This window comes from Variovorax sp. 10L421 (genome assembly GCF_056395365.1).
This window is the reverse complement of sequence record NZ_JBFTJJ010000017.1, coordinates 57520-114262: the sequence shown is the minus strand read 5'-3', so window position 1 is coordinate 114262 and position 56743 is coordinate 57520. Positions and strand designations below refer to the sequence as shown.

General features: G+C 64.7%; 51 protein-coding genes (2 of these 51 running past the window's edge). 13 read left to right on the top strand and 38 right to left on the bottom strand.

All coding sequences use genetic code 11. The annotated features are described in order from the left end of the window. From AC1DFC_RS21045 to AC1DFC_RS21035, 3 genes are all read right to left on the bottom strand, one after another. Positions 1 to 128, bottom strand: the 5' portion of a protein-coding gene (locus tag AC1DFC_RS21045; protein ID WP_007838242.1) for an amino acid ABC transporter substrate-binding protein. The gene continues 772 nt to the left of window position 1, outside the view; the window shows 128 of its 900 coding nt (coding positions 1-128); it begins with the start codon at positions 126 to 128; its stop codon lies off the left edge, out of view. Positions 129 to 296: 168 nt separating this feature from the next. After that, on the bottom strand, positions 297 to 1751 hold the full coding sequence (locus tag AC1DFC_RS21040; protein WP_007838240.1) for an aspartate ammonia-lyase: 1455 nt from the start codon (positions 1749 to 1751) through the stop codon (positions 297 to 299). A gap of 171 nt (positions 1752 to 1922) precedes the next feature. Next, positions 1923 to 2912, bottom strand: coding sequence for a LysR substrate-binding domain-containing protein (locus AC1DFC_RS21035; RefSeq protein ID WP_413316067.1), 990 nt, complete (start codon positions 2910 to 2912; stop codon positions 1923 to 1925). A 61-nt stretch (positions 2913 to 2973) separates the two neighbouring features. Here AC1DFC_RS21035 and AC1DFC_RS21030 point away from each other — a divergent pair, with 61 nt between their 5' ends. Further along, positions 2974 to 4416 (top strand): amidase, encoded by a 1443-nt coding sequence (locus AC1DFC_RS21030; RefSeq protein ID WP_413335480.1) that lies wholly within the window; start codon positions 2974 to 2976, stop codon positions 4414 to 4416. A gap of 108 nt (positions 4417 to 4524) precedes the next feature. Here the strand turns inward: AC1DFC_RS21030 and AC1DFC_RS21025 are convergent, their stop codons facing one another. Continuing rightward, positions 4525 to 5463 (bottom strand): 2-hydroxyacid dehydrogenase, encoded by a 939-nt coding sequence (locus AC1DFC_RS21025; RefSeq protein ID WP_413335548.1) that lies wholly within the window; start codon positions 5461 to 5463, stop codon positions 4525 to 4527. Between the two features lie 40 nt (positions 5464 to 5503). Beyond that, positions 5504 to 7336 (bottom strand): ABCB family ABC transporter ATP-binding protein/permease, encoded by a 1833-nt coding sequence (locus AC1DFC_RS21020; protein WP_413335550.1) that lies wholly within the window; start codon positions 7334 to 7336, stop codon positions 5504 to 5506. 41 nt (positions 7337 to 7377) lie between these two features. Between AC1DFC_RS21020 and AC1DFC_RS21015 the strand changes: the two genes are divergently transcribed. Next, on the top strand, positions 7378 to 7803 hold the full coding sequence (locus AC1DFC_RS21015) for an acyl-CoA thioesterase (protein WP_007834091.1): 426 nt from the start codon (positions 7378 to 7380) through the stop codon (positions 7801 to 7803). A gap of 6 nt (positions 7804 to 7809) precedes the next feature. Here the strand turns inward: AC1DFC_RS21015 and AC1DFC_RS21010 are convergent, their stop codons facing one another. The 13 genes from AC1DFC_RS21010 to AC1DFC_RS20950 all read right to left on the bottom strand — a co-directional run bounded on the left by AC1DFC_RS21010 (position 7810) and on the right by AC1DFC_RS20950 (position 21195). Continuing rightward, the gene (locus AC1DFC_RS21010; RefSeq protein WP_042673490.1) at positions 7810 to 8916 is read right to left on the bottom strand and encodes an ABC transporter substrate-binding protein; all 1107 of its coding nucleotides are present in this window, start codon (positions 8914 to 8916) and stop codon (positions 7810 to 7812) included. A gap of 183 nt (positions 8917 to 9099) precedes the next feature. Beyond that, positions 9100 to 9864 (bottom strand): enoyl-CoA hydratase, encoded by a 765-nt coding sequence (locus AC1DFC_RS21005; protein ID WP_413316102.1) that lies wholly within the window; start codon positions 9862 to 9864, stop codon positions 9100 to 9102. Positions 9865 to 9900: 36 nt separating this feature from the next. Continuing rightward, entirely contained in the window at positions 9901 to 10494 is a 594-nt protein-coding gene (locus AC1DFC_RS21000; RefSeq protein ID WP_413316101.1) for a 2-hydroxychromene-2-carboxylate isomerase, read from the bottom strand. A 75-nt stretch (positions 10495 to 10569) separates the two neighbouring features. Then, positions 10570 to 11316 carry an SDR family oxidoreductase gene (locus tag AC1DFC_RS20995; RefSeq protein ID WP_007834083.1) on the bottom strand — a complete coding sequence of 249 codons (747 nt, stop codon included), beginning with the start codon at positions 11314 to 11316 and terminating at the stop codon, positions 10570 to 10572. A 5-nt stretch (positions 11317 to 11321) separates the two neighbouring features. Next, positions 11322 to 12158, bottom strand: a complete 837-nt coding sequence (locus tag AC1DFC_RS20990; RefSeq protein ID WP_007834081.1) for an acyl-CoA thioesterase — start codon at positions 12156 to 12158, stop codon at positions 11322 to 11324. A gap of 29 nt (positions 12159 to 12187) precedes the next feature. After that, entirely contained in the window at positions 12188 to 13087 is a 900-nt protein-coding gene (locus AC1DFC_RS20985; protein WP_007834079.1) for an alpha/beta hydrolase family protein, read from the bottom strand. A gap of 55 nt (positions 13088 to 13142) precedes the next feature. Continuing rightward, positions 13143 to 14339 (bottom strand): acetyl-CoA C-acyltransferase, encoded by a 1197-nt coding sequence (locus AC1DFC_RS20980; RefSeq protein WP_007834074.1) that lies wholly within the window; start codon positions 14337 to 14339, stop codon positions 13143 to 13145. After that, positions 14336 to 14752 carry an endonuclease domain-containing protein gene (locus AC1DFC_RS20975; RefSeq protein ID WP_007834073.1) on the bottom strand — a complete coding sequence of 139 codons (417 nt, stop codon included), beginning with the start codon at positions 14750 to 14752 and terminating at the stop codon, positions 14336 to 14338. The genes AC1DFC_RS20980 and AC1DFC_RS20975 overlap by 4 nt, the downstream gene beginning before the upstream one ends. Positions 14753 to 14816: 64 nt before the next feature. Then, positions 14817 to 17216: a 3-hydroxyacyl-CoA dehydrogenase/enoyl-CoA hydratase family protein gene (locus AC1DFC_RS20970; RefSeq protein WP_478179920.1), complete on the bottom strand. Its 2400-nt coding sequence runs from the start codon at positions 17214 to 17216 to the stop codon at positions 14817 to 14819. A gap of 40 nt (positions 17217 to 17256) precedes the next feature. Continuing rightward, positions 17257 to 17691 (bottom strand): DUF2147 domain-containing protein, encoded by a 435-nt coding sequence (locus AC1DFC_RS20965; protein WP_007834070.1) that lies wholly within the window; start codon positions 17689 to 17691, stop codon positions 17257 to 17259. Between the two features lie 46 nt (positions 17692 to 17737). Then, positions 17738 to 19534, bottom strand: a complete 1797-nt coding sequence (locus tag AC1DFC_RS20960; RefSeq protein WP_007834069.1) for an acyl-CoA dehydrogenase C-terminal domain-containing protein — start codon at positions 19532 to 19534, stop codon at positions 17738 to 17740. Between the two features lie 73 nt (positions 19535 to 19607). Beyond that, positions 19608 to 20294: a TetR/AcrR family transcriptional regulator gene (locus tag AC1DFC_RS20955; protein ID WP_007834068.1), complete on the bottom strand. Its 687-nt coding sequence runs from the start codon at positions 20292 to 20294 to the stop codon at positions 19608 to 19610. A 142-nt stretch (positions 20295 to 20436) separates the two neighbouring features. After that, positions 20437 to 21195 carry an SDR family oxidoreductase gene (locus tag AC1DFC_RS20950; RefSeq protein ID WP_478179919.1) on the bottom strand — a complete coding sequence of 253 codons (759 nt, stop codon included), beginning with the start codon at positions 21193 to 21195 and terminating at the stop codon, positions 20437 to 20439. Positions 21196 to 21303: 108 nt separating this feature from the next. Between AC1DFC_RS20950 and AC1DFC_RS20945 the strand changes: the two genes are divergently transcribed. Further along, a complete protein-coding gene (locus AC1DFC_RS20945) occupies positions 21304 to 22191 on the top strand; it encodes a LysR family transcriptional regulator (protein ID WP_478179918.1) in 888 nt (295 codons plus the stop codon). A 3-nt stretch (positions 22192 to 22194) separates the two neighbouring features. Here AC1DFC_RS20945 and AC1DFC_RS20940 read toward each other — a convergent pair whose 3' ends face one another. From AC1DFC_RS20940 to AC1DFC_RS20930, 3 genes are all read right to left on the bottom strand, one after another. Further along, the gene (locus AC1DFC_RS20940; RefSeq protein ID WP_478179917.1) at positions 22195 to 23031 is read right to left on the bottom strand and encodes a helix-turn-helix domain-containing protein; all 837 of its coding nucleotides are present in this window, start codon (positions 23029 to 23031) and stop codon (positions 22195 to 22197) included. Between the two features lie 27 nt (positions 23032 to 23058). After that, positions 23059 to 23907: a fumarylacetoacetate hydrolase family protein gene (locus AC1DFC_RS20935; RefSeq protein ID WP_007839007.1), complete on the bottom strand. Its 849-nt coding sequence runs from the start codon at positions 23905 to 23907 to the stop codon at positions 23059 to 23061. A gap of 87 nt (positions 23908 to 23994) precedes the next feature. After that, complete coding sequence (locus AC1DFC_RS20930; RefSeq protein ID WP_478179916.1) at positions 23995 to 24729, bottom strand: SDR family oxidoreductase; 735 nt, start codon at positions 24727 to 24729, stop codon at positions 23995 to 23997. A 121-nt stretch (positions 24730 to 24850) separates the two neighbouring features. Between AC1DFC_RS20930 and AC1DFC_RS20925 the strand changes: the two genes are divergently transcribed. Genes AC1DFC_RS20925 through AC1DFC_RS20910 form a run of 4 tightly spaced genes read left to right on the top strand, consistent with a single transcriptional unit; the run spans position 24851 to position 29139 of the window. Then, positions 24851 to 25567 carry a FadR/GntR family transcriptional regulator gene (locus AC1DFC_RS20925; protein ID WP_007839003.1) on the top strand — a complete coding sequence of 239 codons (717 nt, stop codon included), beginning with the start codon at positions 24851 to 24853 and terminating at the stop codon, positions 25565 to 25567. A 30-nt stretch (positions 25568 to 25597) separates the two neighbouring features. Next, on the top strand, positions 25598 to 27124 hold the full coding sequence (locus AC1DFC_RS20920) for a UxaA family hydrolase (protein ID WP_413335564.1): 1527 nt from the start codon (positions 25598 to 25600) through the stop codon (positions 27122 to 27124). 20 nt (positions 27125 to 27144) lie between these two features. Then, the gene (locus AC1DFC_RS20915) at positions 27145 to 28077 is read left to right on the top strand and encodes an SMP-30/gluconolactonase/LRE family protein (protein ID WP_478179915.1); all 933 of its coding nucleotides are present in this window, start codon (positions 27145 to 27147) and stop codon (positions 28075 to 28077) included. Positions 28078 to 28080: 3 nt separating this feature from the next. Beyond that, entirely contained in the window at positions 28081 to 29139 is a 1059-nt protein-coding gene (locus tag AC1DFC_RS20910; RefSeq protein WP_413335568.1) for a malate/lactate/ureidoglycolate dehydrogenase, read from the top strand. Positions 29140 to 29153: 14 nt separating this feature from the next. Here the strand turns inward: AC1DFC_RS20910 and AC1DFC_RS20905 are convergent, their stop codons facing one another. The 6 genes from AC1DFC_RS20905 to AC1DFC_RS20880 all read right to left on the bottom strand — a co-directional run bounded on the left by AC1DFC_RS20905 (position 29154) and on the right by AC1DFC_RS20880 (position 34587). Beyond that, complete coding sequence (locus AC1DFC_RS20905) at positions 29154 to 30029, bottom strand: DMT family transporter (RefSeq protein WP_413316106.1); 876 nt, start codon at positions 30027 to 30029, stop codon at positions 29154 to 29156. Between the two features lie 4 nt (positions 30030 to 30033). Then, positions 30034 to 30849, bottom strand: a complete 816-nt coding sequence (locus AC1DFC_RS20900) for a DUF2182 domain-containing protein (RefSeq protein ID WP_478179914.1) — start codon at positions 30847 to 30849, stop codon at positions 30034 to 30036. 61 nt (positions 30850 to 30910) lie between these two features. Next, on the bottom strand, positions 30911 to 31513 hold the full coding sequence (locus AC1DFC_RS20895) for a DUF1326 domain-containing protein (protein ID WP_007838991.1): 603 nt from the start codon (positions 31511 to 31513) through the stop codon (positions 30911 to 30913). Between the two features lie 178 nt (positions 31514 to 31691). Further along, positions 31692 to 32342 (bottom strand): nucleoid occlusion factor SlmA, encoded by a 651-nt coding sequence (gene slmA / locus AC1DFC_RS20890; RefSeq protein ID WP_007838990.1) that lies wholly within the window; start codon positions 32340 to 32342, stop codon positions 31692 to 31694. A gap of 65 nt (positions 32343 to 32407) precedes the next feature. Further along, a complete protein-coding gene (gene argB, locus AC1DFC_RS20885) occupies positions 32408 to 33301 on the bottom strand; it encodes an acetylglutamate kinase (protein ID WP_007838986.1) in 894 nt (297 codons plus the stop codon). 188 nt (positions 33302 to 33489) lie between these two features. Beyond that, positions 33490 to 34587: a glycosyltransferase family 4 protein gene (locus AC1DFC_RS20880; protein ID WP_413316088.1), complete on the bottom strand. Its 1098-nt coding sequence runs from the start codon at positions 34585 to 34587 to the stop codon at positions 33490 to 33492. Between the two features lie 45 nt (positions 34588 to 34632). On the opposite strand from AC1DFC_RS20880, the gene AC1DFC_RS20875 reads away from it, so the two are divergent. After that, positions 34633 to 35379, top strand: coding sequence for a glycosyltransferase family 2 protein (locus AC1DFC_RS20875; protein WP_478179913.1), 747 nt, complete (start codon positions 34633 to 34635; stop codon positions 35377 to 35379). 1 nt (position 35380) lies between these two features. Here the strand turns inward: AC1DFC_RS20875 and AC1DFC_RS20870 are convergent, their stop codons facing one another. After that, the gene (locus AC1DFC_RS20870) at positions 35381 to 36364 is read right to left on the bottom strand and encodes a glycosyltransferase family 2 protein (protein ID WP_007838980.1); all 984 of its coding nucleotides are present in this window, start codon (positions 36362 to 36364) and stop codon (positions 35381 to 35383) included. Then, positions 36364 to 38226: a glycosyltransferase family 2 protein gene (locus AC1DFC_RS20865; RefSeq protein WP_478179912.1), complete on the bottom strand. Its 1863-nt coding sequence runs from the start codon at positions 38224 to 38226 to the stop codon at positions 36364 to 36366. Before AC1DFC_RS20865 ends, AC1DFC_RS20870 begins: the two co-directional genes overlap by 1 nt. Before the next feature lie 215 nt (positions 38227 to 38441). Between AC1DFC_RS20865 and AC1DFC_RS20860 the strand changes: the two genes are divergently transcribed. Genes AC1DFC_RS20860 through AC1DFC_RS20850 form a run of 3 tightly spaced genes read left to right on the top strand, consistent with a single transcriptional unit; the run spans position 38442 to position 41365 of the window. Further along, positions 38442 to 39860: a mannose-1-phosphate guanylyltransferase/mannose-6-phosphate isomerase gene (locus AC1DFC_RS20860; protein WP_478179911.1), complete on the top strand. Its 1419-nt coding sequence runs from the start codon at positions 38442 to 38444 to the stop codon at positions 39858 to 39860. Beyond that, positions 39857 to 40660 (top strand): ABC transporter permease, encoded by an 804-nt coding sequence (locus AC1DFC_RS20855; RefSeq protein WP_478179910.1) that lies wholly within the window; start codon positions 39857 to 39859, stop codon positions 40658 to 40660. Before AC1DFC_RS20860 ends, AC1DFC_RS20855 begins: the two co-directional genes overlap by 4 nt. Before the next feature lie 3 nt (positions 40661 to 40663). Further along, positions 40664 to 41365: an ABC transporter ATP-binding protein gene (locus AC1DFC_RS20850; protein WP_478179909.1), complete on the top strand. Its 702-nt coding sequence runs from the start codon at positions 40664 to 40666 to the stop codon at positions 41363 to 41365. Between the two features lie 9 nt (positions 41366 to 41374). Here AC1DFC_RS20850 and AC1DFC_RS20845 read toward each other — a convergent pair whose 3' ends face one another. The 5 genes from AC1DFC_RS20845 to AC1DFC_RS20825 all read right to left on the bottom strand — a co-directional run bounded on the left by AC1DFC_RS20845 (position 41375) and on the right by AC1DFC_RS20825 (position 51397). Then, the gene (locus tag AC1DFC_RS20845) at positions 41375 to 43519 is read right to left on the bottom strand and encodes a glycosyltransferase family 4 protein (protein WP_478179908.1); all 2145 of its coding nucleotides are present in this window, start codon (positions 43517 to 43519) and stop codon (positions 41375 to 41377) included. Beyond that, positions 43512 to 44465, bottom strand: a complete 954-nt coding sequence (locus AC1DFC_RS20840; RefSeq protein WP_478179926.1) for a GDP-L-fucose synthase family protein — start codon at positions 44463 to 44465, stop codon at positions 43512 to 43514. The genes AC1DFC_RS20845 and AC1DFC_RS20840 overlap by 8 nt, the downstream gene beginning before the upstream one ends. Positions 44466 to 44529: 64 nt before the next feature. After that, positions 44530 to 45687 carry a glycosyltransferase gene (locus AC1DFC_RS20835; protein WP_478179907.1) on the bottom strand — a complete coding sequence of 386 codons (1158 nt, stop codon included), beginning with the start codon at positions 45685 to 45687 and terminating at the stop codon, positions 44530 to 44532. 3 nt (positions 45688 to 45690) lie between these two features. Beyond that, the gene (locus AC1DFC_RS20830) at positions 45691 to 48090 is read right to left on the bottom strand and encodes a glycosyltransferase (protein WP_478179906.1); all 2400 of its coding nucleotides are present in this window, start codon (positions 48088 to 48090) and stop codon (positions 45691 to 45693) included. A 115-nt stretch (positions 48091 to 48205) separates the two neighbouring features. Continuing rightward, positions 48206 to 51397 (bottom strand): FkbM family methyltransferase, encoded by a 3192-nt coding sequence (locus AC1DFC_RS20825; RefSeq protein WP_478179925.1) that lies wholly within the window; start codon positions 51395 to 51397, stop codon positions 48206 to 48208. Between the two features lie 263 nt (positions 51398 to 51660). On the opposite strand from AC1DFC_RS20825, the gene gmd reads away from it, so the two are divergent. Both gmd and AC1DFC_RS20815 read left to right on the top strand, forming a co-directional pair. Next, positions 51661 to 52698 (top strand): GDP-mannose 4,6-dehydratase, encoded by a 1038-nt coding sequence (gmd, locus tag AC1DFC_RS20820; protein ID WP_478179905.1) that lies wholly within the window; start codon positions 51661 to 51663, stop codon positions 52696 to 52698. Continuing rightward, on the top strand, positions 52695 to 53582 hold the full coding sequence (locus AC1DFC_RS20815; RefSeq protein WP_478179904.1) for an NAD-dependent epimerase/dehydratase family protein: 888 nt from the start codon (positions 52695 to 52697) through the stop codon (positions 53580 to 53582). Before gmd ends, AC1DFC_RS20815 begins: the two co-directional genes overlap by 4 nt. Here the strand turns inward: AC1DFC_RS20815 and rfbC are convergent. The 4 genes in view from rfbC to rfbB are tightly spaced (at most 20 nt apart) and all read right to left on the bottom strand, a layout consistent with a single transcriptional unit that may run on beyond the window. After that, entirely contained in the window at positions 53575 to 54123 is a 549-nt protein-coding gene (gene rfbC / locus AC1DFC_RS20810) for a dTDP-4-dehydrorhamnose 3,5-epimerase (protein ID WP_478179903.1), read from the bottom strand. The genes AC1DFC_RS20815 and rfbC overlap by 8 nt on opposite strands. Continuing rightward, positions 54120 to 55016, bottom strand: coding sequence for a glucose-1-phosphate thymidylyltransferase RfbA (gene rfbA, locus AC1DFC_RS20805; RefSeq protein ID WP_478179902.1), 897 nt, complete (start codon positions 55014 to 55016; stop codon positions 54120 to 54122). The genes rfbC and rfbA overlap by 4 nt, the downstream gene beginning before the upstream one ends. A 20-nt stretch (positions 55017 to 55036) precedes the next feature. Next, the gene (gene rfbD / locus AC1DFC_RS20800) at positions 55037 to 55927 is read right to left on the bottom strand and encodes a dTDP-4-dehydrorhamnose reductase (protein WP_478179901.1); all 891 of its coding nucleotides are present in this window, start codon (positions 55925 to 55927) and stop codon (positions 55037 to 55039) included. Beyond that, positions 55924 to 56743: the 3' portion of a dTDP-glucose 4,6-dehydratase gene (gene rfbB / locus AC1DFC_RS20795; protein WP_007838954.1), read on the bottom strand. It continues 251 nt past the right edge of the window; only the last 820 of its 1071 coding nucleotides appear in the window; the start codon falls outside the window, past its right edge — the gene reads right to left on this strand; the stop codon is at positions 55924 to 55926. Before rfbB ends, rfbD begins: the two co-directional genes overlap by 4 nt.

The following is a 56743-nucleotide window of genomic DNA, read 5'->3' as shown; positions in this document are numbered from 1 at the left end:
GAGGATTCACGCACGCCTTCGGTGATGGTGCCCGAAGCCTTGATCTTGGCCAGGGTGTCATTGGCCTGAGCGAAGACGCCGCTGGTGGCGAGCGCCGCGATTGCCAATGCCATTGCTTGTTTTTTCATACAGAAAACTCCTGAGGGTGACTGAAACAGATACAACTAAATTCTAGACATTCACATTTTGCGTGATACCCGGACCAACCCGGTGCATTCACACCCACGCTGCACCGGCCATGCGCATTGCAGCGCCAGCCTGGTGCGATCCTGCCTCCTGGCATTGTCCGACTTTCACTAAGCAGCCTTTGTGCCCGAAGGCTCGGCGGCCGGTGGAACTGGCGCGGCCGACAGGCGCACCGGCTGCGTCAGGTTCTCGGGCACCAGCAGCGCGTCCATCTCGGCGCGCGTCATGATGCCCAGCGACTCGGCCACCACGTCGATCGGCCCGCCCGTGGCGAGCGCGGTCTTGGCGATGAGCGCGGCCTTCTCGTAGCCGATGAGCGGGTTGAGCGCCGTGACCAGCGTGACCGATTCGCGCACCCGCTTGGCGAGGAACTCGCGGTTGGCCTCGATGCCGACGACGCAGTTCTTCTCCAGCGTGTTGCAGGCCCGGCTCAGGTGCTGGATGCTCTTGAACAGGCTCCAGCCCATGATCGGTTCGAAGGCGTTGAGCTGCAGCTGGCCGGCCTCGGACGCCATCGTGACTGTGACGTCGTTGCCGATGACCTCGAAGGCCACCTGGTTCATCACCTCGGGAATCACGGGGTTGACCTTGCCCGGCATGATCGACGAGCCCGCCTGCCGCGCCGGCAGCCGGATCTCGCCGAAGCCGGCCTGCGGGCCGCTGGACAGCAGGCGCAGGTCGTTGCAGGTCTTGCTGAGCTTGGTCGCCACGCGCTTGAGCACGCCCGACAGCTGCACGAAGGCCCCCGTGTCCTGCGTGGCCTCGATGAGATTGGCGGCCTGCTTCAGCGGCACGCCGGTCTGCTCGGCGAGGTACTGGCAGGCCAGGTTGGCATAGCCGTGCGGCGCGTTGATGCCGGTGCCGATGGCAGTCGCGCCGAGGTTGATTTCCTCGATGAGCGCGCGCGCCTCGCCCAGGCGGGCCTCGTCTTCCCCAATCATGATCGCGTAGGTCAGGAACTCCTGGCCCAGCGTCATCGGCACGGCATCTTGCAGCTGCGTGCGGCCGATCTTGAGGATGTCCTTGAATTCGAGCGCCTTGGCCTCGAAGCTGCGGCGCAGCGACGCCATCGATTCGAGCAGCCGGTCGATGGCGAACCACAGCGCCAGGCGCACGGCCGTGGGGTACACGTCGTTGGTGCTCTGCGAGGCGTTGACGTGGTCGTTGGGATGCAGCACGTCGTAGCGCGCCTTCTCGTGGCCCAGCTTCTCGAGCGCGAGGTTGCAGATGACCTCGTTGGCGTTCATGTTGGTCGAGGTGCCGGCGCCGCCCTGGATCACGTCGACCACGAACTCGTCGAGCAGCTTGCCGTCGACGATGTCCTCGCAGGCCAGGATGATGGCCGCCGCGCGGTCGCGGTCGATGGCGCCCAAGTCGGCGTTGGCGCGCGTGGCGGCCTTCTTCACGTAGGCCAGCGCACGCACCAGGTCGGGCATGGCCGAGATGCGGGTGCCGGAGATGGGGAAGTTCTCGACCGCGCGGGCCGTGTGCACGCCCCAGTAGGCGACGGCGGGGATCTGCTTGTCGCCGAGGAAGTCGTGTTCAGTCCTGAAATTGGAGCTCATGCTGGTTCCTCGGCTTAAAAAAAAGCACGCGCAAGGCGCGTGCCGGGCTGTGCTGCTTGCAACGGCAAAAAAACTGCCGCGACTGTAGTGGCGCCGGTTCAAGGGCGCCAATGCCGTTTGCGGGGGGTCCTATGCGTGGCATTTATAGATTGTGCGTTGCACAAAATCCGGTCATTGACGCTGGGGCTGGGTGCCGACCAGGTAAGACCATAACGCATCGGCAGTGCGTTTGGGCTGCAAGCCCTCGGAGGTCGAAGCCTTCGCAGCGCGGCCGCCACCGGCCCTGAGCGGGGCCGCCATGCCGGGCCGCTCGCGGTAGGCGCGGATCTCCATCGTCGCCTCCAGGCTGTCGATCTCGGGCGGCAGCGCGCTCACGAGCTTGCGCGCCTTGATCTCCTTGCGCACCGCGCTCTGCGGCAGGAAGGCGATACCGTGCCCTTCGAGCGCCATCACCTTCAGGCCCTCGGCCATGTCGGTTTCGTAGACCCGGTCGAGGTGGATGGCGGTGCCCGATTCCTTCAGCAACTGGTCGACCACGCGCCCCAGGTAGGCGCCCGGCGCATAGCCCAGGTAGGGCAGCGGCTGGCCGGGCCGGCCCGGCAGGCGGTAGCGCGGCGCGCCCTCGGCATCGGCCTTGACCCAGGGGGCGACGGTTTCCTCGCCGAGGCTGACCATCTCGTACTTGTTGGCGTCGAGCTGCAGCGGCTGCGAGGGGTGGTGGTAGGCGATCAGCAGGTCGCAGCTGCCTTCGACCAGCCGCAGCACCGCGTCATGCACGTTGAGCGCGATCAGGCGGCTCTTGATGGGCCCGAAATGCTCCCTGAGGCTGGTCACCCACGAGGGAAAGAAGGTGAAGGCCAGCGTGTGCGGCACGGCAATTTCGATCACATCCTGCCCGGCGGCCGAGTGCCCGCGCAGCATGGCCCGGGTGCTCTGCAGCGACTGCAGCATCTCGATGGCCTGGCTGTAGAGCGTCTGGCCCGCTGGCGTGAGCCGCGTGGGGTACGAACTGCGGTCCACCAGGTCGGTGCCGGCCCAGCCTTCGAGCGCCTGGATGCGGCGGGAGAACGCCGGCTGCGTCACGTGCCTCAATTGGGCCGAGCGGCTGAAGCTGCGCGTTTCCGCAAGGCTGATGAAGTCTTCGAGCCACTTTGTTTCCATACGCGGCGATTATGCGAGCGCCGCGCCATACTGGGCTCCCCCTCTTTTTCCCTCATCCGCCATGTCTTCAGCCGACCTGCTCGACCTCAGCGCCACCGAACTCTCCCGCCGCATCGCCGCGCGCGACGTGTCCTGCCGCGAGCTGATGCAGGCCTCGCTGGCCCGCATCGAAGCGCTGAACCCGCGCTTCAACGCCATCGTGTCGCCGCGCGATCCGCAGCAGGTGCTGGCCGAGGCCGACGAGCGCGACGCCGAGCTGGCGCGCGGCGAGCGCCGCGGCTGGATGCACGGCTTTCCGCTGGCGGTGAAGGACCTGAGCCACGCCGCCGGCCTGCCGACCTCCATGGGCTCGCCGCTGTCGCCGCGCTCCGCCGCGCGGGCCGACAGCCTGCACGTGGCACGCGCCAGGGCGGCCGGCGCCGTGGTCATCGGCAAGACCAACACGCCCGAGTTCGGGCTCGGCTCGCACACCTACAACACCGTGTTCGGCATCACCCGCAATGCCTACGCGCCCGATCGCAGCGCGGGCGGCAGCAGCGGCGGTGCCGCGGTGGCGCTGGCCCTGGGCATGCTGCCCGTGGCGGACGGCAGCGACATGATGGGTTCGCTGCGCAACCCTGCCGCCTTCAACAACGTGATCGGCATGCGCCCCTCGCGCGGACGCGTGCCGGGCAACCCCGACGAGGAACTGTTCTTCCAGCAGCTGGGCTGCGAAGGCCCGATGGCGCGCACCGTGGAAGACGCCGCGCGGCTGCTGGCCGTGCAGGCGGGCTTCGACGCTCGCGTGCCGCTGTCGTCGCCGCACGCCCTGCCCTCGCCCGACGAACTGCAACTCGACGACGACAGCAAGGGACTGCGCATCGGCTGGCTGGGCAGCATCTGGCCCGACCTGCCGCTGGAGCCGGGCATCCGCGAGTTGGGCGAGAAAGCGCACGGCACCTTCCGCGACATCGGCTGCGAGGTCGAACCCTGCACGCTCGACGTGCCGCGCGAGCACAACTGGAGCGCCTGGCTGCGCCTGCGGCAGTTGCTGGTGGGCGGCAAGCTGGGCGCCTACCTGAGCGATCCGAAGCTGTTCGCGCAGCTCAAGCCGGAGGCGCAATGGGAGATCGAGCAGAGCCGTCACCTGGATGCGGCCTCGCTCTACCAGGCCTCGGTGTACCGGTCGAACGTGTATCGCGCGTTCCTGAAGCTGTTCGAACGCTTCGACTTCGTGCTGGCGCCGACCGCGCAGGTGTTTCCGTTCGACGCGGAAATGCACTGGCCGAAGGAAGTCGCTGGCGTGGCGAGCGACACGTACCACCGCTGGATGGAGATCGTCACGCCTTTCACCCTGGCCGGGCTGCCGACCCTGAATGTGCGCGCCGGCTTCGGCGAAGGCGGGCTGCCGATGGGGCTGCAGCTGGCGGGGCCTATCCATGCGGACCTCGATGTGCTGCGGCTTGGGCATGCGTACGACCAGGCATGCGGCTGGGCCGCCCATCGCCCCCCAGTATTGGTTTGACTCCCTCCCCCGCTGGGGGAGGGCTGGGGTGGGGGCAAGCGGCGCCTCCATCGMGCGCYCTGCCTGCCCCCATCCCAACCYTCCCCCAGAAGGGGGAGGAGCAAGGCATCAGATGGGGGTGAGGACGCCACGCCCCGCGAAGTGCCCTTCGGCATTCGCGAGGAAGTGGTCCACCGACTTCTGCGTCGCCTCGGGCGACCAGCCGGCCATGTGCGGTGTCAGCAGCACGTTATCGAGGCCGATCAGCGGCTCGGGCCGCTTCGGTTCGCTCTCGTACACGTCGAGGCCGGCACCGGCGATGCGGTTCTCGCGCAGCGCCGCCGCCAGCGCCTCGGTGTCGACCACGCTGCCACGCCCGATGCTCACCAGGTAGCCCTGCGGCCCGAGCGCGTCGAGCACTTCGGCATTGACCAGGTGCTTCGTGGCCGGGCCGCCCGGCGCGACCAGCACGAGGAAGTCGGCCCATGTGGCAAGCGACGTCAGGTCGTCGAAGTAGCGGTGCGTCGCGCCTTCCTTCGGCTTGCGGTTGTGATAGCCCACCTCCATGTCGAACGCCGCCGCCCGCTTCGCGATCTTCTGCCCGATGGTGCCCATCCCCAGGATGCCCAGCTTCTTGCCCGACACGTTCGGCGGCTGCGGAATGGCCTCGCGCCACACGCCTTCGCGGCACAGCCGGTCGAGCTTGCGGAACTCGCGCACGATGCCGATCAGCAGGCCGAAGGCGTGATCGGCCACACAGTCGTCGTTGGTGCCCGCGCCGTTGGCCGTGGCGATGCCGCGTGCACGCGTGGCTTCGAGCGGCACGCCCTCGTAGCCCGCGCCCATGCAGCAGATCAGCTCCACGGCCGGCATGGCCGCGATTTCCTCGGGCGTGATACCGATGACGCCGATGGTCAGCACCGCGCGGAACTTCTTGCCGTGCTCGGCAATGGCAGCCGCGCGCTGCGCGTCGCCGAAGGCATAGGTCATGTCGTAGACCTCGGCAATCTGGGCCTGGTGGGCGCTCGACAGGCTGTTGAGCACCAGCAGGGGAATCTTGGTCGACACGTGGGAACTCCTGAACGAAAAAATGAAATGGATGATCGCGCTACATCAGCGGTGCCGCTTCGCTCTTCTGCAAGGCCCACATCTGGGCGTAGCGGCCCTGCTTCGCGAGCAGCTCGGCGTGCGTGCCGCGCTCGACGATCACGCCCGACTCCAGCACCAGGATCTCGTGCGCGTCGACCACCGTCGACAGCCGGTGCGCGATGACCAGCGTGGTCTTGTCCTGCGCGGCGCTCTTGAGCTCAGACTGGATGGCGCGCTCGTTGGCCGAGTCGAGCGCCGAGGTGGCCTCGTCGAAGATCACGATCGGCGGGTTCTTCAGCAGCGTGCGCGCGATGGCCACGCGCTGCTTCTCGCCGCCCGAGAGCTTGAGGCCGCGCTCGCCCACCGTCGTTTCGTAGCCCTTGGGCGTGGCCACGATGAAGTCGTGGATGCGCGCGGCGCGGGCCGCGGCCTCCACCTCTTCGCGCGTGGCGCCGGGGCGGCCGTAGGCAATGTTGTATTCGACCGTGTCGTTGAAGAGCACCGTGTCCTGCGGCACGATGCCGATCGCGCGGCGCACGCTCGACTGCGTGACTGCGCGGATGTCCTCGCCGCCGATGGTGATGCGGCCCTGCTGCACGTCGTAGAAGCGGTAGAGCAGCCGCGCGAGCGTCGACTTGCCCGAGCCCGAGGGGCCGACCACGGCCACCGTCTTGCCCGCTGGAATCTCGAAGCTCACGTGCTTGAGGATGGGCCGCGCGGGCTCGTAGGCGAAGCTCACGTCCTCGAAGCGCACCGTGGCGTCGGCGCCGGCCAGCGGCTGCGAGCCGGGCGCATCGCGCACCTCGCGCTCTTTTTCCATCAGCACGAACATCTTGTCGAGGTCGGTCAGGCTCTGCTTGATCTCGCGGTAGATCACGCCGAGGAAATTCAGCGGAATGTAGAGCTGGATCATGAAGGCGTTGACCATCACCAGGTCGCCCAGCGTCATACGCCCGTCGACCACGCCCGAGGTGGCGCGCCACAGCATCAGCACCAGGCTGATGGCGATCAGCGCCTGCTGGCCGGTGTTGAGCATGCTCAGCGTGCGCTGGCTCTTGATGGCGGCCTTGCGGTAGCGGTCGAGGCTGGCGTCGTAGCGGCCGGCCTCGAAATCCTCGTTGTTGAAGTACTTGACGGTCTCGTAGTTCAGCAGCGAATCGACCGCGCGACTCTGCGCCACCGAGTCGAGCTCGTTCATGGTCTTGCGGAACTGCGTGCGCCACTCGGTCACCGTGACGGTGAACGTGATGTACAGCACCAGCGCGGCCGCCGTGATCCAGACGAACAGCGAGTCGAACTTCACGCCCAGGATGGTGAGCACCAGCACCAGTTCGATGATGGTCGGCACGATGCTGTAGAGCGACATCGAGATCAGCGAGTGCACGCCGCGCGTGCCGCGCTCGATGTCGCGCGTCATGCCGCCGGTCTGGCGCTCCAGGTGGAAGCGCAGGCTCAGCGCGTGCAGGTGGCGGAACACCTCCAGCGCGATCTGCCGGGCCGTGCCCTCGGTGGCCTTGGCGAAGATCAGCTCGCGCAGCTCGCCGAAGAGCGAGGTCGAGAAGCGCAGCAGCCCGTAGGCCAGCAGCAGCCCGATGGGCACGATGAGCAGCGCCTGTGCCATGTCGGGCTTGGGCGTCATCGTGTCGACCAGGTTCTTCAGCAGCACCGGCACGCCCACGTTGGCCACCTTGGCGCCCACCATGAAGGCCAGCGCCGCGGCCACCCGCCACTTGTACTGCCAGAGGTAGGGAAACAGGCGGCGCAGCGTCGCCCAGTCGGAACGGTCACTGCGCGCCGGCGGGTGGCCGCCGGCTGTGTGGGGGGAAGGAAGGGCTTCGCCGCTTCGGCGCATGGAGGACAATCGTGGTTGCTTGTTTGTTCCAGATTGTGCCCATGTCAGATACTTCCAGTGCCGCCGCCGCGGCCACCCTCAAAAGCCTGCCCACCGACATGGAGCTGGTGCTCAAGGTCATTCCGATGCCGGCGGACTGCAACGCCAACGGCGACATCTTCGGCGGCTGGGTCATGGCGCAGTGCGACCTGGCCGGCTCGGTGATTCCGGCGCGCTACGCCAAGGGCCGGCAGGCGACGGTGGCGGTCAACGAATTCATCTTCAAGCAGCCGGTGCGGCTGGGCGACATTCTTTCGTTCTATTCGAAGCTGGTGCGCATCGGGCGCACCTCGGTCACGGTGACCGTCGAAGTCTTCGCCGAGCGCTTCCGCGCCCAGGGCGAGTACATCAAGGTCACGCAGGCTACCTTCACCTACGTCGCCATCGACGACAACGGCCGTCCGCGAGTGATCGAGCAGCAGCCCTGAACGAGTTCAGACGCCCGGGTCGCGTACGCGCTCGAAGTGCTCGAACTCGCGGTTGACCCAGCGCCCCTCGCGGCGCTCGACGCGGCGGATGTACACCGTCTGCACGATGTCCCGCGTGTGCGCGTCGATCTCTATCGGGCCGCGCGGGCTGTCGAGCCGCACGCCCCGGAACGCGTCCACCAGCCGCTCGCCAACCGCGCCACCGTGCGCCACGGGCGAGGCCATCGCCGCGTCGATGGCCGCGAGCGCATCGTGGGCCGCGACCGCGAAATACCCCGGACGCAGGTGATCGCCGTACTCCGCCTGGAACGCCGACGTGAACCGGCGGTTGGCCGGCGACTCGTGCGCGAATGAATAGTGGTGACTCGTGACGAGCCCATCGGCCAGCTCGCCGATGCCCTCGAGGTAGTGGTCGTCGGTGGCGTCGCCCGTCGCGAGCAGGCGAATGCCGGCGTCGGCCATGCCGCGGTCGCGCCAGAACTTCAGGAAGGTGGCCGGCATCTGCCCCGACGGCAGGAAGAAGAACACCGCCTGTGGCTTGAGTTCGCGCAGCCGCAGCATGTAGGCCGAGTAGTCGAGCGTGGCCAGCGGCACCCGCAGCATCGCGCCGACCCGGCCTCCACCCGCGGTGATGCCCGATACGAAGGCGCTTTCGGCATCGACGCCCGAGGCGTAGTCGGCCACCACGGTGCAGACGTCGCGCAAGCCTTGCTGGAGCGCCCAGCGCGCCAGCGGCAGCGTGACCTGCCCGATGGTGAAGGACACCCGCACCGCGAACGGGCAGCGCGCCGTGATGCCCGAGGAGGCTGCGTTCATCACCACCAGCGGCAGCTTCGCCTGCGTGGCGACGCTGCCCACGGCATAGGCGTTGGAGCTGAAATCCAGGCCCGCCAGCAGGTCGACACGCTCGCTTTCCACGAGGTCCAGCGCATGGCGGCGCGCCTGGTCGGGCGCGCTGCCGGGCACGTCGCGCCGCAGCAGTTCGACCGGCCGGCCCGCAATGTTCTGGTTGTGCGCCGCCAGCCAGACGGCCATGCCGGCATCGAACTGCCGGCCACCGCCCGCATAAGGGCCGGACCACGAACCGATGACGCCGATGCGCAGCGGTCGCACCCGCGCCAAGGCCAGTGAAGGGGCTGCCAGGGCACCTGCCAGCAAACCGAAAGTACGCCGGCGCGAGAAGCGGAATGCTACTTTTTCAGTAGCGTCGTTTGCCTGCGGGCCGGGCGTTGCGAGGGTTCTTTTCTCTTGCACGCCGCGCAGTGTACGTATGCAGGCCCCGGCCCGGGAAGCGCGTCAGACCTTGGAGAAGTCCGGCTTGCGCTTCTCCATGAACGCGCCGAAGGCCTCGCGCGCCGCCGGTTCGCGCAGCATGCGACCGAAGCTCGCACCCTCCTCGCCCATGCGCTCCAGCACGGCAGGCATCTGCGCCTTCTTCAGCAGGCGCTTGGTTTCCACCAGCGCGCTCAGCGGCTTGGCGGCGAGCTTGCGGGCCTGCGTCTGCGCGATGGCGTTGGCCTCGGTCGGCGGCACCACGCGGTTGACCAGGCCCACCTCCAGCGCGGCCTCGGCCATGAAGGGCTCGCCCAGCAGCAACGCCTCGGCCGCGCGGTGGTAGCCCAGCATCTGCGGCACCAGCAGGCTCGACGCCGCTTCGGGGCACAGGCCGAGGTTCACGAAGGGCATCGAGAAGGCGGCGTTGTCGCCCGCGTAGACGAGGTCGCAATGGAACAGCATCGTGGTGCCGATGCCCACGGCCGGGCCGCACACGGCCGCGACGATGGGCTTGGGGAAGGTTGCGATGCCTCGCAGGAAGCGGAACACCGGCGATTCCTGCGTCGACGGCGGGCCGTTGAGGAAGTCGCCGATGTCGTTGCCCGCGCTGAAGATGGTCGGATCGCCCTGGATCAGCACGCAGCGCACGGCCGCATCGCTCTCGGCGGCGGCCAGCGCATCGGCCAGTTCGGCGTACATGCCGCTGGTGATCGAGTTCTTCTTGTCGACGCGGTTGAAAGTGAGGGTCATCACACCGGCTTCGGTGTGGACGAGGATGTCGCTCATGGGAATGGTCCTTGAATAAAGGGATTGGCGCCGCGATCAGGCGCAAAGGGCTTCGCGGACGAAATCGAGGCGGTCTTGCCCCCAGAACATCTCGCTGCCGACGAACATGGTGGGAGCGCCGAACACGCCGCGCTCCACGGCTTCCTGGGTGACGGCCTTGAGGCGGTCCTTGGTTTCCTGCGCGCCGGCCAGCGCGAGCAGGCCCGCGGCGTCGAAGCCCGCATTCTGCAAGACGGCGCCGACGATTGCCGGGTCGTTGAGATTCTTCGGCTCGACCCACATCGCGTGGAAGACCGCGTCGACATACGCACCGAAGCGCGCCGGCTCCTTCATCTGGATGCCGGTGGCGCCGCGCATCAGCAGCAGCGTGTTGATGGGGAAATGCGGGTTGTGCACGAAGGGCACGCCGTAGCGCTTCGCAAAGCGCTGCAGGTCGACGGTCATGTACGGGCCCTTGGGCTTGATCTCGGCGGGCGAATGGTTCCCCGTGGCCTGGAACACGCCGCCCAGGAGCATAGGCTTCCACACCAGCTCGGCGCCTGCGTCAGCACATACGTGCGGCAGCTGCGTTGCGGCGAGGTAGGCGGCGGGGCTGCCGAAGTCGAAGTAGAAGTCGACGGATTTGGTCATGGGTGTCTCCTTGTCGGACGCTTGTGTTCGGGGGCGCGTGCACAGGCCACCGGGTACTCCCCTGCGCCCGTCATCTCAGAATTTCTCGGACCAGGGCCGCAGATCGAGCTCGTGCGTCCATGCATCGCGCGGTTGCGAATGCAGCATCCAGTAGCTGTCGGCGATGTGGTCCGGGTTCAGGATGCCGTCACTGTCCTTCAGTGCATAGCGCTCGGGGAAGTTGCTGCGGATGAACTCGGTGTCGATGGCGCCGTCGACCACCACGTGCGCCACGTGAATGCCCTGCGGCCCCAGCTCCCGCGCCATCGACTGGGCCAGCGCGCGCAATGCCATCTTGGCGCCCGAGAAGGCGCCGAAGTTCGCCGCGCCACGCAGCGAAGCCGTCGCGCCCGTGAAGATGATCGTGCCGCGATGCCCGCCTTCCGGCATGTCGCGCGCCACCATCCGCTTCGCCACCTCGCGCCCGTTGAGAAAGCCCGAGAAGCAGGCCATCTCCCACACCTTGAAGTACTTGCGCGCGGTCTCGCTCAGGATGCTCTCGGGCACGTTGGCCCCGATGTTGAACACCATCACCTCGATCGGCCCGACCGTCGACTCGATCTGCTCGACGAGTGCAACCACCTCCTCTTCCTTGCGCGCATCGCAGGCGAAGGCATGTGCGCAGCCGCCGTCGGCCTCGATCTGCGCCACCAGCGGCTGCAGCTTGTCGAGGCTGCGCCGCGTGACGCAGGTGGCGAAGCCTTCGCGCGCGAAGCGGCGGGCAATGGCGCCGCCGGTGGCGTCGCCCGCGCCCACGATGAGTGCAGCCTTGGTGAGCGCCATGACGGTCATTCCTTGTAGTAGACGATCTGGTTGGAAGTGGCGAGCAACGTGCCGCCTTCGCTCCAGAGCTGCGCAGCCTGGTCGAAGAAGCCGCTGCTGAACTGCTGCCCCGTCGCGCTGCCGAGCAGGTAACCCGTGCCGACCTCGGCCAGCTGCGCCGCATCGGCATGGAAATACGTGGTGATCGACACCGTGCCCACCGGCACCCGCGTGGCGCGGCGCAGCCACACGCGCGGGAAGAACAGGTCGCTCATGGCCGCGAGCGAGGCGAAGTCGAGCGCGCGTTGCTGCGCATCGCGCACCCAGAGCCGGCTCTCGCTGTGATGGCCGCTGCCGTCCCATTTCGAAGGAATGCTGCCGCTGATCGGCCGCATCTCGTACTGGCCGATCCACGCCACGCCCGACGGGCCAATGCTCATGCGCTCGACCATCTCGGGCCGCGGCACCTCGGGCATCGGCAGGTCGTTGCCGTTCCAGGTCTCGCGGCGCACGGCGGTCACCACGGTGGCGGTGGTCGTCATGTTCGGCGCTGCGCCGGGGCCGGCCTGCGTGATCTGCACCGTCCAGTGCTGCGTCGAGCGGTTGGTGCGCACGGCGGTGGCCTGGATGTCGAACGCGCCGGCTTCGAGCGCCGCCGCGTAGTTCACCGTGAGCGCGATCGGCACGCCGAGCAGGTCGGGATGCTTCAGCACCGCTTGCAGCGCCAGCGCCGCGGTGGTGCCGCCGAAAGGGCCGACCATGTTCCAGTAGTCGGGGCTGGTCATGCCCGTGAAGTGCCCCACGCGGATGTCGCTGTGGTGGATCGCCAGGGCCTTGTCGAAGGGGTGCGTGCTCGTCGTCATGATCGGCAGTGTGCCTCCGGTCGATGGCGTCACGCAGTCGTGTGCGGGACGTTGGCGTGCTGCAGCGCAGTAAGCGACGCCAGCCGATGCAGCTTGTCGAGCGTGCTCGGCCAGAGGCTCTGGCTGAACTGCTCGCGGAAGAAGCCGAAGTGGCCGATGCGCCGGGCCTGCACGTCGGCCGGCGCAATGCGCTCCACCGCGCTCGGTGCGCCGGCATAGAAGCTCACGAGGCTTTCGGTGCCGGCGAGCGTCATGAGCTCGTCGTCGGTCATCGACAGCGCGAGCACCGGGAAGCGCACGCGGCCGTAGCTGCGCAGTGCCGCCTCGCCTTCCGCGCCGACGCTGTAGCGCGGGTTCAGGCACCAGCGCCGCCATTGCAGGATCACGCCGCGCGGCAGGTCGCCGACCTTCTTCAGCCGGCGGCCCGGAAAGTAGCCGCACAGCCGCGTGACCAGCGGCACGAGCACGAACCAGAAGTAGAGGATGCTGCGCTTGAGCTTCGGCGCGTTCTCGCGCCAGTAGCCGCTGCCCGCGGCGATGCTGACGAGGCCGTCGACCTGCCCGGGACGCTGCAGGAAGCCCGGCAGCTGCGCGCCCAGGCTGTGGCCCAGCAGGTAGAGCGGCTGGCCGGGCAACGCCGCCTTGGCTGCGTCGATCACCGCTTCGTAGTCGCAAGCCCAGTCGAGCAGGTCGGCCTTGAAGCCGCGCAGCGGCGCATTGCCGCGCGAGTCGCCGGAGCCCCGGTAGTCGAAGGTCCAGACGCGCAGGCCCTGCTGCGCGAGCCATCGCGCGAAGGGCTCGTAGAAGGACTGGCGCACGCCCATCGCGCCACCGATCACGATGCTGGCACGCGGTGCGCCGACCGGCTCGTACGTTCGCACGGCCAATTGCGTACGACCACCATCGGTTGCAAGCTGCTGCATCTGCATGAGGTTGTCTCCTTCGTTGCCTCGACGCTCGTCCCGGTGTCTTGCGCGTTGCCGATCAGACGCGCTCGAAGATTCCCGCGGCGCCCTGGCCCATGCCCACGCACATCGTGACCATGCCGTACTTCAGGTTCTCGCGGCGCAGCGCATGCACCACGGTCGCCGAACGGATGGCGCCGGTGGCACCGAGCGGATGGCCCAGCGCAATTGCGCCGCCCATCGGGTTGACCTTCGACGGATCGAGCCCCAGCGTGTTGATGACGGCCAGCGACTGCGCGGCGAAGGCTTCGTTGAGCTCGAACCAGTCGATGTCCTGGTGCTTCAGGCCGGCGTAGCGCAGCGCGGCGGGAATGGCCTCGATCGGGCCGATGCCCATGATGTGCGGCGGCACACCTTTGCTCGCGAAGCTCACGAAGCGCGCGAGCGGCGTGAGGCCGTACTGCTTCACCGCCTTCTCGCTCGCGAGGATCAGCGCGCCGGCGCCGTCCGAGGTCTGCGAGCTGTTGCCGGCCGTGACGGTGCCGCGCGCGGCGAACACGGTGCGCAGCTTGGCCAGGCCTTCGAGGCTGGTGTCGGGGCGCGCGCCTTCGTCGAGGTTCGCCATGCGCGTCTTCACGATCGACTCGCCGGTGGCGAGGTTTGGCGTGCGGTCGGTCACTTCGATCGGCGTGATCTCGTCGGCGAACTTGCCGGCCTTCTGCGCGGCCAGCGCCTTCTGGTGCGAGGCGAGTGCGAACTCGTCCTGCGCCTCGCGGCTCACCTTCCACTGCTGCGCGACCTTCTCGGCCGTGAGGCCCATGCCGTAGGCAATGCCGACATCGCCTTCGCGCTCGAAGATCGAGGGCGACAGCGAGGGCGAATTGCCCATCATCGGCACCATGCTCATGCTTTCGACACCGGCCGCGATCATCACATCGGCCTCGCCGACGCGGATGCGGTCGGCCGCCATCTGCACGGCCGACAGGCCCGAGGCGCAGAAGCGGTTCACGGTGATGCCGCCGACGCTGGTCGGCAGGCCCGCCAACACGGCGCCGATGCGCGCGACGTTCAGGCCCTGCTGCGATTCGGGAATCGCGCAGCCGCAGATGATGTCTTCGATGGCCTTGGGATCGAGGCTGGGCACGGCGGCGAGCGCGGCACGCAGCGTGGTCGCGAGCAGGTCGTCGGGGCGGTAGTTGCGGAAGTAGCCGCGGTGCGACTTGCCGATGGGGGTGCGGGTGGCGGAGACGATGTAGGCGTCTTGGACTTGTTTCATGGATGGTTCCTGGATTGGGCTCCTTCCCCCTCTGGGGGAAGGTTGGGATGGGGGCAAGCGGCCGTCAATTCATCCAGTCGATTGACGATGGCCTGCAACACCCCTTCAAGATTGACAAACGGATCGTTCGAGCCGAAGCGAAGCACTTCGAATCCCTGCTCGCGCAGGAAAGCGTCGCGTCGGGCGTCGTAGCCGGCCTGCGCCTGGTGTTGCGATCCGTCGAGTTCGACGATCAGCTTAGGGCCGAGGCATGCGAAGTCGGCGATGTAGTTGCCAAGCGGATGCTGCCTGCGGAACTTCACTCCCAGTTGCTCGCCGCGCAACCCGCTCCAGAGCTTGCGCTCGGAGTCGGTCATCTCGCGCCGCAATGTGCGGGCGTTCTGTTGCGCGTTGGGAGTGGATTGGGTTTGCATAGGCTGCCTGCCCCCATCCCGGCCTTCCCCCAGAGGGGGAAGGAGTAAGAGGGCATCGCTCGCGTCAGTTACGCACCGGCTTCCCCGTGCTCAGCATTCCCATGATCCGCTCCTGCGTCTTCGGATGCACGATGAGCGAGCAGAACGCCTTGCGTTCCAGCGCCATCAGGTACTCCTCGGTCACGAGCGAGCCGGCGTCCACGTCGCCGCCGGTCACCACGTTCGCGATCAGGCTTGCAATGTGGAAGTCGTGCGCGCTGATGAAGCCGCCGTCGCGCATGTTCACGAGCTGGCCCTTGATCGTCGCGGCGCCGCTGCGGCCCGCCACGCGGAAGCTGCGGCGCAGCGGTGCACGGTAGCCGGCGTCGGCCATGGCCTTGGCCTGCTGCAGCGCCACATACAGCAGCTCGTCCTTGTTCGGCACGATCACGTCGCTGTCGAGCAGGTAGCCCAGCTTCTTCGAGTCGAGCGCGCCGGTGCCCACCTTCGCCATCGCGGCCGCGGTGAAGCCTTCGGTGAGGAACGGCAGCAGGTCGGTGCCCGTCGAGGCCGAGGCGTTCTCGGCGGCACGGCGCGCGATGTAGGTCAGGCCACCCGCGCCGGGGATCAGCCCCACGCCGACTTCGACCAGGCCGATGTAGCTCTCCATTGCTGCGACCCGTTTGGCCGAGTGGACGGCCAGCTCGCAGCCGCCGCCCAGCGCCATGCCGCGCACCGCGGAGATCACCGGCACGCTGGCGTAGCGGATCTTGAGCATCACGTTCTGCAACTCCTGCTCGGCGCCCTCCACCGCGCCGATACCGGCTACGACGAAGGCCGGCAGCATCGCCTGCAGGTCGGCGCCGACCGAGAACATCTCATCGGGCGACCAGATCACGAGGCCCTTGTATTCGGCTTCGGCCAGGTCGACTGCGGCGCCCAGCGCCTCGGCCACGTCAGGGCTGATGGCGTGCATCTTCGAATGGATGCTCGCGATCAGCACCTCACCATCCAGCGTCCACACGCGCACATCGCCTTCGTCGCTGATGGTGGTGCCCGCGGTGTTGGCATCGGCTGCATTCGCACCGAGCACGCTTTCCGGGAACAACTGGCGGTCATGCACGGGCAGCCTGCGCTGCGGCACGAACTTGTTCTGCGACGCGCTCCACGAGCCTTCGGGCGTGTGCACGCCGCCAGCCTCGGCCACCGGGCCTTCGAACACCCACTTGGGCAGCGGTGCGCTGCTCAGCGCCTTGCCGGAGTCGATGTCTTCCTGCACCCACTTGGCGACCTGCGCCCAGCCGGCTTCCTGCCAGAGCTCGAACGGGCCCTGCTTCATGCCGAAGCCCCAGCGCATCGCAAAGTCGATGTCGCGCGCGCTCTCGGCGATGTCGCCCAGGTGCACGGCGGCGTAGTGGAAGCCGTCGCGCAGGATGGCCCAGAGGAACTGGCCCTGCGGTCCTTCGCTCTCGCGCAGCAGCTTCAGGCGTTCGCCCGCGGGCTTCTTCAGCATGCGGCCGTACACCTCGTCGGCCTTGGCGCCGGCGGGCACGTACTCGCCGCTCTTCAGGTCGAAGCGCAGGATGTCGCGGCCGGCCTTCTTGAAGAAGCCGGCCTTGGTCTTCTGGCCCAGGTTGCCCAGCTCCAGCAGCTTGGCGAGCACCGGCGGCGTCGCGAAGTTGGCGTAGAACGGATCGCTCTCGGCGTTCAGGTTGTCCTGCAGCGTCTTCACGACGTGGGCCATCGTGTCGAGGCCCACCACGTCGGCGGTGCGGAAGGTGCCCGAGCTGGCGCGGCCCAGCTTCTTGCCCGTGAGGTCATCCACCACGTCGGGCGTGAGGCCGAACTTCTCGACTTCCTTCAGCGTGGCCAGCATGCCGGCGATGCCGACGCGGTTGGCGATGAAGTTGGGCGTGTCGTGCGCGCGCACCACACCCTTGCCCAGCGTGCTGGTGACGAAGGCTTCGAGGTCGTCGAGCACCTGCGGCTGCGTGGTGGGCGTGTTGATCAGCTCCACCAGGAACATGTAGCGCGGCGGGTTGAAGAAGTGGATGCCGCAGAAGCGCGGCTTCAGCGCTTCGGGCAGCGCCTCGCTGAGCTTGGTGATCGAGAGGCCCGAGGTGTTCGAGGCCAGGATCGAATGCTTGGCAACGTGCGGCGCGATCTTCTTGTACAGATCGAGCTTCCAGTCCATGCGCTCGGCAATGGCTTCGATGATGAGGTCGCACTCGCCGAGCTTGGCCAGGTCGTCTTCGTAGTTGGCCTGTTCGATCAGGCCCGCATCGGCCACGTCGCCGAGCGGCGCGGGCTTGAGCTTCTTGAGGTTGTCGATGGCGCGCGCGACGATGCCGTTCTTCGGGCCTTCTTTTGCGGCCAGGTCGAACAGCACGACAGGCACGCGCACGTTGACGAGGTGGGCCGCAATCTGCGCGCCCATCACGCCGGCGCCGAGCACGGCGACCTTCTTCACTTGAAATCGGGACATGTTGCTTGGTATTTCTTGGATAGGTTGCGCACAGGCTTGTTTACTGCGCGCGGTTCCAGGTTTGGGTACGCCAGAACGGGCCCAGGTAGCCGCGCACCTCGAGCTTCTTGCCGCCCTCGATGGGCGTGAAGCTCGCGCGGTATTCCTTGCCGTTCTCGGGGTCGAGGATCTTTCCGCCTTCCCAGACGTCCTTGTTCTCGGCCTTCTTGCCGCCGCGGATGATGTCGAGGCCGACCATGGGCTTGTCCTTGCGGTCGTCGCTGCATTCGCTGCAGACCGCGCCGGGCTTGGCATCCTTGCCCAGCGCCTTCTCGATGCGCCCGGACAGCGCGCCGTGGGTCTCCGCGATGCTGATCTCGGCCTTGACCTCGCCGGTCTTGTCGTCCACGTTGCGCCACAGACCCACCGGCGTGCTCTGAGCCATGGCCGAAACGGCCGTGACGGAGAACAGGATGGCTGCGAGTGTTGTTTTCATGATCGACGGCTCCTGGAGTCGAAGGAAGACGAGACGGTACGACCGCTCAGGCCAGTGCCGCGTCGGTGTCCATCAGCACCTTGCTGCCGGCGCGCGCGGTGCGCATCAGCGTCGCGGTCTCGGGGAACAGCTTGGCGAAATAGAAGCGTGCTGTCTGCAGCTTGGCGACGTAGAACGGATCGGTGTTGCCGGCCGCAATTTCACGCAGCGCGACCTGCGCCATGCGGGCGAACAGGTAGCCGAACACGAAGTGGCCGGCCACGCGCAGGTAGTCGACAGCAGCGGCGCCCACTTCGTCGGGATTCTGGAAACCCTTGAAGCCGATCTCGGTCGTGAACTTGGTGAGCTGGTCGCCCAGCATCGCGATCGGGTTGATGAACTCGGCCATCTTCTCGTTCACACCCTCTTCTTCCACCAGCTTGCCCACGAGCTTGCCGAACTTCTTCAGCGACGCGCCGTTGTTGCCCAGCACCTTGCGGCCCAGCAGGTCCAGCGACTGGATGGTGTTGGTGCCTTCATAGATCATGTTGATGCGGTTGTCGCGCACGAACTGCTCCATGCCCCATTCCTTGATGAAGCCGTGGCCGCCGAACACCTGCATGCAGGCGTTGGTGGAAATGTGGCCGTTGTCGGTGATGAAGGCCTTGACGATGGGGGTCAGCAGCGCGACCAGCTCACCCGAGTCCTTGCGCACCTTCTCGTCGGGGTGGTTGTGTTCCTTGTCGAGCAGCAGCGTGCAGAAGATCTGCAGCGCGCGGCCGCCTTCGGCATAGGCCTTGGCAGTGAGCAGCATCTTGCGCACGTCGGGGTGCACGATGATGGGGTCGGCTTCCTTGTCCTTGGCCTTCACGCCCGAGAGCGAGCGCATCTGCACGCGGTCTTTCGCGTAGGCCAGTGCGTTCTGGTAGGCCACTTCGGTCAGGCCGAGCGACTGGTTGCCCACGCCCAGGCGTGCGGCGTTCATCATCACGAACATCGCGGCCAGGCCCTTGTTGGGCTCGCCCACCAGCGTGCCGGTGGCGCCTTCGATCACGATCTGCGCGGTGGCGTTGCCGTGGATGCCCATCTTGTGCTCCAGGCCGGCGCAGAAGATCGGGTTGCGCTCGCCGAGCGAGCCGTCGGCCTTGACCTTGAACTTCGGCACCACGAACAGGCTGATGCCCTTGCTGCCCTTGGGCGCATCGGGCAGGCGGGCCAGCACCAGGTGAATGATGTTGCTCGTCATGTCGTGCTCGCCGGCCGAGATGAAGATCTTGCTGCCGGTGATGCGGTAGGTGCCGTCGGGCTGCGGCTCGGCCTTGGTGCGCAGCAGGCCGAGGTCGGTGCCGCAATGGGGTTCGGTGAGGCACATGGTGCCGGTCCACTCGCCGCTCGTGAGCTTGGGCAGGTAGGTCTTCTTCTGTTCGTCAGTGCCGTGCGCCACCAGCGCCTCGTACGCGCCGTGCGAGAGGCCGGGGTACATGGTCCAGGCCTGGTTGGCGCTGTTGAGCATCTCGAACAGGCACTGGTTCACCACGAAGGGCAGGCCCTGGCCGCCGAAGGCCGGGTCGCACGACAGCGCAGGCCAGCCGCCTTCGACGTACTTGGCGTAGGCGTCCTTGAAGCCCTTGGGCGTCTTCACTTCGTGCGTGGTCTTGTCGAGCACGCAGCCCTCTTCGTCGCCGCTGATGTTCAGCGGAAAGGTCACCTCGGCAGCGAACTTGCCGGCCTCCTCGATCACCGCGTTGATGGTGTCGGCGTCGGTTTCGGCGTGGGCCGGCAGCGCCTTGAGTTCCTCGGCGACGTTGAGCACTTCATGCAGCACGAACTGCATGTCGCGCACGGGTGGGTTGTAGGTAGGCATCCGGGACTCTCCTGGTCGAAGCTAGATAGAAAAAGAAAAAGGGGAAAACAGAAAAGAGGACAGGCCGCGCGCCTCAGCGCACGGTCTTGAGGCGGCGGCCCGCCGGCGCAGTGGCCCCGGCCTTCGGCGCGTCGGGCGTGGCGCTGCGCGCGAGGATGTTGTCGAAGCCGACGTTGGCGCGGCCGATGGAGCCGGGCACCTGAAGAAAGCGCGCCTCGTAGTGCAGCGCGAGGATCAAGCCGTGGATCTCGAACGCCACCTGGCGCTCGTCGGCGTCGGCGCGCAGGTGGCCTTCGCTCTGTGCCTGCACGATGGCGCGCAGCACGGCGGCCTGCCAGATGCTGACCGACTCGACCAGCGCGTCGCGCACCGGACCCGGGCGGTCGTCGAATTCGGAGGCGCCGCTGATGTAGATGCAGCCCGAGTCGATCTCGGTCGAGGTGCGCTTCATCCAGTTGGCGAACATGGCGCGCAGGCGCGGCAGGCCGCGCGGCGCCTGGAGGGCGGGAAAGAACACTTCCTGCTCGAAGCGCGCGTGGTATTCGCGCACCACCGAGATCTGCAGTTCCTCGCGCGAGCCGAAGTGGGCGAACACGCCCGACTTGCTCATCTTGGTGATTTCGGCCACGGCGCCGATCGACAGGCCCTCCAGCCCGATCTGCGCGGCCAGCGCCAGCGCGGCGTCGACGATGACGGCTTTGGTCTGCTGGCCCTTCTGGGCGGCGCGGACGGGCTTGGCGGAAACGGCTGTGGCGGACATCGTGGAATTTCCCTGCAAAAAAAAACGAACGGTCGTTCTATTTTGCAGGGCTTTGCACTTTCGGCCACAAGAGACCTTCAACGGTTGAAGGTTAATTGACGCGAAATGGGGGCGTCGCCGGCCCCGTCCCGGCCACTTCCTTTCAGAATTCCTGCGACACCGGCCGCAACACGACTTCGTTGATGTCCACGTTCGCCGGCTGCTCCACCGCGTAGACGACGGCGCGCGCCACCGAATCCGCGGGGATCTGGTTGGCGTCGTAGAACGCCTTCACGCCAGCCGCGCTCTCGGCATCGCTGCTGCCGAACTTCAGCTCCGAATCGACCGCCCCGGGCGACACGATGGTCACGCGCACGCCGCTGTTGCCCACCTCCACACGCAGGCCCTCGGAGATGGCGCGCACCGCATGCTTGGTAGCGCTGTACACCGTGCCGATGGGCGTGAACACCTTCAGCCCCGCAATGGAAGCGACGTTGACGATGTGCCCCCCGCCCTGCGCCTGCATGCGCGGCAGCACGGCGGCAATGCCGTAAAGCACGCCCTTGATGTTGACGTCGATGGTGCGGTCCCATTCGTCGACCTTGAGTTTCTCGAGCGGCGACAGCGGCATCACGCCCGCGTTGTTGACCAGCACGTCGATGCGGCCGAAGGCTTCGATGGTTGCGGCGGCGAGCTTGTCGAGTTCGGCGCGCTTCGACACGTCGGTGGCCACGGCGATGGCCTCGCCGCCGGCTTGGCGGATTTCTGCCACGACCTTGTCGAGCCGGTCGGTGCGGCGGGCCGCGAGCACCACCTTCGCGCCGCGCGCGGCAAGGTGGCGCGCCGTCGATTCGCCGAGCCCACTGCTCGCGCCGGTGACGATGGCGACCTTGCCCTGGATGTTGTCTTGAACGGATGTCATGGAAATTCCTTTCGGGGGTGTTGAAGAAGTGCACGCAGTGTGGAAAATCCTCGCGTTCCCGTATATGAAACTCTTCCGACTTCAGAATTCCTCAATAGGGAACAGTCCATGTCCAACCGCCTCGAAGCCTTGCGCGTGTTCTGCACCGCCGCCGATGCCGCCAACTTCCGAGACGCCGCGGTGCGGCTGTCGGTGTCGCCGCAGGTGGTGACACGCGCGGTGCGCGAGCTCGAAGACGAACTGGGCGAACCGCTGTTCCACCGCAGCACGCGCGGCGTACAGCTCACCGACTTCGGCCGGCAGCTCGCAGAGCGGGCGCGCGTGGCAGTGGGCGGCGTGGACGACCTCTTTCACCGCACCGACAGGCGCGCGCTGTCGCAACATGCGGGCACGGTGCGTGTCACTGCGCCGGGCATCTTCGGACGCCGGCTCATTCCGCAGGCGCTGGCGCCGATGCTCGCGGCACACCCCGGGCTGGTGCTGGACCTGCGCGTGTCGGAGAAGCATGCCGACGTGGTCGACCAGCAGATCGACATCGGCGTGCGCGTGGGCCCGCTGCGCGACGCACGCTTCGTTGCGAGGCCGGTGGGAAGGATGGCGCTGCACGTGGTGGCCGCGCCCGCACTCGTCGCGCGCACGGGCGTGCCGAAGAAGCTGGACGCGCTCGCGGCGCTACCGCTCACCGCACTGATCGACCGCAAGTCGGGCCGCCCCTGGCCGCTGGTCTTCAGCAAGGGCCGGCAACTGACGGTGACGTCGCCGGCCTTCGTTACCGACGACTTCGACACCGAGTGCGCCGCGGTGCTCGCGGGATTGGGCTTCGCCCAGCTGATCGGGGCACTGGCCGAGCCCTGGCTCGATTCGGGCGCGCTGGTGCCGGTGCTCGAAGCCGACGCGCCGCAGCCGTGGCCGATCTATGTGTACCGCTCGCAGCGCGCACCGGTGCCGGCGCGCGTGCGACTGGTGTACGACGAACTGATCCGCGTGCTGCGCTGAACGCTACGGCAGGCCGCACGTCCTCTGCCACGCACCGGGCGTGAAGCCGAACTGGCGCGCGAAGATGCGCGTCATGTGGCTCTGGTCCGCGAAGCCGCTTGCAGCAGCGGCGTCCGCGAGGCCCGTGCCGCGGCGGATCAGGCCGCGTGCGCGTTCGGCGCGCTGCAGCAGCAGCCACGCGTGGGGCGGCACGCCATAGGCCTTCTCGAAGCGCCGCAGCACCTGGTACCTGCCGAGGCCGGTCATCGCGGCAAGTTCGTCGAGCGTGGGCGCGGCGAGCAAGTCGTCGGCGAGGCGCTCGCGCACCAGCCGCACATCACCACCGATCTCGGGCAGCGCAACGGCGGTGGAATGGGCGTCGAGCAACACGCCGCAGACTTCGGCCAGCGATTCTTCGCAGGCCAGCGCCTCGGCGCCTGCGGCGTTGGCCGTGGCACAGCGCCACTCATCGAGGCGGGCGAACAGGCGGCACAGCGTGTGGAGCAGCCGCGCGTCCTGGAGCACGGGCCGCGTGAATTCGATGCCGGCGTCCGCAACGCCTTCGCGCATGCCAGCCATCACGACCGCATCGAAATACACCATGCGCCAACGGCGCGACGGGCCGCCGAGCGGCCGGCCGTCGTGCACTTCGCCGGGGTTGGTGGTGATCAGGTCGCCCGCATAGGCATCGACCCTTCCGCGGCCGCTGGCCGAGCTTTGCGCGCCATGGTCGAGCAGGCCGACGCCGTAGGTCGAATGCCAGTGCCGGCCGTAGTGGCGGGCACTGTCCATCGCGGTGGCATGGACGCCCTCCCAGGGCGTTCCAAAGACCTGCGAGCGATGGTCCGGCGGCGTCTTCATCCGCCGGATGATCTCAGAGAACGGTGCTCAGAGCTTGAAGGGAATCACTTCCTGGCGTTGTTCGCCCAGGCCTTCGATGCCCAGCGTCATCACGTCGCCCTTCTTCAGGAACAACGGCGGCTTCATGCCCATGCCCACGCCGGGCGGCGTGCCGGTGGTGATCACGTCGCCGGGCATCAGGGTCATGAACTGGCTCACGTAGCTCACGATCTTGGCGACGCTGAAGATCATGGTCCTGGTGCTGCCCGTCTGCACGCGCTGGCCGTTCAGGTCGAGCCACATCGAGAGCTTCTGCGGGTTCTCGATTTCGTCGCGCGTGACGAGCCAGGGGCCGAGCGGGCCGAAGGTGTCGCAACCCTTGCCCTTGTCCCAGGTGCCGCCGCGTTCGATCTGGTATTCGCGCTCGCTGACGTCGTTGATGGTGCAGTAGCCGGCCACATAGTCGAGCGCGCTCTTCTGCGACACATAGCGGGCGCGCGTGCCGATGACCACGCCGAGCTCGACTTCCCAGTCGGTCTTGACAGAGCCCTTGGGCAGCATCACGGGGTCGTTCGGCCCCTGGATGCAGCTGTTGGCCTTCATGAACACCACGGGCTCCTTGGGCACCGGCAGGCCGGACTCGGCCGCGTGGTCCGCGTAGTTGAGGCCGATGGCGATGAACTTGCCGACGTTGGCCACGGGGCTGCCGAAACGAGGCTTGCCCTTGACCAGCGGCAGCTTGTCGAGCTTCTGCTTGCGCAGCTTGGCAATGGCGGCATCGCCGAGCTGGTCGGGACCGATGTCCTTGACGACCGCGCTCAGGTCGCGCAGCTGGCCCTTGTCGTCGATGAGGCCGGGCTTTTCCTTGCCGGGGTTGCCATAGCGGACGAGTTTCATGCTTTCCTTTCAGTGCATTGAATCAATACGTGGAGCGGCCACTGGAGAGGTCGAAGACCACAGCGGTGGCCCGCGAAGTCGAGCGGGTCATATGGTGATGCCGCCGTCGACCGTGAAGGCCTGTCCGGTAGCGAAGATCGATTCGTCGCTCGCAAGGAACACCACCACCGGCGCGATCTCCTCGGCCTGCGCGAGCCGGCCCATGGGCTGGCGCGCGATGAAGGCCTTGCGGGCGGCATCGGGGTCGGCGTTGGCGTTGATACGCTCGCCGAGCGAAGGCGTATCGACCGTGCCCGGGCACACGGCATTGCAGCGGATGCCCCGGGCCACGTAGTCGGCCGCCACGCTCTTGGTAAGGCCCAGCACCGCCGCCTTGGTGGTGCCGTAGACAAAGCGGTTGGGCAGCCCCTTCATGCTGGAGCACACGCTCGCCATGTTGATGATGCTGCCGCGCCCGGCCGCCAGCATGCCGGGCAGCACGGCCTGGATGGTCCACATCTGCGCGCGCACGTTGAGGCTGAAGGCAAACAGCAGCTCGTCGTCGGTGGCCTGCTCGATGGTGCCGTTGTGCACCACGCCCGCGCAGTTGAAGAGAACGTCGAGCGCGGGCAGCTTCGCCACCAGCGCGCCGATGGCGGCCTTGTCGAGCACGTCGAGCTTGAGCGCCGTGACGTTGGGCATGCCGGCGTAGCGTTCGAGCAGCTTTTCGTTGACGTCGGTGGCCCAGACCTGCGCGCCTTCGGCCGCCATGGCGAGCACGCTGGCACGGCCGATGCCCTGGCCTGCGGCGGTGACCAGCGCGGTCTTTCCCTTCAATCTCATGGGTGTCTCCTCGGGTTAGGCCCGATGTTGATCCGGGCGGTGTATCGTATTCTGAATTGGCCTTACCACTTGTCCAATTCAGGACAACCCTTAACCCGTTCGATTTCCTCTTTTCGTTCCCGTGCCGATCCAGACCCTCGAACCCCAGCGCCTCTACCGCCAGATTGCCGAGCAGCTGCGCGTGCTCATCGGCAAGGGCGAGTTCGCGGTGGGCGCGCGCATTCCCGCCGAGCGCGACCTGGCCGCGCAGCTGGGCGTGAGCCGGCCCTCGGTGCGCGAGGCGCTGATTGCGCTGGAGGTCGAAGGCTGGGTCGAGATCCGCACCGGCTCGGGCGTGTACGTGCTCGACAGGTCGCACCGAGCGGCCCCGCCAGCCAACGGCGCAGCCGGCGTCGAATGGGGCCCGCTCGAAATCATCCGCGCGCGCCGCCTGGTGGAAGGCGAGACCGCCGCCACCGCGGCCCAGTACGGCAAGCGCAAGGACGTGGACGCCATGCGCCGCGCGATCCGCATGATGCGCGAGATGGCTGCACGCAACGAGGTGCCGCACGAGGGCGACCGCGCCTTCCACCTGGCCATCGTCAACGCGTGCGACAACGTGGTGCTGACCGAGACGGTGCAGGGCTTCTGGGAGTCGCGGCATGGGCCGATCTTCGCCCGGATGATCGATTACTTCGAGACCATGGACTCGTGGCAGGCCGCCATCGGCGAGCACGAAGCCATCCTCGACGCCATCGCGGCGCACGACCCGGCCGCGGCGCGCGACGCAATGCACCATCACATGGACAAGTTCCACCAGCGGTTCAGCGCGAGCTGGCGCCGCACCAAGGCCTCCTGACAAACAAACAAGCGCCGGCAGACACTCACGATGACTCCCTACATCCGACTCCACCCCGCCGATGACGTCGTCATCGCGCGCTCGCAACTGCTCGGCGGCACCGTCGTCGAGAACGTGGCCGTGCGCGGCCTGATCCCGCCGGGCCACAAGATCGCCATGCGCGCCATCGCGCCGGGCGAGCCTGTGCGCCGCTACAACCAGATCATCGGTTTCGCGAGCAAGCCCATCGCCGCCGGCGAGCACGTGCACACGCAGAACCTCGACATGGGTCCGGACAAGGGAGATTTCGAACGCGACTACGCCTTCGGCGCCGACGTGAAGCCCGCACCCGCCAAGCGCGAAGCCACCTTCATGGGCATCAAGCGCCCAGACGGCCGCGTGGCCACGCGCAACTACATCGGCGTGCTCACCAGCGTGAACTGCTCGGCCACGGCCGCGCGCGCCATTGCCGACCACTTCTCGCGCAAGACCAATCCGCAAGCACTTGCGGCGTTCCCGAACGTCGATGGCGTGGTCGCGCTCACGCACGGCACCGGCTGCGGCATGGACACCGAGGGCATGGGCATGCAGATTTTGGAGCGCACGCTCACGGGATACGCCACGCACCCGAACTTCGCGGGCGTGCTGGTCGTCGGGCTCGGCTGCGAGGCCAACCAGATCAACGCCTGGCTCGCGACCGGCCACCTGGCCGAGGGCGAGAACTTCCGCACCTTCAACATCCAGGACACCGGCGGCACGCGCAAGACGGTGGAGAGAGGCGTGGCGCTCATCAACGAGATGCTGCCGCGCGCCAACGCGGTGAAGCGCGAGCCATGCAGCGCTGCGCACATCACCATCGGGCTCCAGTGCGGCGGCTCCGACGGTTACTCGGGCATCAGCGCCAACCCGGCGCTGGGCGCGGCGGTCGACCTGCTGGTGGCGCACGGCGGCACCGCCATCCTCAGCGAAACGCCCGAGGTGTATGGCGCCGAGCACCTGCTGACGCGCCGTGCCGTGAAGCGCGAAGTCGGCCAGAAGCTGGTGGACCGCATCAAGTGGTGGGAGCACTACACCGCCATCAACGAAGGCGAGATGAACAACAACCCTTCGCCGGGCAACAAGGCAGGCGGGCTCACCACCATCCTCGAGAAGTCGCTGGGCGCGGTCGCCAAGGGCGGCACGAGCAACCTCGAGGCGGTGTACGAATACGCGGAGCCCGTCACCGCGCACGGCTTCGTCTACATGGACACACCGGGCTACGACCCGGTGAGCGCCACGGGCCAGGTGGCCGGCGGCGCCAACCTGATCTGCTTCACGACCGGGCGTGGCTCGGCGTACGGTTGCGCGCCCTCCCCCTCGCTCAAGCTCGCGACCAACTCGGCGCTTTGGCAGCGGCAGGAAGAAGACATGGACATCAACTGCGGCGAGATCGTGGACGGCACCGCGTCGATCCAGGAGATGGGCCAGCGAATCTTCGAACTGGTGCTCGCGACCGCCTCGGGCGCGCAATCGAAAAGCGAGCAGCACGGCTACGGGCAGAACGAGTTCGTTCCGTGGCAGGTCGGCGCCGTGATGTGAATCCATCGACAAGGAACCCCATGGCCACACTCCCCTTCGGTTTCCTCGACGGCACCGGCTTCGAACACCTGGACCCTCGCTTCAAGACCTGCATTCCCGGCCCCGAGCGGGTGCAACGCCTGTGGACCGGTGCGCGCTGGTGCGAAGGCCCCGCCTGGTTCGGCGCGCACCGCACGCTGGTGTGGTCCGACATTCCCAACAACCGCATGCTGCGCTACGACGAGGTCAACGGCACGGTCGGCATCTTCCGCGAGCCGTCGAACAACGCCAATGGCCACACGGTCGACCGCGAGGGCCGGCTCGTGAGCTGCGAGCACCTCACGCGGCGCGTGACGCGCACAGAGCACGACGGATCGATCACCGTGCTGGCTTCGCACTGGCAGGGCAAGCGGCTCAATTCACCGAACGACGTGGTCGTGCATTCGGACGGCGGCGTGTGGTTCACCGACCCGAGCTACGGCATCCTCTCCGACTACGAAGGCCTGAAGGCGGACAGCGAGATCGGCGCCTGCCACGTCTACCGCATCGACCCCGCGAGCGGCGAGGTCGAGCGCATGGCCGACGACTTCGTGAAGCCCAACGGGCTGGCGTTCTCGCCCGACGAATCGCTGCTGTACATCGCCGACACCGGCGCGAGCCATGCGGCGGACGGGCCGCGGCACATTCGCCGCTTCAAGGTGGGCACCGACGGCCGCACCCTGAGCGGCGGCGAAGTGTTTGCCGAATGCACCAGCGGCCTGTTCGACGGCTTCCGCCTCGACACCGAAGGCCGCATCTGGACCAGCGCGCTCGATGGCGTGCACGCCTACCACCCCGACGGCACGCTGCTCGGCAAGATCCTGCTGCCCGAGCGCGTGGCCAACGTTTGCTTCGGCGGGCCGAAGCGCAATCGCCTTTTCATTTGTGCGACCACGTCGCTCTATGCCATCACGCTGAACGCGAAGGGAGTCTGATCCATGTCCAGAACACTGGAGGCCGATGGCCTGCAAGCCACCGTCGCCCGCATCCTCGAAGCCGCAGGCAGCACCCCGGCCGAAGCACAACAGGTGGCCGCCAACCTCGTGCTGGCGAACCTCAGCGGCCACGACTCGCACGGCGTGGGCATGCTGCCGCGGTACGTCGACGCGGTGGCTGAAGGCGGGCTGAAGCCCAACGCCGCCGTGCGCGTCAACCTCGACATCGGCACGCTGATGGGGCTGGACGGCCAGCACGGCTATGGCCAGATCGTCGGCGTGCAGGCGATGGAGCTCGGCATTGCGCGGGCGAAGCAGCACGGCAGTTGCATCTTCACGCTCTCGCATGCGCACCACCTGGGGCGCATCGGGCATTTCGCCGAGATGGCGACGGCGCAGGGACTGGTGTCGATGCACTTCGTCAATGTGCTGTCGCGTCCGGTGGTCGCGCCCTGGGGCGGCGGCGACGGGCGCTTCGGCACCAACCCGTGCTGCATCGGCATTCCACTCTCGGGCGCGGACCCCTTCGTGCTCGACTACGCGACCAGCCGCGTCGCGCAGGGAAAGATGCGCGTGGCGCACAACAAGGGCGAGCGCGTACCCGACGGCTACCTGATCGACGAGAACGGCGCACCGACCAACGACCCCGGCGTGGTGGTCGTGCCTCAGGGCAACGGCCTGTTCGGCGCGCTCATGACCTTCGGCGAGCACAAGGGCTACGGCATGGCCGTGGCGTGCGAGCTGCTGGGCGGTGCACTCACGGGCGGTGGCACATGGCACCGGCCGGCCGACACGGCCCGCACGGTGCTCAACGGCATGCTGACGGTGCTGATCGACCCGGCACGCCTGGGCACGCAGACTTCGTTCGACCAGGAGGCGCGGGAGTTCGTCGAATGGCTGCGGCAGAGCCCGCCGGGACAGGGCTTCGACGAGGTGCAGATTGCCGGCGAACCGGAGCGCAAGGCGCGGGCTGCGCGGCGGCGGGACGGGATCTGGGTCGATGAGGCGACGTGGGGGGAGATCGTCGCGGCGGGTGCCAAGGTGGGCATTGCCATCGCGTAAGGGCTTGACGACGGCTAACGGCGCGCGCTTTGCGACTTCTGGCTCAGCACGAGCGCGATGCCTCCCAGGATCGCCACGGAGGCGGCCGCCAGCCGCGGCGTGATCGCCTCGGACAGGAACAGCACGCCACCAAATGCGGCCAGCAGCGGCACCGACAGCTGCACGGTGGCTGCCCGCATCGCCGAAAGGCGGCCCAGCACCGCATACCAGACGACATAGCCGAGACCCGAGGTCAGCGCACCGGAAGCCACGGCCAGGGCGACGCCGGTCGCGTCCGCATGAGCGCTTGCCACGAAGCCCAGGCTCAGCGCGAGCGCGAGCGGCACCGCCCGCGTGAAGTTGCGCGCAGTGGCGGCCAGCGGGTCGGCCACGCCGCGGCCGCGCAATGAATACAGGCCCCACGCCACGCCCGCCACCGCCATCAGCACGGCGCCGAAGAGCGGCGGCGCGGAAATCCCCGGTGACACCAGGTACACGAGTCCGACCACCGCCAGGGCGAAACCGAACCATGCAGCAGGCCCGAAGCGCTCGCCGGAGCCCAGACCCGCACCAAGCATCGTGAGCTGAACCGCACCGAACAGGATCAGCGCACCCGTTCCCGCGGGCAGGCTGAGGTAGGCGAAAGAGAAGAACGCGACATAGGCGAACAGCATGGCGGCGGCAAGCCAGTCGGCCCGCCCGGCCACAGACGGCCGTACCCTGAGCCGCACGACGAGCGCGAGCGTGATTGCCCCGGAAACCAGTCTGATGCTGCCGAAGCTGGCGGGATCGATGCCCCGTTGCTGCAGCGCGAGCCTGCACAACAGCGAATTGGCTGCGAACGCGACCATGGCCACAGCGGTAAGGGCGATGGTCTGCAGGAGGGACGGGCCGCGGCGCCCTTCAGACATGGCTTCAGACATGCATCGCCACCATGAAGGCGGCCCAGCCCAGCAACGCAAACCCAAGCGGCGCGCTGAGACGATGGCCCCAGGGAACGTTCTTTTCTACCGCCATGACGGCCGCGAGCAGAAGCATCCAGCCGAGGCTGCCGGTGCCGAGCGCGAACATCAACAACATCAGCGCCCAGCAGCAGCCGACGCAGAACAGGCCGTGGTGCGTGCCCAGCGCGAACGCATGCCTGGCCTGCGCCTGCCCCCGCCAATGCTCGACGACGAAGCTCAGCGGCGTGCGGCACTTCTCCAGGCACCGGTGCTTGAGACGGCTGAACTGGAAGGCTCCAGCCAGCGCGATGGTCGCGGCACCGATCACCCAGCCGTGCCAGGCCAGGGTCGGCGCGCTGGCGAGCAGGGCCAGCACCGCACTGTGGAGTGCGTGCGCCAGCAACCCGAAGGCGCCCCACACCGCCATGTAGCCCAGCCCCAGCAGCACGAGAAGGCGTCCATGGTCCGGGCGCCCCTCGGTCAACCGGTCGAAGGCGTTGAACAACGGCAGCGTCGTCGGCAGCATCATGGCCGCCGTCATGAGAATCCACGAAGCGGCGTAGAGCACCATGGGCACGACCACGTCGCCGGCGGGAACGACCTGGCACAGGAACGCGGCCGGCCCCGAGGCGGTCCAGTCGCCGTGTTCGAGATAGCGTCCGTAGGGACTGCGCGCCCAGGCCCACAACGCCATCCACGCGAGCGTGATCAGCGCAACAAGCACCGGCAGGAACACACGGCGGTGGCGCGAGACGTTGCGCGGCGGCGAGCCGGCCGCCGGGTTCATTGGGCAACCTTCGTGCTTCGCACTGCGGTGCGAACTTGCTTGGGGCGGCCCCGCGCGGCGCTCATGCGTCGAAGACGAAGGTGCTCTGCAGCGCGTTGTGGTTCTTGATGTCGAGGTCGATGCCCAGCGCGGCATTCTTCGAACGGTAGGTCGGGGCCTTGCCGACGAACACCGGCGCGCCCGGAACCGTCGAGAACACGGTGTCGGAAAGGGTGGTCTGGCCGCCGGTCGCGCCGCGGTAGGGCTCGAGTTCGGCGTAGTAGTCCTTGCCGATCTCCAGCTCGCCCTTGCCGTTGTTCACGGTGAAGCGGATCGGCGCCCGCTCGACCGACACGACCTGGCCGATGAGCTTGGCCAGGTCGGCGATCGGTCCGCCGGCCTGCCCGGTGTACACCTTGAGCAGCGCTTCTTCCTGCTCCTTGGAGGCGCTTTCGTCGACGAAGATCGCCGCCGTCCAGTTGCCTTCCAGGATGTTTCCGGGCACATGCGCCACGGCCGCGATGGTGTTGCCGCCGACGTCGATGCCGTCGATCGTTCCCTTGTCGATGCGCCACGCGACGATCGTGTCGCAGGTGCCGTTGTCAGGATCCTCGCCGATCCAGCAGGGACAAAGGACGTTGCAGTTGCATACCTCGAGCAGGCGACCTTCCAGGTGATAGCTCATACGAACCTCCGTTCAAGAAGCCACACGAACACGGACTTGTCGCCGCGACGGGGCGGCAAGGGGCACCGATCCTACGCTTCGCAACGAAGCAAGTCGAGCGCGGTGCCGGGCTCCGCGCCGTCACCTGGGTACCCTGCGGGCTCGCAGTTCGATCAGCCATCGCCCCGACAGGGACGAATCAAACGATCAAGGCGATCGTTGCTTCGAGATGCTCGGACGGCGCGCGGCGGAAACCCGAGCGCGCAAAGCGCTGGAGCTGCCCGACCACGAAGGCCGTGAGCGCCGCGGCGCGCACCTGCGCGTCGACGCTGGGCGTGGCCGAGCCGTCGGCCGCGGCGGCGCCGCGCAGCACCTGGCGCAGGGTGGCTTCGATCTTGTCGAAGAACTGGTTCATGCGCTGCTGCAGGCGCTCGTTTTCGTAGACCAGCGCATCGCCCACCATGACGCGGGTCATGCCAGGGTTGCGCTCGGCGAACTGGACCAGCAGCGTGAGGATTTTTGCGGCCTGCTGGGCGCCGGTGGCGCCCTCGCGCTCCAGGATCTGGTTGACCAGCGTGAAGACGCTCTGCTCGATGAAGTCGATCAGGCCCTCGAACATCTGGGCCTTGCTGGCGAAGTGGCGGTAAAGCGCGGCCTCGCTCACTTCGAGCCGCGCGGCCAGCGCAGCGGTGGTGACCCGCTCTGCGCCGGGCTGCTCGAGCATGGCGGCGAGCGCCTGCAGGATCTGCACGCGCCGCTCACCCGGCTTCGGGCGCTTGCGCGTCGGGGGGGTAAGCGTGTCCGCAGAGGTCTCTACGCCGGAAGCACTGGTCGTCTCTTCGTTCTGCATGGGAGCGCGTGCAAAGATGTAATCAATTGATTCTCGCACAGGGCTGTGAGCACGCGCCCTCCCGTTCAGCGCGCCCGAATCATCGTCCCGTAAGCCTGGTCGGTCAGGATCTCCAGCAGCATCGCGTGCGGCACCCGGCCGTCGATGATGTGCACCGCGTTCACGCCGCTCTTGGCCGCGTCGAGCGCGCCTTCGATCTTGGGCAGCATGCCGCCCGAGATCGTGCCGTCGGCGAACAGGTCGTCGATTTCTCGCGCGCTCAGGTTGGTGAGCAGCTTGCCGTCCTTGTCGAGCACGCCGGGCGTGTTGGTCAGCAGCATGAGCTTCTCGGCCTTGAGCACGGTGGCGAGCTTGCCGGCGACGACGTCGGCGTTGATGTTGTAGCTCTCGTTCTCCTCGCCGAAGCCGATCGGGCTCACGACGGGGATGAAGGCGTCGTCCTGCAGCGCCTTGACCACGCTGGGGTCGATGGAGACGATGTCGCCGACCTGCCCTACGTCATGGTGCAGGTTCGGGTCGGTGCGGTCGGCCAGCTTGAGCTTCTGCGCGCGAATCAGGCCGCCGTCGCGCCCGGTCAGGCCCACGGCCTTGCCGCCAGCCTGGTTGATCAGGCCCACGATGTCCTGCTGCACCTCGCCGGCCAGCACCCATTCGACGACCTCCATGGTCTCGGCGTCGGTCACGCGCATGCCCTGGATGAAGCTGCCCTTCTTGCCGAGCTTGTTGAGTGCCGCCTCGATCTGCGGGCCGCCGCCGTGCACCACCACCGGGTTCATGCCGACCAGCTTCAGCAGCACCACGTCTTCCGCGAAGTCGGCCTGCAGCGCCGGATCGGTCATGGCATTGCCGCCGTACTTGATGACGATGGTCTTGCCGTGGAACTTGCGGATGTACGGCAGCGCCTGGGCCAGGATCTCGGCCTTGTCGCGGGGGGGGATGTTGAGGACGGGGTCGGTCATGGGCGGTCAGGCTCCAAAGCAACAGTGGACGATCAGGTGAGGCTCAAATTCTCGCGCAATCGCGGTGACAGCCGACTGACTGCGCGGGAACACCGTGGAACCGGCTTTGCCGGGCCACACCGGTGTTGCCCCCTGCAAGGGGGTTGGCGCAGCGACATGAAGTGCGCGAAGCCTGGGGGTGTGCCGGTTCACGGGCGCAGCCAGCGCGGCACCTTGAAACGCACGATCATCAGGTACGCGCCCACATAGGTCGTGACAAACAGCAGGCAGAAGAACATCAGCACGATGGTGTTGTTCCAGAACAGCACGGCCGGTACCACCGACAGCGCAGCAAACATCCAGAGGTACGGCGAGGTGCGGTTGTTGCGCGCGAGCAGTTGCCGTGCTTCGTCGTCCGCGAAGGCCACGCGCACGATGCGGCGGAAGATCAGCTGGTGGAAATGCAGTGCATCGGCCGTGCCGGGCGACTGCCCGCGGGCCAGCTTGCGGTAGATGGAGAACAGCGTCTCCCACACCGGGTAGATCAGCAGCAGCATCGGGAACCAGGGCGACACCACGCGGTGGCGCTGCACCAGCGTCACGCAGGCCACGGCGATCACCATGCCCCAGACGTAGGCCCCGCCGTCGCCGGCGAAGATCTTGCCGCGCGGGTAGTTCCACACCAGGAAGCCGAAGGTGGCTCCCACCAGGCAGATCACCATGGCCGCCAGCTGCCGGTCGCCGACCTGCAGCGCCACGTGGGAAATTGCCAGGCACACCAGCACGGCGACCGTGCCCGCCAAGCCGTTGTAGCCGTCGATGATATTGAAGGCATGCGGCAGGCCGCCGATGGCCAGGGCCGCGAACAGCACAGTGGCAAAGGGAATCATCGCCAGCCAGCCGTCGACCGTTTCGGAGCCGGTGCGCGCCACGCCCAACCCCAGCACCCAGCACACGAGCAGCGCAGAGCCGATGGTGAGCCCCAGTCGGTAGCGCACCTTGACGTTCTGGGTGACGTCTTCGACGATGCCGCCCAGCACCGCCGGCGCGATGCACAGCAGCGTGAGCATCGAGGTCTTGACCGGCCACGACACGTTGAACGGATCGGTGCCGGTGACGCCGGCCGCCAGCCATGCCACGCCCATGCCCAGCAGGATGCCCGCACCGCCCAGGCGCGGCACATGGCCTTTGTGGAAGCGCTGAGGCATGTCGGCGCCATAGAGGCGGGCATGCCTGCGCGCGCGGCGCATGAACAGCTGGACCGCGAAAGCGGCGACGAAGAAACTGATGACGATCAGAGCAATCATGTGTGGGAGTTGGGGAACCCTAGAATTCCCGAGCGAAATTAGACCATGCCCACGCCTCCCCCCTCCCGCCCCCCGATCACCATTTCAATCGTGAGCCACGGCCAGCTCCCGCTGGTGCTGCCGCTGCTCGAGCAGTTGGACCGGCACAGCCGAGCCGTCATTGCCAAGGTCGTGCTCACATTGAACATTCCCGAGCCCGATGTGCTCGCCGGCCGCAACTGGGGCTTCGAGGTGGAGCGGATCGGGAACGCGAGCCCCAAGGGGTTCGGCGCCAATCACAACCAGGCCTTCGAGCGCTGCGGCACGCCGTGGTTCCTGGTGCTGAACCCGGACATCCGCTTCGACAGCGACGTGCTGACGCCGCTGCTGGCGCAAGCCGCGGCTGACACCGGGTTGCTGACGCCGCGCATCCTGGAGCCGGGAAAGAACACACCGGAGCCGCACCGGGCCTTGCTCACCCCCTTCGAGATCGTCGGGCGCAAAAAGCCCGGTTACGTGCGGCCCAGCGTGCCGGCGTGGATCCCCGGGCTGTTCATGCTGTTTCGCAGCGAGGCGTACCGGGAAGTCGGAGGCTTCGACGAGCGCTTCTTCATGTACGGGGAAGACTTCGACATCTGCGCACGCACCCGGCTCGCTGGCTGGAAGCTGCAGGTGGGCGAGGACCTGGTGGCGCGACACGACGCACAACGCGAAAGCCACCGGAGCAAGAAATACCTGTACTGGCACGTGACCAGCCTGCTGAAGGTGTGGCTGTCGGGGGCGTTCTGGCGGTACTGGCGGCTTCGCGGTTGAGTCAGCCGCGTTCGAACAAGTCCTGCACGATGGCGTGCCCACCGCGGCCAAAGCGCGCATAGCGCCCGCGCGCCGCCTCGATCAGGATCGGCAAAAGGCGCAGCGGCCGCGCTGACGGAAGTTCGGCCCGGAACCTCTGGTGCGCAACCTTGTCGCGCTGTGCCTCCAGGTAACGGGCTGGCACCCTGGTGCCGAGCTGCTGCAGGCGCCGCAGCAGCGCCTCGGCCCGGCGCAGACGCGCCACGTGCTTGTCGCCACGCTCGACAAATGCCTTGGCGATCTTCTCGGACAAGGTGAGCCGCCGCGCGCCGATCTGGTTGCTGGCGTGCTGGCGATAGTCGATGGTCGGTTCGGGCAGCACGTCCATGCGGCCGATGGCCGCGGCCACGGCGGCCAGCCACTCGTCGTGCACCCATTCGGGCGCGAACGGCAACGCCGTGTCGAGCAGGGTCTTGCGGAACATCGTGGTGGCGCCGGTCACGAGATTGCGCCGCAGCAGCACGCCGAAGGCCTCGCCATGCGCGATGGCCGACAGTTCCGCGGGCTGCACTTCCAGCGCGTGGAAGAGTGTGGAGCCCAGGGGTTCGAGTTGGGCATCGACCAGGCGCGCATCGGTGTGGAGCAGCAGCAGGTCGGGACGCGCCTCGAACTGCGCCACCATGCGCGCGAGCCGGCCAGGATGCCAGGCATCGTCCTGGTCGCACAAGGCAATGAGGTCATGGCTGCAGGCGCGCACGGCCTGCTCGAAATTGCGCGTGACGCCCAGCGGCGGCGTGTTGCTGAACACGCGCAATTCGATCCGATCGGCCACGCCGCACTGCGCAAGGGTGTCGCGCACGACGGCCAGGGTGTCGTCGGTCGAACCGTCATCGGACAGCACGATCTCCCGCGGCAACGGCGCCTGCGTGCAGATGCTGCGGATCTGCTCGGGGAGATAGCGCGCGCCGTTGCGGGTGCAGAGCGCGACGGAGACGTCGAGAGCCATCAGACCGGGGGCAGGCGGGGCGGCCAGGCGTAGCTGAAGTCCTCACGGGCCAGCATGAGGTTGGGGCTGTAGGCGGGGTCGTTCTGGATGAGATCGCCCCAGCGCTGGTGCATGTAGGCGGACTCTTCCTGGAACTGGGCCTGCCTCTTCGGGGACATGTTCTTCGAACGGGTCGCGGACTCGTAATGGAACAGTTCCGCATACGGCGTCCAGACATTGCGCAGGCCCGCTTCGCGCAGGCGCAGGCAGAAGTCGATGTCGTTGAAGGACTCCTTCAGATGCACTTCGTCGAGGCCGCCCACGGCGAGGTAGTGCCGTTTCTGAATCACGAGGCAGGCCGCCGTGACAGCGGAGAACGATTGAATCAGTGCGGCGCGGCCGCCATAACCCTCACGCCCGACCGGCATGCCCCGATGCGCATGCGCCGCAATGCCGCCGATGCCGAGGATCACGCCTGCGTGCTGCAGTGTCCTGTTCGGATACCAGAGCCGGGCCCCCACCGCCCCCACACCCGGCTGAACGGCCAGGCAAACCATCTCGCTCAGCCAGTCGGGCGTGATGACCTCGATGTCGTTGTTCACCAGCGCGAGGATCTCGCCGTTCGCTGCGGGGATCGCACCGTTGTTGAGCGCCGAATAGTTGAAGTCGCGGTCGTCGCGCAGCACGCGGACATTCGGCTTTTCCGAAGCGATGCGCTTGAACCAGGCCAGCGTGTCCGGATCGTCGGAGCCGTTGTCGACGATGATGATCTCGTAGTTCGAATAACTGGTCTTCGCGAGGATCGACTCCACGCACTGGCGCGTCAGCTTCAGGGCATTGCGCGTGGGGATGATTACCGAAACCAAGGGTAAGACATCGGGCAAGGCGTAATGCACCCGATAGCCGAAGTCGAGGTGTTCGGCCGTGGCGCGCACACCGGTGCGCACGAAGTGCTCGTTCAGCGCGCGCTCGCCCGCGATGGCCGCATAGGGCTTGGCGCTCATCGAACGGGCTGTGCTCTCGCTGTGCACGCGCCAGTGGTACAGCACGCGCGGAATGTGGCGGATCTGCCCGGGCTCGACGCGCTCCATGCAGCGCAGCACGAGGTCCCAGTCCTGCGAGCCTTCCATGCCGACGCGGAAACCGCCGACCGAGCGCATGAGCTCGGTCGAGAGCACGCCGAGGTGGCTGAACATGTTCTGCGAGCGGAAGAGATCGACGTTCCAGTCGCACTTGAAGTACGGGCCGAACCGGTGGCCGCCCTCGTCGACCTTGTCCTCGTCGGAATAGATCAGCTTCACATCGGGATGGGCCGCGATGCAATCTGCCACCCAGAAGAGCGCGTGCGCGGGAAGCAGGTCGTCGTGGTCCATCAGCGCGACCCAGGGGGCCGAGACCAGTTCCAGCGCACTGTTGGAAGCGGCCGAAATGTGGCCGTTCTCGGGGCGGAAGAAGACCTTGATTCGGGGGTCGCTCTCGCTGTACGTCTTGAGGATCTGGCGCACCTCCGCCGAGGGAGAGGCATCGTCCGCGATGCAGAGCTCCCAGTTGGGGTAGATCTGCGCCCGCACCGATTCGATGGCCTCGCGCAGCCAGCCGGGGTTCGGGTTGTAGGTGGGCATGACGACCGAGATCAGGGGCCGGTCGTTCATGGCAGCCACGCGCTGGGCAATGCGGTCGCGCAGCTCGGGCGTCAGCGTGTCGTAGCGGCGCACCCAGGACGAATAGTTGTTGTAGCCGCCGAAGCGCCGGCCCAGCTCCCAGCGGATGCCGGGCCAGCCCGATTTCCTGAACATTCGCCACGCCCGCTGCACGCGCCCCATCAGCCCGGGGCCTTGCCAAAGTCCGGCCAGGCCGAGGATGAATCGATAGACAGATTTCATAGGATGCGCACCCGAGGAGCGGATGGAAACGGAGCTTGCAGGGTGATGGGTGAAAAATGGGGCAGCGCCCGACACATGGACCGCCGGCCGCAGGGCAGAGGATTATCTTCGTAACGCCCGGATAGGCAGCGCGGTATCGGTTGCGGCACCCTCGCACCGATGCCTGAAAGGGCTGCCCGTAAAATTGATCCGGTTTTAAAGCAAAAGGAAAAAAGATGAGGCTACTCTCAGTGGTGCTGTCGGGAGGCGCCGGTTCCAGGCTCTGGCCTGCGTCGCGCCAGGCTTTCCCTAAGCCATTCATGAAAATCGGGGACTCCACGTTGCTCCAGCAAGCCATCGAACGAGGTCAGGCTTGCGGCACTGGCGATCTGATGGTCGTGACCAACAAGGATCACTTGTTCCTGACCCGGGACGTGCTCCAGCAGATGAGCGATCCACCGGCGACGACTTTTCTGCTCGAGCCCAAGGGGCGCAACACCGGCCCGGCCATCGCGCTGGCTGCGCTGCAGTGCGCGCGCCAGTTCAGCGGTGATACGGTCATGCTGGTTCTTTCGGCAGACCATCTCGTGCCCGATGTTCATGCTTTCGTGGCCAGTGCGACCGAGGCTTTCCGCCTGGCCGAGGAAGGCAATCTCGTGGTGTTCGGCGTGAGCCCGACGAGCCCCGACACGGGTTTCGGCTACATCGAGGTCGAGCATGTCTCGCGCGAGAGCCAGGGAGTCAAGCGGTTTGTCGAGAAGCCCGACCTCGAGACAGCACAAAAGTACCTGGCCACGGGTCGCTACTACTGGAACAGCGGCATGTTCGCCTTCACGGCAGACACAATCATCGCGGCCCTCGAAAAGCATGCCCCCGACGTGATTCGGGCAGCAAGGTATGCATTGGAAACTTCCAAGACCGCAGGCGAATCCGTGAATTTCGATCTTCATGCATTCGGCCTCCAACCGGATATCAGCATCGACTATGCAGTGCTGGAACGCGCCTCCAATGTTCATGTGGTTCCCGCCAAATTCAGCTGGAGCGACGTGGGCTCCTGGCCCGCCGTTGCCAACGCCTTGACCCCCGACGCCAGCGGCAACACGCTGCCCGACGACGTGGTGGCACTCGACACGACCGGTACGCATGTGCAGGTCGAAAGCTATGGACCGAAGGTCGTTGCTACTGTGGGCGTCCACGACCTCGTGATCGTCGATACGCCAGACGCGCTGCTCGTCCTCCACAAGGACAGTGCACAGAAGGTGAAAAAAGTCGTCGATGTACTGAAGGCCCGCAAGCACGAGACCGTGCATCTGCCGCCAGTGGTCCACCGCCCGTGGGGCACGTACGCCTCGCTCAAGGAAGAAGAAGGCTACAAGGTCAAGCGAATCACGGTCCGGCCTGGTGAAGCACTGTCGCTCCAATATCATCACCAGCGCGCCGAGCATTGGGTGGTGGTACAAGGCCAGGGCATCGTGCAGATCGGAGACGTCGAGCATCAGACCCTCCCCGGCCAATACCGCTACATTCCCCTGAAAGAGAAACACCGCCTCACCAACACCGGCGACGAAGAGCTCGTGCTCATCGAAGTGCAATGTGGCGGCTACCTGGGCGAAGACGACATCGTCCGCCTTGCGGACACTTACGGACGTACATGAGCCAAGTCCATTCCAATCTACACCGAAGCGCCTTATCTGACTGGTGGCAAGGCACCCGCCGCACCGACATCTGGTGGACCCTCGCCTGGTTCGACATTGTTCTGCGCTATCGCCGTTCGATGCTCGGCCCGATGTGGCTCACCTTGAGCATGGGCGTGATGATCGGCGGCATGGGCCCGCTGTATAGCTCGCTGTTCGGCACCGAGCTTTCCAGGTTCTTTCCGCACCTGGCGCTCGGCATCATCTTCTGGGGGTTCTTCTCCAGCATCGTTACGGACGCCTGCAATGCCTTCGTCGGGTCGTCCAACTATCTCAAGCAAGGCTACTTTCCGATCAGCCTGTTCGTCTGGCGAAGCTTGGCTCGCAACTTGATCCAGTTTGCCCATCAGATCGTGCTTTACATCCCGGTGGCGATCTGGGCCGGCATTTCGCTGTCGTGGTCTGTGCTTCTTGTCCTGCCAGCCTTTGCCATCCTGATCGTCAATGCGCATGCCCTCGGCCTCCTGCTGGGCCTGATTTGCACACGCTATCGCGACGTCACGCAGATCGTCACCAGCGTGATGCAGATGCTGATGTTTCTGACGCCCGTCTTCTGGCTGCCCGAGAGCCTTCCCGGACGCGCCAAGTACGTGTTGTGGAACCCGTTCGCGCAAATGCTGGACCTTCTGCGCACCCCTCTGATGGGCGGCGTTGCACACATCCACAGCTGGATCGGCATCCTGGTCTGGACGGCGATGTGTCTGACGCTGGCCATTCTTCTGTTCTCGAAGTACCGCCGCCGCGTCGTCTACTGGCTCTGATCCATGGCATTCATTTCACTCAAAAACGTCGCAGTCAATTTCCCAATCTACGGCGCTGGCGCCAACTCCCTCAAGAAGACGCTTGCAGCCTCCGTGACTGGCGGACGCTTCGGCAAGGAAACCGGTGTGACCGTGGTTCAAGCGCTCAGTGGCGTCAACCTCGAACTCAAGAGCGGTGACCGGCTCGGTCTGGTGGGTCACAACGGCGCGGGCAAGTCGACCTTGCTGCGCACGCTGGCCGGCGTCTACGAACCGTCGTCGGGCGAGTTTGAGCGCCAAGGCTCGATTGCCAGCCTGATCGACCCGTCGCTTGGCATCGAGATGGACGCAACGGGCATTGAGAACATCATGCTGCGCGGACTCGTCATGGGGATGAGCAAGAAAGAGATCGACAACCTGACGCTCGACATCTGCGAGTTCAGCGGCTTGGGCGAATACGTAAACATGCCTGTGCGCACTTACTCTACCGGCATGATGATGCGCTTGGCATTCTCGATTTCCACAAGCGTCGAGGCCGACATTCTCCTTATGGACGAATGGCTATCGGTTGGAGACGCGGAGTTCACGGAAAAGGCCGAGAAACGGATGCGGGATGTGGTCTCGAAGTCCGGCATCTTGGTGCTTGCTTCGCATTCGCCCGAACTCATTGCCAAGGAATGCAACCGCGTGATCCACATGGAGCACGGACGAATCGTCGAGAAATAACCGCTCGATTCAAGTCGTCGTTGCCCGCAAGGCCCTGATCTCGTCAAGGCGGCATGCGATGCGATGCCCCGCGGCCTCCAGTGACAAATTGGCTTGCGCACTCAGTTTGCCGCGTTCCCCAATCTGCCGAGCCCACTCCTGATCCTCGAACAAACGTCGCATGTACAGCGCCGCGTGCTCAACGGAGGGCTCGGCCCATTCAAGATCGGCGTCGTAGGGGGGAATCGGACTCCCCAGCTTCACGCGCTCATAGGGCACCAACAAGCTGTTGTCCTCGCTCATGAAATCCATGTTGCCTGAAAAGGCCGTGGCGATCACGGGTTTCCCCATCAGCATTGCTTCGGCCATTGTCAAACCGAGCCCTTCGCTGCGATGCAAAGAAACGTAAACATCGCAAGCATCCATGAGAGAAAGCACCTCGTCAGGACTGAAAATGTCGTCAATGATGGTGACGTTGGCGCCGCGGGCAGCATCTCGCAACTCCTTCATTTGCTCGGGATGGCGATCGCCAAATGAGCTTTTCAGGACCAGTCGCACAGGCTCGTCGGGAGTAAAGGCCTGTTTGAACGCACGTATTAGCCCCTTCGGGTTCTTACGCTCCATCACACTCATCATGTGATACGTAAAAAGGAAGGTGAAGTCCGTACCGCTCAACCCGAAGTGGCGTTTGCCGCGCTTCTTGTAAGGCGCCAGCTTGACCCCCGGAAACAGAGTACGAACCGGTACATGTAGTCGTTCGCGCAGCCCACGTGCTACGAACTCGGTCGCAGTCCAAACTTCATCTACTTGCTCGGCGTGAGCCAACCAGGATTCAGGAATGGAGTCGAACTCCCAGTACCAATAGCCGACGCGGTAGGTGCGCGGACTTCGGGGGCACAAGTGAGCGCGCTCATAAGCCGTCTTGAAGAAAGGCTCGGGCTGTGTGTGTATGACCGTAACGTCGTGGTATTCCATACCACCGAACTCAGCATGGCGGGGCTCATCCTTGACGTCCGTGCACAGGTCGCGCAGTGAAGTGGACACACCGGCGGAGTTCACAGCCTGGACCATCGATTCGGCCGAAACGCGCAAACCCGACGCGTAGCAAAAGTGCCCAATCATGTTGATGCCTGGCTGCGCAATTTCGCGGGCTACGCTAGACACATCGAGGCACGCACACCATTTGCGGGCGGTCTCTGGCAAGCCCGCCGCGGGCGATGCCAACCACGTCAGAAATACGCCGGCACTCTCTTCATGCAGCAGCGCATTTGGGTGAGCTGCACGCCATTCGTCCCGCGCCCAATAAGCACTTCGAATTTGCAGTGCGGGCGCCTCCCACGCAGGCCAATTCACCGGGTCGATCCAGCCACCCGAGGCGCCGTATTCCGACGCGAACCAGGCACAAAATGCCTCTCGACCGAAGATGGTCAGCCCATCGGGATGCGAACGTTGCCATGCCGGGCTGAAATCGTAGGCCAGCATCAGCTCGCGCGCCGGGTTGCGCTCTGCCTGCAGAAAAAGCCACCAGAGCTCCTCGAGACGCAATCCCGACTCCTCCGCCCCATGCCGAATGAACCATCGAAACAGCTTCCGTTGACCAACCGGAGTCAGGCCATGCGGCATCGCGGCAGACAGTGCGATGTTTGCAAGAAATGCTTGGCGGGCAGGGTCGGCCAAGCCGACGTCCAACGCGTCGAGCAGCAATGACAAGGCCGACTCGTTCAGGCCCGCCTCCGAGGCGCCCTCGCCTTGCAGCCACTCCGCGAACTCCCCATGCCGACCACTTTCAAGAGCCTGCGGGAAACGCCCGCGCAGATCACTGCGCCTACGCCACAAATCGATGAGGAAGCGCGCGGCCGACTGGCGATCGGCTATGTCTGCGGTGGCCACAGGTGGCCACAGGACCTTGTCTCGTGGCAAGCCGGCCACCTCGCAGACCATTTCATCGTCAAACAGATCAAATGGAACCGACATAGCCACCGGTATTCCGCGCCTGCGCAACTCGCCCTGCTCGCGTTCGGCACCGATCATCAGCTCGAACTCGGTGGTGCGCGCCGCGACCTCTGAGCGCTGACGCAAGAAAGCCAACCGTCTACGCGTCCACCACGGCGTTGCAAGCCACCACGCACCTTTGGCGAGGCGCCTCGCGTAACGCTTCAGCGGGTGTTCAGCCATGGCGCCCGAGAAAGTCCTGATACGCATTCTGGAGGCCGGTAACGAGGGGCGTTCGGGCCTTCCATCCGAGGGCCGAAAGCCGCCCTACATCCAGCAGCTTGCGCGGCGTTCCATCGGGCTTGGTCGCGTCAAGCTTGAGCTCGCCTTCATAGCCGACGGCCTGCTTCACGAGCTCCGCCACCTCGCGAATGGTCACGTCCTCGCCCACGCCAATGTTGATCAAAGGCGTGACGTCGGGATGCGTGAGCTCTGCGAACCGCTCATCGGGAAGACCGAGAAGGAACAGGATTGCCTCGCCCAAGTCGGAGGAATACATGAACTCCCGGCGAGGAGTGCCGGATCCCCAGACGACCACCTCAGGATCGCCCTTTACCTTGGCCTCGTGAAACCGGCGAATTAGCGCAGGCAGCACATGAGAGTGCTGCGGATGGTAGTTGTCTCCCGGGCCGTACATGTTCGTCGGCATAGCGGCAAGATAACGCGTGCCGTACTGTCGATTGAAAGCCCAGCAAGACTCCACGCCGGCGATCTTAGCGAGCGCGTACGGGCGATTGGTAGCTTCCAACGGACCGGTCAGCAAGTACTCTTCCCTGATCGGCTGCGGGCAATCTCGCGGATAGATGCATGAGGACCCCAGGAAGAGCATTCGATCGACACCCGCCTCGTGAGCGGAATCGAAGACGTTCAACTGGATGCGCAGGTTGTTGTGCAGGAAATCGACGGGGAAATTTGAGTTCGCAAGGATCCCGCCAACCTTGGCAGCGCTCATGACCACGTAGTCAGGGCGATGCTGCAGGAAAAATGCACGCGTAGCGTCTCGATCTTCGAGATCAAGCTCTGTGCGGGTTCGCGTTAGCACCTCGTAAGCTCCCGGTTGCTTTTCGAGCGCCGCGAGCGTGGCCGAACCTACCAGACCGCGATGACCGGCAATAAAAATCTTCTTCATTTGCAACGTGGCTCCCTTGTCTAGTTGCGCAGCGAATGCGACGAAAAACTGTGCGGTATCACTCTTAGCGCCCAATGATATGACGAACGAATCTGACCATGGGATGCCATATGAACCTCGTCGTCCTGAAGATCGCGTGGCTCTGGGCAAGGCGACGCAAGCTGGCCGCTGACGGGGCGCCAGGATCGTTCGCCTGGTTTGCCGCGGCAGTCTTCCCGGGACCTGCCTGCAGAGGAGCGCCCACGAACGCATGCTGGTACTTGCCTGCATAAAGCGTCTCGCTGGGCGTCAAGATGAAGCTCACGAGTTCCGCTTCCGCGCTCTCCCACAGGGCACGGCCCGCCAATGCGCCCTCTCGCGCCTCGGCGCCGAGCTTGTTCACATGGGAAAAATCGAGCGGCTGCGGATTCTGGTGGTCGTACAGCAATCCATTGACACCCGGAACAATGTACTCGTTCATCGTTCCCTGATTGGGCGCCACCACACACTGGCCGCGAGACATTGCTTCGAGAAAAGACTGACCGATTCCTTCCTCCAGCCGTGGAGCGAAGAAAACATTGGCGCGCGCCATCAACTCGTTCAGGTCTGCTTTGTTCTCGAACCATGCGGAAGTGGTGATTCGATGCCGAGCAATATCCTCCGCGGATGGCAGTTCGGCAGGCGGGCTGCCTGGATCGGTCGCCAGATGAATATGAAAACTATCGAATCTCGTGTTTTCTATAAGCTTGCGAATCACGCGCCAAGGCAACTGCAATTCGCGGCGCAGCCAAAAAAATCCGTGAAGGCCTTGCTGCGACGGTGCAGGCATCGCTTCCATTGGCTGATAGAAACGTGCGAAGTGGCTGACGATGCCAAAGCCCGTTGTCATGCAATGCACCGCGTTCGAGAAATTCAGAACCTTGGATCCTTGGAATGGCTCCCAGAATGCCGACAGATTGAAGACCGGGCCCTGCCATACTCCAAATTGATCAAGCATCGGTATATAGACAACGTTCGGATGCGAACGCCGAAAATACTGCTCATCCGGCCGGCAGTACGACTGAAACATGATGACGACATCATAGGGTTGCACGTCCGCCCATGCGACCGGCATCCCCCCCCGCCATGCATCGTCCCAAAAGAAATCGACACTGTGCCCGTGACGCTCCAGAATCTCAGGCAAAAACGCAGTTGACTTGGTTGTCCGGTGAAACGAATGGTCCAGATAGGCAATTCTTGCCACGACTCACCTCTTTCGCAGTGACCAAAACAGGCGCTGGGCAACCAAGTACACACGCGGAAATGGCGACAGTATTTTCTTTGCCAACTCTTTGACAAGCCATCTGCCGGATGGGACCTTTGCATCGACAACTGGAGGCTTCGTCGATTCGCCATCGGCGGGGTGCTGAAGCTTCTCGATCGATGCCCAGCCAAGCGCTGAGAGGAAATCGGGATTTGCTGCGTGCCGAGCATGCACATCGCGCAAGAATTCCGTTCGCCGGAGGGGCGCTGCCTCCAGACGCGCGGCGCCCGCAAACAGGAAGAAGCAGTGATACAGCCCCGTGATGTCGGAAGGCGATAGAAATGTAAAGCGCTCGCCGACCACTCGCATGCACTCGACGCTGTGCTGACGCACGTCACCGGATGTGCCGCCGAGCGAATAATTGACCGTCAATTCGCGCGTGTAAACGAAGGTCACCTCCGCTTCCAGGCACGTCATGATCCATTTGAAGTCCGCGACAATCTTGTAGGACTCGTCATAGGGACCGGAGTTCTCATACGCGGCCCGCGTGGCATAGATGCCGTTATGGCAATCATTCGCGCACATGAAGTAGCTACCGGGATGAACAAACGCTGGATACCACTCTTGGACCACCGTGTCCGCCTGCACGACGTTCGCGGCAGTCAGCAGAATGGCGGCCCCTTCGCAATCGCCCATCCGATGAACAGCGATCTCGGCAGCATCTGACGTCAGCCAATCGTCCGAATTGAGGATGCAGATCAGTTGGCCCCTCGCCAGAGGTATCGCCTTGTTGACGGCCTGATACAGGCCCTTGTCCGGCTCGGAAGCGTAGTAGTCGATTCTGTCGGCATACTGGCGGATCAAGTCCAGGGTGCCGTCGGTGGAGGCACCGTCAAGCACCACGTGCTCCACATTGGGATAAGTCTGGCGTTGCACACTCTCGATAGTGCGCGCCAACGTGGCAGCGTTGTTGCGCACCACGGTGATGTACGTCACAAGCGGCAACGATGCCGTACCCGTCTTGTAGTGGCCGCGCGTACGCAACCCGCCCTCTTCCGATCGAGCCCCTTGAGCAGGAATTGCATCGGCCCAACGGGGCCAGCCTTCGCTGCCGGCCACCTTCAAAGGCGCAGTATCATGCCGCGCGAAATGTGGGCCATGGCTGCCGTTCTGATAGTCGAGAAAGTTGGCTTCGACAATGCCGTCTGGGCGGGCGTACCTCGTGGCCGTCGCGCCGGGAGCCAGCGGCCGCTGTCGACGGTTCGTCGGGCGCTCTGCATGACGTGCATAGGCCGTGGAAAGTGTCGTGATGACAATTTCTGCGCAGCGCTCCCAGCTGAAGAGCCGAGCTCTCTGCATGCCTGCGCGCGCTAGTTCCGTCCGGAACTCCTCGGACACGAAAATCTTCTGCACCGCATCGGCCACGCCTTGTATGTCGTCTGCGTCCAACAGCAACCCTGCTTGACCGACGACCTCTGGCAGCGACGAGTTGTCGGCGCAGATCACCGGCGTGCCACACGCCATTGCTTCCAAAGGGGGAAGGCCAAAACCTTCGTAGCGGGACAAATAGACAAAACACAACGCCTCGCTATAGAGCGCAGACAAATCAGCGTCTTCGACAAAACCGGTCAGAATGATTCGATGGCGCCAACGGTCAGCCGTCGCCAGCGCGTGCTGCAATTGCTCCAACTTCCAGCCGGACATACCGGCGAGCACGAGGTGGATCGGACTCGACGTGTTCTGCTCCATGTGCAGAACGAACGCATTGACAACCTGGTCAAGGTTCTTGCGTATCTCCAGAGTCGCCAAGCTAAGGATGAATGGAACTTGAGGCGGAACTCCATACTTCGCACGCACTCCAGCCTTCGCCCTCGAGTCTGAGCAAGGCCTGAAGGACGCCCCTGCAGCCAGGGGAATGACCGTGATCTGCCGCGGATTGAGGTCTGGCCTGCAAGTCAACAGGTCCTTTTTCGTGAACTCCGAAATGGCAAAGATGACGGTGTGTTCGTCCAGGCTGTCAACAATACTTCGCACCTCCGCCGCTGCCTCGAGCGAGAAGAAATCGGGGCGATTTATGGCGATCAAATCGTAAACAATATGAGCCTGCAGCAGGCGCGAGTCCAGCAACCAGTCCCTAGGTGCCACGCCGAATGGGGACAACAGAATGTCAGCGTCCTGTGAGGGCGCTTCGCCTGCCACATGCCGCGGGGCAGGCACGCGCTCGTCCAGCACACGCGCCGCTGCACTCCCCTCACTTCCTGGCCTGTAGAAAAGCCGCGTATTGAACTTGGGCGATCGTGCGATCAACGGAAATAACTCATCGCAGACCCGAAATACTCCAGTTTCGACTCGTTGCGTCAATACATACATATCCAGCGCCAAGCGCGGATGCAGCTCATTCATTGTCAGATCACAAGTTTGTTTGAAAAAAGCGGTACTGCGAAGCGCCTACATCCGCGTCGCAAGAAATCCCATGCATTTACCCAGGATCGACTCCTCTGCCAGCCGCCACGCTCGCTCACTGGAATCCGGACGCTCGGTTTCGGAGTGCTCTGATTTCCGCCAGCCGTTGTGCGACCTTGGGGGCAGCAGCCTCCACACAGAGAGTTTCTTCCGCACTGGCCTTAGCTCTTGCGCCAACTTCGCGAGCCCATTCGGGTTCGTCGACGAGCCGGCGCATCAGCGCCGCAGCGTGCTCCGCCGAAGGCTCGGCCCATACCAGATCGGCATCGTAAGGGGGCAACTGGCGCCCCACCTTCACGAGTTCGAAGGGCACCAGTAAGCTGTTTGATTCGTTCATGAAATCAGTATTGCCGGAATAGTTGGTAGCGATGACTGGCTTCCCCATCAGCATCGCCTCAGCCATCGTGAGGCCCAAGCCCTCACTGCGATGAAGCGACACGTAAGCATCGCAAACATCCGTAAGCGACAAGATCTCGTCGGCGTCGTACACCTCGTCGATGATCTGTACGTTGGCGCCAACTGCCGCCTCGCGCAATAGATCCATTTGGGCGGGATGATGGTGACCGAACATCGTCTTCACCACCAGGGAAACCGGCTCATCCACCCGAAACGCCAGCTTGAAGGCACGAATGAGGCCAAGGGGATTTTTGCGCTCCATCACGCTGTTCATGTGGAAGTTGAACAGGAAGGTGAAGGTGTCTTCCCGGATCCCAAAATATGAGCGGTCACGAGGGGTGTAGTTGCCGAGTCGTACGCCAGGGAACAAAGTCCTGACAGGTATCGACAGCCGTTCGCGCAGCCCCTTTGCGATGAACTCGGTAGCGGTCCAAACCTCATCGACGTTTGCCGAACGGTCAATCCAGCTTTCAGGCACGGAGTCAAACTCCCAGTACCAATAGGCGATCCGGTACGTTCGAGGAGAACGCTCCTGCAGATCACTGCGCGCGTACGCATTTTCGAAGAACGGTTCAGGCTGGGTATGAATGATGGTGATGTCGAAATCCTCTAACCCCTGAAAACGAAAGTGGTTCGGCTCGTCCTTGATATCCGTCCTCAAATCTCGCAGCGAAGTTTGAATACCAAGGTCATTCATACCCGCAACCAGTGCTTCGGCCGACACCCGAACGCCCGAGGGGCAGCAGAAATGTCCAATCAAATTGACTCCTTCGGAGACCAATTCTTCAGAGACCTTCTGCACATCCAGCGCGGCACACCATGCCCGGGCTTCTTCGTCCAGCGAGGCCTCTTCAGATTGCAGCCAAGTGATCAACGCCGCCGCAGCGGCGGCGCTCTGCAAAGCACCTGGATGGCGCTTCCGCCAGTCATCGCTCGCATGATAAAACTCACGTAGTTGGCGCGCTGCAGAAATGCTCACAGGCCAATTGACCGGAGCCAACCAGCGGTCGGGGGCCACTTGATAATTTGCAGCGAACCATTTGGAGAATGCCACGCGCCCGAATACGGTCAATCCGCCCGGATGAACTCTTTGCCATTCCGGGGTGAACAGGAACGCCCGCACCAACTCCAAGGCGGGGTTCTCTGCGGCTTGCATCAGCAGCCAGAGAATTTCCTCAGCCCGCAGACCGAGTTCGCGCCGTCCTTCGTCCATGAGCCATCGGTACAACGCCGCCTGACCGCGCGGCGTCAAACCGTGTGGAATGTTCACCCTGACGTCCGCGCGAAACAAGAACATTTGCCGGGCGGATGCCGAAATATCCTCGCTCAGGAGGTTCCGCAACGCCTGTTTTGCAACTTCGGAAAGGCCCAGTTGGCTGCCGTACTCATCAATGAGCCAGTGTGCAAAGCCACTACCCGAAGGATCGGAGAGCGCGAGGGGGAACTGCGTGCGCACATCGCCGCGCTTGCGCAATGTATCGATGCAGAATCTCGCCGCCGACCATTTATCGACAACGGCGTGGGGGGCCTGCGTCGGCCATAGCACCTGATCGGATGAGAGCCCACTCGCATCCACCAAGGCTTGGTCGTTAGCCAGATCGAGCGTCACGGGGAGATTGGATTCACTGACGCAATTGCCATGCGGCATCATGGCGCGCCGATCGCGAAGAAATCTCAGGCGTGCCGGCAAGCGCCACGGCGTAACGGCCCACCACCCGGCCTTTGCCGCGCGACGCGAGTAGCGCCAGAACGACCCGGGAATTGCGGAGGCAATCTTGCGCAATGGGGCTGTGATGCGCCAGGAGCTCGATGCCAAAACTTCGCGGTATTGAGCGGCCAAGCCTTCGGCTCGTAAATTCGCCTGCGAGACCAGCACATCGCGCGCATCGATCTCCCGCCGCAACTCATCGACTTGCGCTCGCATTTGCCGACCCCAAGCTCTTGCGTCAATGGCACTCGCCTCTGTCAGTTCGATACGTTGTCGCGACTCGATCAGCGCCTTTTCGGCGTAAGAGCGACGTATACGCTCCTCGATCAGTTCGTTCTCAGTCAATCCGGCGCGCCGCCGCCATTCGGCCAACTCACCTTCCGTGTGCGCCGTACGCCGTTGCCATTCGGCCAACTCACCTTCCGCGTGCGCCGTACGCCGTTGCAGATCGATCAATTGCGCCGGAACGAAATCATCGAAGATGTTCGGCGGATACTTGAACGCGTCCGACAACTCGCGGTGTTCATCCGCAACATAGAAGCGATTCAGGCCGTCTGAATAGACGTGCTCGTAGCCTGCCTTCAAGAGCGCGCCCTCCCACTCGCCATGACTCTCGGTTCGCGAATTGGGAAGTGTTGCTTCCACAACGACGATCCACGGTCGATTCGCGACCCAGTCGTTGCCGGCCAGAACTGCCGTCTCGAACCCTTCCACATCGACCTTGAGAAAATGGACCGTTTGACCATGGGCCACATGCTCTTTCCATAGCTTGGCGAGCGTGGTTAGTTCTACCTGGGCACGATTCAATGCGTGACCGGCTGCGACATGCCTCGCCGCTATTTGATCGTCCGCAGTGGACAAGCCCGTTGCTCCAACGAAATTCATCGTGAGCATCCCAACGCTATCGCCCACGGCAGTGCAGAGATTGATATCGAGAGGGCGGCGCTCCAACAAGTGCGCATAGTAAAACGGATGCGGCTCGATATTGATGCCCCTCCACCCTCGCTCACTGAACGCGCGCGTAACGGAATCCAGATCTGCCGACTGCGCTCCCACATCTATGTAGAACCCATGCTCGATGTGGCCAAGCGCACGCCACAACATGACGTCTTCGAAATTCTGGGCGTAGGAGACAAATGGCATGGTCAAGTCGGAACTGCGGGCGTTGGAAGGATTGAACCATCGCCGCTCCCAAAAAAGCTCTCGTGCTGCAAAGACGCAGATGGGGCGCGATCAGCCCACAAAACAGAACGAAGGTCGCCGATCCATTTTATAGGGCGGGAGAGTCCCCTCCTCGGCGACATTCAGACACACATTCGTTTTCGGGCAAAATTGACGGTTTACGCAAGGCGAGGATCCGAAGCAGTCCCCCGCTACGTCGTCGACCAGATCTAGAAGGAGTTTCAATGAAAAAGCGTGCAGTAGTAACGGGCATCACAGGCCAGGACGGTGCCTACCTTGCGGAGCTGCTGCTCAGCAAAGGCTATGTCGTCTACGGAACCTACCGCCGGACCAGTTCAGTCAATTTCTGGCGCATCGAAGAACTCGGCATCCAAGACAATCCGGATCTACATCTGATCGAGTACGACTTGACCGATCTTGGCAGCTCCCTGACGCTCATCAAAGAAGCACAGCCCGACGAGGTCTACAACCTAGCTGCCCAGAGTTTTGTCGGCGTGAGCTTCAACCAGCCTGAAGCGACGGCCCAGATCACCGCCATGGGCGCCCTGCATCTGCTCGAAGCGATTCGCCTCACCAACACGAAGATCCGCTTCTACCAAGCATCCACCTCAGAGATGTTCGGCAAGGTGCAAGCCATTCCCCAGATCGAGAGCACGCCGTTCTATCCGCGCAGCCCCTACGGCGTCGCAAAGCTGTTTGCGCACTGGATGACGATCAACTACCAGGAAAGTTACGGCATCTTCGGCTGCAGCGGCATCCTCTTCAATCATGAAAGCCCGCTGCGCGGCCGCGAATTCGTGACGCGCAAGATCACCGATAGCGTCGCGAAGATCAAGCTCGGCAAGCTCGACGTACTGGAACTCGGGAACCTCGATGCCAAGCGCGACTGGGGCTATGCGAAGGAGTATGTTGAGGGCATGTGGCGCATGCTGCAGGCCGACGAACCCGACAGCTATGTGCTTGCCACCAATCGTACGGAAACGGTGCGAGATTTCGTCTTGATGGCATTCAAGGCTGCAGGCATTGGCATTGAGTTCAAGGGCGCGGGCGAAACAGAGTCCGCGATCGACACGGCCAATGGCAAAACGGTGATGCGCATCAACCCGAAGTTCTATCGCCCCGCCGAAGTCGAACTGTTGATCGGCAATCCTGCCAAGGCCAAGGCCAAGCTTGGCTGGGAACCCACCACCACGCTGGAAGGGCTCTGCCAGATGATGGTGGAGGCCGACATTCGACGCAACAAGCAGGGCTTTTCATTTTGAGGATTCTGCTCACCGGCGCCAAAGGGTTTACCGGCCGATTGTTCGCCGAGCGCGCTGTTTCAGCGGACCACACAATCCACGAACTTCAGGCCGACCTCACCGACTATGAGGCGCTTCGCAAGGAAATACGGGAGGTCGCGCCGGAAGCTGTCGTGCACCTGGCCGCAATCAGTTTTGCGGGGCACGCCAACGATGCGGCGTTTTACGCCGTCAATGTAGTTGGGACTACAAACCTTTTGGACGCGCTGGTGGCGCTTCCAGTTCGACCGAAGCGCGTTCTCTTGGCCAGTAGCGCCAACATCTACGGAAACACGACCAACTCACCCATCGACGAGTTACAGCCGCCGGCACCTGTCAACCACTACGGCATGAGCAAGCTTGCGATGGAATACATGGCAAGAACATACAGCGACCGGTTGAATTTGGTGATCACGCGTCCGTTCAACTACACAGGGCCGGGACAAGACGTCAATTTCCTCATCCCCAAGCTAGCGATGCACTTCGCCCATCGCGCGCCCTCGATTGCGCTTGGCAACCTTGATGTGGAACGCGAGTTCAATGATGTACAGACGGTTTGCGATGCGTACTTACTGCTGCTCGCGCATGGCACAGCTGGCGAGGCCTACAACATCTGTTCGGGCAGGCCCTACGCGTTGCGCCTAGTCATCGATGTACTTTCACGGATGACCTCGCACAGTCCCCGCATCGAAGTCAGCCCCGCTTTCGTCAGAGCAAACGAAGTGCACCGACTGTGCGGCGATCCGGCCAAACTCCATGCCTTGCTGGCGGAGCACGACGTCGCGCTAGGAGCGCCGACGCTTGAAGAAACGCTGGCGCGGATGCTTCTCGCAGCCAAGCAAGACAGTAATCACCAGATCAAGTAAAAATCTGGGCGTGGACAAAGTCCGAGCCTGCCTTGTCCTTTTCCGACAACTGAGGCTCACCCCCTGTAGCGGGCCATGCAATCCCCAGATCCGCGTCGTTCCACTTGATTGCTCGCTCATATGCGGGCGCGTAGTAGTCGGTTGTCTTGTAGACAAACTCCGCGATGTCGCTCAGTACGAGAAAACCATGAGCGAAGCCTGCGGGTACCCACAACTGTTTGTGATTCGACTCGCTTAACTCGACACCAACCCATTTTCCGAATGTCGGCGATGTCTTGCGTATGTCCACAGCCACATCGAACACTGCGCCGCGCACGACGCGGACCAGTTTCCCCTGCGGTTGTTGCACCTGATAGTGCAATCCTCGCAACACTCCTTTCACCGAGCGCGAGTGATTGTCCTGAACGAAATCGACGTGCTTGCCAAGCGTCGCATCGAACGCATTCTGGTTGAAGCTCTCGAAGAAAAACCCCCGAGCGTCCCCGAACACCTTGGGCTCGATTACCAGCACATCAGGAATCGCCGTAGGTGTCGCCTTCACGAGCGAATCTCCTCATTCAGAAGGTGCTTCAGATACTTTCCGTAGCCGCTCTTCTCCAGCGGCGCGGCCAGCTTCTCGAGCTGCTCCGTCGAAATGAACCGGTTGCGCCACGCAATCTCCTCCGGACAAGCAATCTTCAGCCCCTGGCGATGCTCCAGAGTCGCAATGAATTGCCCAGCTTCCAGCAGGCTGTCGTGCGTACCGGTATCAAGCCACGCATAACCGCGCTGCATGATCTGAACGTTCAACTGATCGAGATCGAGGTAAGCCTGGTTGACGGCCGTGATCTCCAGTTCGCCGCGCGCACTGGGCTCCACGGCCTTGGCAATGTCTACGACCTTGTTGTCATAGAAGTAGAGCCCCGTCACCGCATAGCTGCTCTTGGGCTTTAGCGGCTTTTCCTCGATGCTGCTGGCCTTGCCTTTGCCATCGAAGGCCACCACGCCATAACGCTCGGGGTCTTGCACGTGATACGCGAATACCGTGGCACCCGACGTCTTCGCGTCGGCGTCGGCCAGCAGATGCACAAGGTCGTGCCCATAGAAGATGTTGTCGCCGAGCACCAACGCACTGGGCGAATTGCCCAGGAACTCGTCCCCGATGATGAACGCCTGCGCCAATCCGTCAGGACTGGGCTGCACCGCATACTGCAGATTGATCCCCCACTGGCTCCCATCCCCCAGCAACTGCTGGAACCGCGGCGTGTCCTGCGGCGTGCTGATGATCAGGATGTCGCGCATACCACCGAGCATCAGCGTGCTCAGGGGGTAGTAGATCATCGGCTTGTCGTACACCGGCAGGAGCTGCTTGCTCATGGCCAGTGTGGCCGGATGCAGGCGAGTGCCCGAACCACCGGCCAGGATGATGCCTTTGCGTTGCGTCGTCTTGGTCATGTACTTTTTCTCGTGAAGATTCAAAGGATTTCGCGCAGCATGCGCGCGACGCCTTCCTGCCAGGGCGGCAGGCGCAAGCCGAAAGTGGCCTGCAGCTTGGTGGTGTCGAGCCGGGAGTTGTGCGGGCGCTTCGCCGGAGTCGGGAAGGCGCTGGTGGGCACCGCCTCGACAGCCTGCGGGCCGGCCTTGAGTTCGACGCCGGCTTGCTGCGCCAGTTCGAGCACGAAACGCGCGTAGCCGTGCCACGTCGTCTCGCCACCGGCAATCGCGTGATAGAGACCCGCCTTCGCCGGATCCTGCAGCGTGGCTCGAATGGCATGCGCCGTCACGTCGGCCAACAGCTCGGCCCCGGTCGGCGCACCGAACTGGTCGTCGATGACGGTCAGCTTCTCGCGCTCCTTCGCCAGCCGCAACATGGTCTTGGCGAAGTTGCCGCCGCGCGCCGCGTACACCCAGCTCGTGCGAAAGATCAGATGGTTTGGGCAGTTCTGCGCCACCAGTTGCTCGCCTTCGAGCTTGGTCTGTCCGTACACGCTGAGCGGGCCGGTCGCGTCGCCTTCTTTCCAGGGCTTGGTGCCGCTGCCGTCGAAGACGTAGTCGGTCGAGTAGTGCACCATCAGCGCCCCGATCTGCCGGGCCGCCTCGGCCACGACACCCGGCGAAGTGGCGTTGAGCTTGCGTGCGAAATCGGGCTCGCTCTCGGCCTTGTCGACCGCCGTGTGCGCCGCGGCATTGACGATCACGTCGGGGCGAACCTTCAGCACCGTCTCGGCCAGTTGCTCGGAGCGGCTGAAGTCAGCGTTGAAATCGGTGCTGTCGAAATCGAGCGCGACCAGCTCACCCAGCGGCGCAAGGCTGCGCTGCAGTTCCCAGCCGACCTGCCCGCCCTTGCCAAGCAGCAGCAACTTCATGCCGCGGCCTTCGCGTCGTACTGCTTTTCGACCCACTCGCGGTAGGCGCCGCTTTGCACGTTGCGCACCCATTCGCTGTTCGCGAGGTACCACTCCACGGTCTTGCGGATGCCGGTGTCGAAGGTTTCGGCGGGCTTCCAGCCGAGTTCGCGTTCCAGCTTGCGCGCGTCTATGGCGTAGCGGCGGTCATGGCCCGGGCGGTCGGTGACGTAGGTGATCTGCTCCTTGTACGGCTTGCCGTCCGCGCGCGGGCGCAGCTCGTCGAGCAGCGCACACACGGTGTTGACGATCTCGATGTTGGGCTTCTCGTTCCAGCCGCCGACGTTGTAGGTCTCGCCCAGCTTGCCGGCCTCGAGCACGCGGCGGATGGCGCTGCAGTGATCCTTCACGTAGAGCCAGTCGCGTACCTGCATGCCGTCGCCGTACACGGGCAGGCTCTTGCCGGCCAGCGCGTTGACGATCATCAGCGGGATCAGCTTCTCGGGAAAATGGAACGGGCCGTAGTTGTTCGAGCAGTTGGTGGTGACCACCGGCAGGCCGTAGGTGTGGTGCCAGGCGCGCACGAGGTGATCGCTGGCGGCCTTGCTGGCCGAATACGGGCTGTTGGGCTCGTACTTGTTTTCTTCGGTGAAGGCCGGATCGGTCTTGGAGAGCGAGCCGTAGACCTCGTCGGTCGACACGTGCAGGAAGCGGAAGGCGGCTTTCTGCTCGGCCGGCAGTGCGCTCCAGAAGCCGCGTACGGATTCGAGCAGGCGGAAGGTGCCGAGGACATTGGTCTGCACGAAGTCTTCAGGGCCGTGGATGGAACGGTCCACA

Coding starts and splice junctions, on each gene's coding strand:
- AC1DFC_RS20860 (WP_478179911.1), top strand. CDS start 38,442: ATGAGGCTACTCTCAGTGGTGCTGTCGGGAGGCGCCGGTTCCAGGCTC.
- AC1DFC_RS20990 (WP_007834081.1), bottom strand. CDS start 12,158: ATGACGACGAGCACGCACCCCTTCGACAAGGCCCTGGCGATCCACCAC.
- AC1DFC_RS21000 (WP_413316101.1), bottom strand. CDS start 10,494: ATGACCAAATCCGTCGACTTCTACTTCGACTTCGGCAGCCCCGCCGCC.
- AC1DFC_RS20850 (WP_478179909.1), top strand. CDS start 40,664: ATGGCATTCATTTCACTCAAAAACGTCGCAGTCAATTTCCCAATCTAC.
- AC1DFC_RS20945 (WP_478179918.1), top strand. CDS start 21,304: ATGTCCAACCGCCTCGAAGCCTTGCGCGTGTTCTGCACCGCCGCCGAT.
- AC1DFC_RS20975 (WP_007834073.1), bottom strand. CDS start 14,752: ATGCAAACCCAATCCACTCCCAACGCGCAACAGAACGCCCGCACATTG.
- AC1DFC_RS20910 (WP_413335568.1), top strand. CDS start 28,081: ATGTCCAGAACACTGGAGGCCGATGGCCTGCAAGCCACCGTCGCCCGC.
- AC1DFC_RS20855 (WP_478179910.1), top strand. CDS start 39,857: ATGAGCCAAGTCCATTCCAATCTACACCGAAGCGCCTTATCTGACTGG.
- slmA (WP_007838990.1), bottom strand. CDS start 32,342: ATGCAGAACGAAGAGACGACCAGTGCTTCCGGCGTAGAGACCTCTGCG.
- AC1DFC_RS21030 (WP_413335480.1), top strand. CDS start 2,974: ATGTCTTCAGCCGACCTGCTCGACCTCAGCGCCACCGAACTCTCCCGC.
- AC1DFC_RS20970 (WP_478179920.1), bottom strand. CDS start 17,216: ATGTCCCGATTTCAAGTGAAGAAGGTCGCCGTGCTCGGCGCCGGCGTG.
- rfbD (WP_478179901.1), bottom strand. CDS start 55,927: ATGAAGTTGCTGCTGCTTGGCAAGGGCGGGCAGGTCGGCTGGGAACTG.
- gmd (WP_478179905.1), top strand. CDS start 51,661: ATGAAAAAGCGTGCAGTAGTAACGGGCATCACAGGCCAGGACGGTGCC.
- AC1DFC_RS20930 (WP_478179916.1), bottom strand. CDS start 24,729: ATGAGATTGAAGGGAAAGACCGCGCTGGTCACCGCCGCAGGCCAGGGC.
- AC1DFC_RS20870 (WP_007838980.1), bottom strand. CDS start 36,364: ATGGCTCTCGACGTCTCCGTCGCGCTCTGCACCCGCAACGGCGCGCGC.
- AC1DFC_RS20920 (WP_413335564.1), top strand. CDS start 25,598: ATGACTCCCTACATCCGACTCCACCCCGCCGATGACGTCGTCATCGCG.
- AC1DFC_RS20880 (WP_413316088.1), bottom strand. CDS start 34,587: ATGATTGCTCTGATCGTCATCAGTTTCTTCGTCGCCGCTTTCGCGGTC.
- AC1DFC_RS20900 (WP_478179914.1), bottom strand. CDS start 30,849: ATGAACCCGGCGGCCGGCTCGCCGCCGCGCAACGTCTCGCGCCACCGC.
- AC1DFC_RS20915 (WP_478179915.1), top strand. CDS start 27,145: ATGGCCACACTCCCCTTCGGTTTCCTCGACGGCACCGGCTTCGAACAC.
- AC1DFC_RS21015 (WP_007834091.1), top strand. CDS start 7,378: ATGTCAGATACTTCCAGTGCCGCCGCCGCGGCCACCCTCAAAAGCCTG.
- AC1DFC_RS20985 (WP_007834079.1), bottom strand. CDS start 13,087: ATGCAGATGCAGCAGCTTGCAACCGATGGTGGTCGTACGCAATTGGCC.
- AC1DFC_RS20840 (WP_478179926.1), bottom strand. CDS start 44,465: ATGAAGAAGATTTTTATTGCCGGTCATCGCGGTCTGGTAGGTTCGGCC.
- AC1DFC_RS20950 (WP_478179919.1), bottom strand. CDS start 21,195: ATGACATCCGTTCAAGACAACATCCAGGGCAAGGTCGCCATCGTCACC.
- rfbA (WP_478179902.1), bottom strand. CDS start 55,016: ATGACCAAGACGACGCAACGCAAAGGCATCATCCTGGCCGGTGGTTCG.
- AC1DFC_RS21005 (WP_413316102.1), bottom strand. CDS start 9,864: ATGAGCGACATCCTCGTCCACACCGAAGCCGGTGTGATGACCCTCACT.
- AC1DFC_RS21040 (WP_007838240.1), bottom strand. CDS start 1,751: ATGAGCTCCAATTTCAGGACTGAACACGACTTCCTCGGCGACAAGCAG.
- AC1DFC_RS20955 (WP_007834068.1), bottom strand. CDS start 20,294: ATGTCCGCCACAGCCGTTTCCGCCAAGCCCGTCCGCGCCGCCCAGAAG.
- AC1DFC_RS21020 (WP_413335550.1), bottom strand. CDS start 7,336: ATGCGCCGAAGCGGCGAAGCCCTTCCTTCCCCCCACACAGCCGGCGGC.
- AC1DFC_RS20895 (WP_007838991.1), bottom strand. CDS start 31,513: ATGAGCTATCACCTGGAAGGTCGCCTGCTCGAGGTATGCAACTGCAAC.
- AC1DFC_RS20935 (WP_007839007.1), bottom strand. CDS start 23,907: ATGAAACTCGTCCGCTATGGCAACCCCGGCAAGGAAAAGCCCGGCCTC.
- AC1DFC_RS20995 (WP_007834083.1), bottom strand. CDS start 11,316: ATGGCGCTCACCAAGGCTGCACTCATCGTGGGCGCGGGCGACGCCACC.
- AC1DFC_RS20960 (WP_007834069.1), bottom strand. CDS start 19,534: ATGCCTACCTACAACCCACCCGTGCGCGACATGCAGTTCGTGCTGCAT.
- AC1DFC_RS20875 (WP_478179913.1), top strand. CDS start 34,633: ATGCCCACGCCTCCCCCCTCCCGCCCCCCGATCACCATTTCAATCGTG.
- AC1DFC_RS20845 (WP_478179908.1), bottom strand. CDS start 43,519: ATGGCTGAACACCCGCTGAAGCGTTACGCGAGGCGCCTCGCCAAAGGT.
- AC1DFC_RS20865 (WP_478179912.1), bottom strand. CDS start 38,226: ATGAAATCTGTCTATCGATTCATCCTCGGCCTGGCCGGACTTTGGCAA.
- AC1DFC_RS20980 (WP_007834074.1), bottom strand. CDS start 14,339: ATGAAACAAGTCCAAGACGCCTACATCGTCTCCGCCACCCGCACCCCC.
- AC1DFC_RS20825 (WP_478179925.1), bottom strand. CDS start 51,397: ATGCCATTTGTCTCCTACGCCCAGAATTTCGAAGACGTCATGTTGTGG.
- AC1DFC_RS21035 (WP_413316067.1), bottom strand. CDS start 2,912: ATGGAAACAAAGTGGCTCGAAGACTTCATCAGCCTTGCGGAAACGCGC.
- argB (WP_007838986.1), bottom strand. CDS start 33,301: ATGACCGACCCCGTCCTCAACATCCCCCCCCGCGACAAGGCCGAGATC.
- AC1DFC_RS20830 (WP_478179906.1), bottom strand. CDS start 48,090: ATGAATGAGCTGCATCCGCGCTTGGCGCTGGATATGTATGTATTGACG.
- AC1DFC_RS20940 (WP_478179917.1), bottom strand. CDS start 23,031: ATGAAGACGCCGCCGGACCATCGCTCGCAGGTCTTTGGAACGCCCTGG.
- AC1DFC_RS20965 (WP_007834070.1), bottom strand. CDS start 17,691: ATGAAAACAACACTCGCAGCCATCCTGTTCTCCGTCACGGCCGTTTCG.
- AC1DFC_RS20905 (WP_413316106.1), bottom strand. CDS start 30,029: ATGTCTGAAGGGCGCCGCGGCCCGTCCCTCCTGCAGACCATCGCCCTT.